The sequence below is a fragment of the Achromobacter pulmonis genome (assembly GCF_002885955.2).
GTDB lineage: Bacteria > Pseudomonadota > Gammaproteobacteria > Burkholderiales > Burkholderiaceae_B > Achromobacter > Achromobacter pulmonis_A.
On record NZ_POQS01000004.1, the window covers coordinates 1 to 57,671 of the forward strand.

47 protein-coding genes and 1 tRNA gene (1 of these 48 running past the window's edge) are annotated in these 57,671 nt (G+C 60.7%); 15 read left to right on the top strand and 33 right to left on the bottom strand.

Features of this window, described 5'->3' with window-relative positions; translation table 11 throughout:
- The first annotated feature begins 451 nt into the window (after positions 1–451).
- Positions 452–2,017 carry a nucleotidyltransferase gene (locus C1I89_RS15055; protein WP_158218684.1) on the top strand — a complete coding sequence of 522 codons (1,566 nt, stop codon included), beginning with the start codon at positions 452–454 and terminating at the stop codon, positions 2,015–2,017.
- Between the two features lie 5 nt (positions 2,018–2,022).
- A complete protein-coding gene (locus C1I89_RS15060) occupies positions 2,023–3,138 on the top strand; it encodes an SAVED domain-containing protein (RefSeq protein ID WP_108627538.1) in 1,116 nt (371 codons plus the stop codon).
- A 340-nt stretch (positions 3,139–3,478) separates the two neighbouring features.
- Here the strand turns inward: C1I89_RS15060 and C1I89_RS15065 are convergent, their stop codons facing one another.
- From C1I89_RS15065 to C1I89_RS15115, 11 genes are all read right to left on the bottom strand, one after another.
- Entirely contained in the window at positions 3,479–4,924 is a 1,446-nt protein-coding gene (locus tag C1I89_RS15065) for an IS1182 family transposase (RefSeq protein WP_088590574.1), read from the bottom strand.
- A gap of 148 nt (positions 4,925–5,072) precedes the next feature.
- Positions 5,073–6,353 carry an arsenic transporter gene (locus tag C1I89_RS15070; RefSeq protein WP_088590564.1) on the bottom strand — a complete coding sequence of 427 codons (1,281 nt, stop codon included), beginning with the start codon at positions 6,351–6,353 and terminating at the stop codon, positions 5,073–5,075.
- 63 nt (positions 6,354–6,416) lie between these two features.
- On the bottom strand, positions 6,417–8,201 hold the full coding sequence (gene arsA, locus C1I89_RS15075; protein ID WP_088590563.1) for an arsenical pump-driving ATPase: 1,785 nt from the start codon (positions 8,199–8,201) through the stop codon (positions 6,417–6,419).
- Between the two features lie 10 nt (positions 8,202–8,211).
- Entirely contained in the window at positions 8,212–8,571 is a 360-nt protein-coding gene (arsD, locus tag C1I89_RS15080; RefSeq protein ID WP_088590562.1) for an arsenite efflux transporter metallochaperone ArsD, read from the bottom strand.
- Positions 8,572–8,649: 78 nt separating this feature from the next.
- A complete protein-coding gene (locus C1I89_RS15085; protein ID WP_102773550.1) occupies positions 8,650–9,156 on the bottom strand; it encodes an arsenate reductase ArsC in 507 nt (168 codons plus the stop codon).
- A gap of 12 nt (positions 9,157–9,168) precedes the next feature.
- Entirely contained in the window at positions 9,169–9,531 is a 363-nt protein-coding gene (locus C1I89_RS15090) for an ArsR/SmtB family transcription factor (RefSeq protein WP_165867852.1), read from the bottom strand.
- 61 nt (positions 9,532–9,592) lie between these two features.
- Entirely contained in the window at positions 9,593–10,369 is a 777-nt protein-coding gene (pstB, locus tag C1I89_RS15095; protein WP_191295212.1) for a phosphate ABC transporter ATP-binding protein PstB, read from the bottom strand.
- A gap of 67 nt (positions 10,370–10,436) precedes the next feature.
- Positions 10,437–11,297, bottom strand: coding sequence for a phosphate ABC transporter permease PstA (pstA, locus tag C1I89_RS15100; protein WP_102773551.1), 861 nt, complete (start codon positions 11,295–11,297; stop codon positions 10,437–10,439).
- Entirely contained in the window at positions 11,294–12,283 is a 990-nt protein-coding gene (gene pstC / locus C1I89_RS15105) for a phosphate ABC transporter permease subunit PstC (protein ID WP_088590558.1), read from the bottom strand. Before pstC (C1I89_RS15105) ends, pstA (C1I89_RS15100) begins: the two co-directional genes overlap by 4 nt.
- A 96-nt stretch (positions 12,284–12,379) precedes the next feature.
- Entirely contained in the window at positions 12,380–13,402 is a 1,023-nt protein-coding gene (gene pstS, locus C1I89_RS15110) for a phosphate ABC transporter substrate-binding protein PstS (RefSeq protein WP_102773552.1), read from the bottom strand.
- A gap of 100 nt (positions 13,403–13,502) precedes the next feature.
- A complete protein-coding gene (locus C1I89_RS15115; protein WP_088590556.1) occupies positions 13,503–13,952 on the bottom strand; it encodes an ArsR/SmtB family transcription factor in 450 nt (149 codons plus the stop codon).
- 111 nt (positions 13,953–14,063) lie between these two features.
- Here C1I89_RS15115 and C1I89_RS15120 point away from each other — a divergent pair, with 111 nt between their 5' ends.
- From C1I89_RS15120 to C1I89_RS15145, 6 genes are all read left to right on the top strand, one after another.
- Positions 14,064–14,387: an ArsR/SmtB family transcription factor gene (locus C1I89_RS15120; RefSeq protein ID WP_088590555.1), complete on the top strand. Its 324-nt coding sequence runs from the start codon at positions 14,064–14,066 to the stop codon at positions 14,385–14,387.
- Complete coding sequence (locus C1I89_RS15125) at positions 14,387–15,472, top strand: ArsO family NAD(P)H-dependent flavin-containing monooxygenase (RefSeq protein WP_088590554.1); 1,086 nt, start codon at positions 14,387–14,389, stop codon at positions 15,470–15,472. The genes C1I89_RS15120 and C1I89_RS15125 overlap by 1 nt, the downstream gene beginning before the upstream one ends.
- Positions 15,473–15,480: 8 nt before the next feature.
- Positions 15,481–15,906 carry an arsenate reductase (glutaredoxin) gene (arsC, locus tag C1I89_RS15130; protein WP_088590553.1) on the top strand — a complete coding sequence of 142 codons (426 nt, stop codon included), beginning with the start codon at positions 15,481–15,483 and terminating at the stop codon, positions 15,904–15,906.
- Positions 15,907–15,966: 60 nt separating this feature from the next.
- Positions 15,967–17,166, top strand: coding sequence for an MFS transporter (locus C1I89_RS15135; protein ID WP_205736601.1), 1,200 nt, complete (start codon positions 15,967–15,969; stop codon positions 17,164–17,166).
- A 10-nt stretch (positions 17,167–17,176) separates the two neighbouring features.
- Positions 17,177–17,929, top strand: coding sequence for an arsenical resistance protein ArsH (arsH, locus tag C1I89_RS15140; RefSeq protein ID WP_088590551.1), 753 nt, complete (start codon positions 17,177–17,179; stop codon positions 17,927–17,929).
- Positions 17,930–18,121: 192 nt separating this feature from the next.
- Complete coding sequence (locus C1I89_RS15145) at positions 18,122–18,541, top strand: universal stress protein (RefSeq protein WP_234818384.1); 420 nt, start codon at positions 18,122–18,124, stop codon at positions 18,539–18,541.
- Positions 18,542–18,628: 87 nt separating this feature from the next.
- Here the strand turns inward: C1I89_RS15145 and C1I89_RS15150 are convergent, their stop codons facing one another.
- From C1I89_RS15150 to C1I89_RS15170, 5 genes are all read right to left on the bottom strand, one after another.
- Complete coding sequence (locus C1I89_RS15150; protein ID WP_088590550.1) at positions 18,629–19,906, bottom strand: FAD-dependent oxidoreductase; 1,278 nt, start codon at positions 19,904–19,906, stop codon at positions 18,629–18,631.
- A gap of 105 nt (positions 19,907–20,011) precedes the next feature.
- Entirely contained in the window at positions 20,012–20,503 is a 492-nt protein-coding gene (locus C1I89_RS15155; protein WP_088590549.1) for a MarR family winged helix-turn-helix transcriptional regulator, read from the bottom strand.
- A 33-nt stretch (positions 20,504–20,536) separates the two neighbouring features.
- Positions 20,537–21,865 carry a sigma-54-dependent transcriptional regulator gene (locus C1I89_RS15160; RefSeq protein WP_088590548.1) on the bottom strand — a complete coding sequence of 443 codons (1,329 nt, stop codon included), beginning with the start codon at positions 21,863–21,865 and terminating at the stop codon, positions 20,537–20,539.
- A 17-nt stretch (positions 21,866–21,882) separates the two neighbouring features.
- The gene (locus tag C1I89_RS15165; RefSeq protein WP_088590547.1) at positions 21,883–23,400 is read right to left on the bottom strand and encodes a sensor histidine kinase; all 1,518 of its coding nucleotides are present in this window, start codon (positions 23,398–23,400) and stop codon (positions 21,883–21,885) included.
- Complete coding sequence (locus C1I89_RS15170) at positions 23,397–24,164, bottom strand: substrate-binding domain-containing protein (RefSeq protein ID WP_234818383.1); 768 nt, start codon at positions 24,162–24,164, stop codon at positions 23,397–23,399. The genes C1I89_RS15165 and C1I89_RS15170 overlap by 4 nt, the downstream gene beginning before the upstream one ends.
- A 282-nt stretch (positions 24,165–24,446) precedes the next feature.
- On the opposite strand from C1I89_RS15170, the gene C1I89_RS15175 reads away from it, so the two are divergent.
- Genes C1I89_RS15175 through moaA form a run of 4 tightly spaced genes read left to right on the top strand, consistent with a single transcriptional unit; the run spans position 24,447 to position 28,936 of the window.
- On the top strand, positions 24,447–24,977 hold the full coding sequence (locus C1I89_RS15175; protein WP_088590545.1) for an arsenate reductase (azurin) small subunit: 531 nt from the start codon (positions 24,447–24,449) through the stop codon (positions 24,975–24,977).
- Between the two features lie 14 nt (positions 24,978–24,991).
- Positions 24,992–27,475: an arsenate reductase (azurin) large subunit gene (locus C1I89_RS15180; RefSeq protein ID WP_088590544.1), complete on the top strand. Its 2,484-nt coding sequence runs from the start codon at positions 24,992–24,994 to the stop codon at positions 27,473–27,475.
- A 28-nt stretch (positions 27,476–27,503) separates the two neighbouring features.
- Complete coding sequence (locus C1I89_RS15185) at positions 27,504–27,833, top strand: c-type cytochrome (protein WP_006224616.1); 330 nt, start codon at positions 27,504–27,506, stop codon at positions 27,831–27,833.
- A gap of 8 nt (positions 27,834–27,841) precedes the next feature.
- Complete coding sequence (moaA, locus tag C1I89_RS15190; RefSeq protein WP_088590543.1) at positions 27,842–28,936, top strand: GTP 3',8-cyclase MoaA; 1,095 nt, start codon at positions 27,842–27,844, stop codon at positions 28,934–28,936.
- Here the strand turns inward: moaA and C1I89_RS15195 are convergent.
- The 6 genes from C1I89_RS15195 to C1I89_RS15220 all read right to left on the bottom strand — a co-directional run bounded on the left by C1I89_RS15195 (position 28,933) and on the right by C1I89_RS15220 (position 40,968).
- Positions 28,933–29,412, bottom strand: coding sequence for an ArsR/SmtB family transcription factor (locus C1I89_RS15195; protein WP_223283384.1), 480 nt, complete (start codon positions 29,410–29,412; stop codon positions 28,933–28,935). The two genes, moaA and C1I89_RS15195, sit on opposite strands and share 4 nt — an antisense overlap.
- A gap of 190 nt (positions 29,413–29,602) precedes the next feature.
- The gene (locus C1I89_RS15200; protein ID WP_102774131.1) at positions 29,603–31,864 is read right to left on the bottom strand and encodes a PhoX family protein; all 2,262 of its coding nucleotides are present in this window, start codon (positions 31,862–31,864) and stop codon (positions 29,603–29,605) included.
- A 1,176-nt stretch (positions 31,865–33,040) separates the two neighbouring features.
- Positions 33,041–33,832, bottom strand: coding sequence for an IS21-like element helper ATPase IstB (gene istB, locus C1I89_RS15205; RefSeq protein WP_102773553.1), 792 nt, complete (start codon positions 33,830–33,832; stop codon positions 33,041–33,043).
- Positions 33,822–35,348 carry an IS21 family transposase gene (gene istA / locus C1I89_RS15210; RefSeq protein ID WP_108627539.1) on the bottom strand — a complete coding sequence of 509 codons (1,527 nt, stop codon included), beginning with the start codon at positions 35,346–35,348 and terminating at the stop codon, positions 33,822–33,824. The genes istB and istA overlap by 11 nt, the downstream gene beginning before the upstream one ends.
- A gap of 477 nt (positions 35,349–35,825) precedes the next feature.
- Positions 35,826–38,756 (bottom strand): DEAD/DEAH box helicase, encoded by a 2,931-nt coding sequence (locus tag C1I89_RS15215; protein ID WP_102773554.1) that lies wholly within the window; start codon positions 38,754–38,756, stop codon positions 35,826–35,828.
- Positions 38,757–40,891: 2,135 nt separating this feature from the next.
- A tRNA-Pro gene (locus C1I89_RS15220) sits at positions 40,892–40,968 on the bottom strand.
- A gap of 178 nt (positions 40,969–41,146) precedes the next feature.
- On the opposite strand from C1I89_RS15220, the gene C1I89_RS15225 reads away from it, so the two are divergent.
- Positions 41,147–42,496, top strand: coding sequence for an MFS transporter (locus tag C1I89_RS15225; protein ID WP_102773555.1), 1,350 nt, complete (start codon positions 41,147–41,149; stop codon positions 42,494–42,496).
- 57 nt (positions 42,497–42,553) lie between these two features.
- On the opposite strand, the gene pstB (C1I89_RS15230) is transcribed toward C1I89_RS15225, so the two are convergent.
- The 5 genes from pstB (C1I89_RS15230) to ppk1 form a co-directional block, all read right to left on the bottom strand.
- Positions 42,554–43,330 (bottom strand): phosphate ABC transporter ATP-binding protein PstB, encoded by a 777-nt coding sequence (pstB, locus tag C1I89_RS15230; protein ID WP_102773556.1) that lies wholly within the window; start codon positions 43,328–43,330, stop codon positions 42,554–42,556.
- Positions 43,331–43,378: 48 nt separating this feature from the next.
- Positions 43,379–44,233: a phosphate ABC transporter permease PstA gene (gene pstA / locus C1I89_RS15235; RefSeq protein WP_102773557.1), complete on the bottom strand. Its 855-nt coding sequence runs from the start codon at positions 44,231–44,233 to the stop codon at positions 43,379–43,381.
- Between the two features lie 26 nt (positions 44,234–44,259).
- Positions 44,260–45,276 carry a phosphate ABC transporter permease subunit PstC gene (pstC, locus tag C1I89_RS15240; protein WP_102773558.1) on the bottom strand — a complete coding sequence of 339 codons (1,017 nt, stop codon included), beginning with the start codon at positions 45,274–45,276 and terminating at the stop codon, positions 44,260–44,262.
- A gap of 166 nt (positions 45,277–45,442) precedes the next feature.
- The gene (gene pstS, locus C1I89_RS15245; RefSeq protein WP_102773559.1) at positions 45,443–46,483 is read right to left on the bottom strand and encodes a phosphate ABC transporter substrate-binding protein PstS; all 1,041 of its coding nucleotides are present in this window, start codon (positions 46,481–46,483) and stop codon (positions 45,443–45,445) included.
- Between the two features lie 277 nt (positions 46,484–46,760).
- Positions 46,761–48,836, bottom strand: coding sequence for a polyphosphate kinase 1 (gene ppk1 / locus C1I89_RS15250; protein WP_102773560.1), 2,076 nt, complete (start codon positions 48,834–48,836; stop codon positions 46,761–46,763).
- A 221-nt stretch (positions 48,837–49,057) separates the two neighbouring features.
- Between ppk1 and ppx the strand changes: the two genes are divergently transcribed.
- Positions 49,058–50,545 carry an exopolyphosphatase gene (gene ppx / locus C1I89_RS15255; protein ID WP_102773561.1) on the top strand — a complete coding sequence of 496 codons (1,488 nt, stop codon included), beginning with the start codon at positions 49,058–49,060 and terminating at the stop codon, positions 50,543–50,545.
- 159 nt (positions 50,546–50,704) lie between these two features.
- On the opposite strand, the gene C1I89_RS15260 is transcribed toward ppx, so the two are convergent.
- The 5 genes from C1I89_RS15260 to C1I89_RS15280 all read right to left on the bottom strand — a co-directional run bounded on the left by C1I89_RS15260 (position 50,705) and on the right by C1I89_RS15280 (position 56,660).
- Positions 50,705–51,508, bottom strand: a complete 804-nt coding sequence (locus C1I89_RS15260; protein WP_102773562.1) for a GNAT family N-acetyltransferase — start codon at positions 51,506–51,508, stop codon at positions 50,705–50,707.
- 224 nt (positions 51,509–51,732) lie between these two features.
- Positions 51,733–53,076 carry a phosphoglucosamine mutase gene (glmM, locus tag C1I89_RS15265; RefSeq protein ID WP_102773563.1) on the bottom strand — a complete coding sequence of 448 codons (1,344 nt, stop codon included), beginning with the start codon at positions 53,074–53,076 and terminating at the stop codon, positions 51,733–51,735.
- Positions 53,073–53,918 (bottom strand): dihydropteroate synthase, encoded by an 846-nt coding sequence (folP, locus tag C1I89_RS15270; RefSeq protein ID WP_102773564.1) that lies wholly within the window; start codon positions 53,916–53,918, stop codon positions 53,073–53,075. Before folP ends, glmM begins: the two co-directional genes overlap by 4 nt.
- A gap of 18 nt (positions 53,919–53,936) precedes the next feature.
- Entirely contained in the window at positions 53,937–55,823 is a 1,887-nt protein-coding gene (ftsH, locus tag C1I89_RS15275) for an ATP-dependent zinc metalloprotease FtsH (RefSeq protein ID WP_102773565.1), read from the bottom strand.
- Between the two features lie 204 nt (positions 55,824–56,027).
- Entirely contained in the window at positions 56,028–56,660 is a 633-nt protein-coding gene (locus C1I89_RS15280; RefSeq protein WP_102773566.1) for an RlmE family RNA methyltransferase, read from the bottom strand.
- A gap of 18 nt (positions 56,661–56,678) precedes the next feature.
- On the opposite strand from C1I89_RS15280, the gene C1I89_RS15285 reads away from it, so the two are divergent.
- Positions 56,679–57,278 carry a YhbY family RNA-binding protein gene (locus C1I89_RS15285; RefSeq protein WP_102773567.1) on the top strand — a complete coding sequence of 200 codons (600 nt, stop codon included), beginning with the start codon at positions 56,679–56,681 and terminating at the stop codon, positions 57,276–57,278.
- 130 nt (positions 57,279–57,408) lie between these two features.
- Here the strand turns inward: C1I89_RS15285 and greA are convergent, their stop codons facing one another.
- Positions 57,409–57,671: the 3' portion of a transcription elongation factor GreA gene (greA, locus tag C1I89_RS15290; RefSeq protein ID WP_102773568.1), read on the bottom strand. Its footprint extends 214 nt past the window's final position; 263 of the gene's 477 nt are visible here — the last part of the coding sequence; the start codon falls outside the window, past its right edge — the gene reads right to left on this strand; it ends in the stop codon at positions 57,409–57,411.

Consider the following 57,671-nt stretch of genomic DNA (forward strand, 5'->3'; position numbering starts at 1 on the left):
GATCCAGTGCCCATGCTGAGCTGACCTGAAGCAAGCGCATCCCACTGCTTAGCGGTGAGAAAACCCTCGCCTACTTATCCCTAGCCCGGGAATGTCGGCTGCTTCTCGACCTGCTCACCTTCCTTCGTCCCGACTGCGGGCCCGCGCTGCGAGTGCCGACCGTTGCCCCACTTTTGCGCCGCGAGCGTGCCCACGCCCGCGCCGGACGGAAAGGGCCCGTCGTCAACGGCTGCGCGCGGCCAGAAGTGGACGGCTGTGCATCCTTGTACGAAGCAAGCGGGCCGATTAACGCTCCGAGAATCTCCAACGCTCCACCTTAGACCAATTATCTCGAGCCGAAAATAATTGCTACATTTAAGCCCGAGGGGGGAGTTATCTCACCGCGTTCGACTGGGAGTGGTCGACGCTTAGACAGCTTCATCCCACTACTGCTACCCGAAAAGGAGAATGTATGAACGCGAGCCGGGGATTGAAGATTGCGGAGAAAGAGCCTGTGACCGCTCAGGGCACGCAGTTTTTGGAGCGCCTTGCAGAAGAACTAGACGTTCCCATTTCGCGTTATCAGGAAGCATCAAAGCGCTACGACTCTGTAGGAAGTTGGCTTTGTCGTGATGCGTCCACGCTAAAGGATTTCAACCCGGATGTGTACGTTCAAGGGTCGTTTCGTCTGGGGACTCCCATTCGACCTGTTAGCGATGACGAGCATTACGACATTGATCTGGTCTGCGAGCTTTCGCTATCCAAGGGCGATTACAGCCAGCACAATCTGAAGGCAATGCTAGGGCACGAGATGCAGCTTTATGCTGAAGCCCATAACATGCAGAAGCCAAGTGAAGGCCGACGTTGCTGGACGCTGGATTACGCAGAAGGCGCGCAATTTCACCTTGATGCGCTGCCTGCGCTTCCTGACGGAAAGATCAAGCGGCAACTTCTAATTGAGGCCAATCTTAGCGATGCTTGGGCGTCCTCAGCCATAGCTATTACCGACAAGGATCACCCCCGTTATCGGTCCATTACCGCGCAATGGCCACATTCCAATCCTAGGGGCTATACCAAGTGGTTTCGTTCAAGGATGGCGATTAACTATCGTCAAATCAGAGCCGCCATGGCCCTAGAGGCCCAAGCCAACGTTGAAGAAATCCCGTCGTACGCAGTCAAGACTCCACTACAACAAGCGGTGCAGATTCTAAAGCGGCACCGCGATGTCATGTTCGCGGGAAGGCCTGAGCACAAGCCGATTTCGGTCATTATTACAACGCTGGCTGGCCTGTCCTACTTTGGCGAAAGAACTGCCGTAGAAGCCGTATTAGGAATTCTCCAAAGGATGGAGTCACACATTTCCTTTGATCCGGCGGGCAATGTGCGGATCTGCAATCCTACAGATCCGCAAGAAAATTTTGCTGATCGTTGGCAAAATGCGCCGGAGAAGCGCGCAAGCTTTTATGCCTGGCTTCGCAAAGTCCGCGAAGACATTTCCATAATCGCCGCGCAGCAAAACCCTCAGAGAATTGTCGAGGCAGCTAGCCAGTCGTTCGGCGAACGTCAAGCCCGCGCCGCAAGCGGAGGGGCAGGCAGACGATCGACCAGTCTCGCAAGAATCTATGGTGCTGCCGTTAACCTTTTCGCCGCCGCTCACAAGCAGTCGGCACCGTGGCCCAAAGGACAGGTCGGAAGCGTGTCGATCTCTAAAGTCACATGGACGGGTCAAGGATTTTCCAGGCCCATGCGCTTGCATTCGAACGGCCAGCCGCTAGTCAAAGGGGCTTCCTTGAGTTTTCAAGTGACAACTGACATACCGCAACCATATGAAGTGTACTGGCAGGTCGTAAATACGGGGGCCGAAGCTACTGCTGCGGGAAAACTCCGAGGAGGATTCGACCAAGGCAAGGTGGAGCGCGGGGACATTACTCATAAAGAAGACGCCGCGTATGTTGGATCACACACCATAGAGTGTTTTATCGTCAAGAACCGCCATTTGGCAGCACGCAGCGGCGCTTTTGTCGTTAATGTTAAGTAGGTACCATGAGACAACTCATTCATAAATTCTTCAGTCGTCTCATTGACTACGTTTTCTATCGGCCGCGGACGTTTGGACCCAGGCTGGTTGGATTTGGGGTAGCCATAATTTTGGCGACAATTGGCGTGAGCTGGATCGCGAAGCTCTCGTATCGAAGCTCCGACGCGGAGTGGTCATTCGCTGTTTCAACGGGCGACAGCGTTTCTCAATTTCTATCAAACTTCGCTTATTGTATTGGCGCCCTTCTCATCGCAATTGGACTAGTCGTTTACCTACTCGATTTTTGGCGCGAGTCGAGGAAGAACTCGCGTCAGATTGCCATTGTGGTTGAGCTCAGAGGACTCCATTTAAGTCCTGATACGCCAGCGAAAGATGCGGACCTTGGCCCGCTACCCAGCAATCGAAATTGGGTGTTGCTCGACTTCAGACCGAGTGCGGAAGGTGAACGAGTGAGTCCAAAACTTCTTCTTCAAAAGCTCTCGACACTTAGATCTTCAGTGGAAACGCTTTCCGCCGGTCGCGACAGTAGCGACGTTTCCGTTGCGGTAGGCGGCCTCGCAGCGGTCCCAGCATTATTTTTGGCCGGAATGCTGTTAGAGGATGAGTCTAGAATCGCGATTTACGACTGGGATCGAAATACTGGCCATTGGCGCGGAATTGATGGCCCGGACGACAGTCATCGAACGCTACCGTTAGATGTCAGCGAACTTACGTTGAATCAAGACGAAGTAGTTCTGGCGGTTTCGCTCTCTTATCCGGTGGACATACCTGCCGTAAGAAAAGCGTTCCCCGGTATTTCCGTTTCCCATCTGCAAGCGGTACTTTTACGCACAGATGTTTATTGGTCTGAAGAGAAGCAACGGGCAATCGCCGCGTCGTTCAGAGACGCGATCCAACAGTTGATGGAAAAGGGCATCAGGCGAATCCATCTCGTATTGGCTTCTCCTGCGAGCTTGGCAATTCGATTGGGTACGACTTACGACGAGCGCTTGATGCCGGAACTACTCGTGTACCAATACGAACGTACAGACCCCGTACCCTATCCATGGGCGGTGCGGATGCCAGATCATGGAAACGCGATCCCCGTTGCAATTTGCACGCTGACAGGAGCCCCCATTTAATTTGGAGCAACTAGGGCCCAACCATCCCGATGACTGTTACGGAGTTTATTTCCGACGGGAACTTCCTGCTGCATTTGCGCCACATGAAGGCTCTCTATGCCGAGCGTCGGGACCTGGTCGACGTATTCAGTCGATGGGGCCATGAGCCACTTTACGCCGACTGAGTGTCCGCAACGGGTCGAGGCTGTGTGGAAACGCATGCGATGCAGGAATATGCCGAGTGCTCGGGCTCAAGAGCTTCATTGCACGTGCAGCGTCATCCAGTCATATATTGATCGGCCCCCTCGTGCTTTTCTCGTGCCTAGTCGTAGCTGGGAGGCTCATCAGCGTTTAAAAAGGCTCATGCCCCCACCGATCTCATTGCTTTCATCGTTCCCGCGATACCCAAAACGCGCATTAGCCGCTTGAGGTTATAGGCAAGCACATACAGGCTCATCTCGGTACTCACATGCGCCAACGTCCGGGTCAGGAAGTGTGTTGAACCCATCCAGTGTTTCAGCGTGCCGAATACGTGCTCGACGGTGCGGCGCCGCAACGTCATCGCGTCGGGCTTACGATCAAGACGTTCCTGAACTCGCTCCAACACATCTTCATGCTCCCATCGGCGGATACGTCGATAGCTGCTGGTCGTGCACTGTTGTTTGAGCGGGCATCGGGGGCAAGCGCTGGGCCAGTAAATGTGCAGATCAAGTCCCTTCTCCACCGTAGCGAATCTATGGATCGCGCGCTCGCCTGCCGGGCACTGATATTCGTCGTCCTGCGCGATATATATGAAGTCGGTCTTGTCGAATCTCCCCTCCGCCTTGGCGTTCGATGTCATTGGCTTGGGTACAAATACCGCTATTCCAGCATCCTCGCAGGCCTTGATCTCTGGGCCATTGAAGTAGCCCCGATCCGCGAATGCTTGCAAGTTCTGGTGCCCCATTTCTTCACCGGCAGCACTCGCCATCTTGCTTAGCTGCGCACGATCGTTGCCTATGTTCGTCACCTCGTGCGCAACAATCATGTGGTGCTCTGCGTCAACAGCAGTCTGGACGTTGTAGCCGACCAGGCCTGACCCCGTGGCTTGGGACATCATTGAGCGCGCGTCGGGATCTGTGAGGGATATCTGTCCGTCGGGCAGGCTCTTTAACTGCTCCTTCATCCCGTCGAGTTGCTGCATCTGTTCGCGCAACTTTCGTATTTTCTCCCGTAGCCGATCGGTCTTGGCCTCGGCTTCCGCTGGCTGGGTGCGGTCGGCGGTCGCCAGTGCATCAAGGTAACGCTGAATGCTCTGTTCGATCTGTTCCTGGCGCCGGTCGATTTTGCCTGGAGTCACGTTGCGGTCGCGACTGTTGACTGCTTTAAACTTGATGCCGTCGATGGCAACCATGGCTTGCGAGAAGATCTTCAATTGCCTGCACATGGCGATAAAGCGTTTGCAGACATTGCGTATGCCGACGCCGTTGTTGCGGCGGAAGTCGGCGATAGTCTTGAAGTGTGGAGCCAGCCGGCCAATCAGCCACATCAACTCAATATTGCGTTGGGCTTCCCGCTCCAAACGACGACTGGACTGGATACGGTTAAGGTACCCGTAGATATAGAGCTTCAGCAGAACGGCGGGGTGATAGGCGGGCCGACCCGTAGCAGCAGGATCGACGCCACTAAAACCGAGCGACAGGAGATCAATCTCATCGACGAAGACATCGACAATCCGTATCGGATTGTCCTCGTCGATGTAGTCGTCCAGGCATTCTGGCAATAATGTGACCTGGGTTCGGACTTCGCCTTCGATGAATCGCTTCATCGCCATCTCGCTCAAACGGGTTGGCCAATTTTAATTAGTGAGAGCCGTGAAGAGTTTTCACACAGCCTCGGTCGGGAGCGAACGGCCGGTAAGGTCTGCGACCGACCAGAAGCGGTCTTCATCTGACATGCATGCACCCAGACTTTCTTTACCCTAGCCTTATTGCCAATACAGCCAGCGTCACCAGAAGCACCGGCAGCGTCAGCACAATGCCAACTTTGAAGTAATAGCCCCACGAGATCACGGTGCCTTTGCGTTCCAGCACATGCAGCCAAAGCAAAGTCGCCAGGCTCCCGATCGGGGTGATCTTCGGCCCCAGATCGCTCCCGATCACATTGGCGTAGACCATCGCTTCCCTGACAACGCCACTGGCCTGGCTGGCATCAATCGACAAGGCGCCTACCAGCACGGTCGGCATGTTATTCATGATGGACGACAGGAATGCCGCCACCAGGCCCGTACCGATCGTGGCAGTCCAGATCCCCTGCTCCGCGAACCCGCTCAGCAGATCAGCCAGATATTGGGTCAGCCCGGCGTTGCGCAGGCCGTAAACGACCAGGTACATCCCCAACGAGAAGATAACGATCTGCCACGGGGCTTCGCGTATGACCTTGCGGGTGCTAATGATATGGCCACGGCCCGCAACCAGCAGAAGGATTGCCGCGCCGGCGGCCGCCACGGCGCTAACTGGCACGCCCAGTGGCTCCAGGCCGAAAAAACCGATCAGCAGTAACACCAGCACGACCCAGCCGGCGCGAAAGGTACCCGCGTCGCGGATGGCAGCCACGGGCTGCTTGAGCTGGCCAGCGTCGTACCGCGCGGGAATGCTTTTGCGAAAATACAGCATCAGCACCGCCAAGGTCGCTGCCACCGCAACGAAATTGACAGGCACCATCACCGCGGCATAACGGTTGAAGCCGATGTCGAAGAAGTCGGCGGAAACGATATTCACCAGATTGGACACAATCAACGGCAAGCTGGCGGTATCCGCGATGAAGCCTGCCGCCATCACGAAGGCCAAGGTGGCGGCGGGGCTGAAGCCCAGCGCCAGCAACATGGCCATGACGATGGGAGTCAGGATCAGCGCGGCGCCGTCGTTCGCAAAGAGCGCAGCGACCGCCGCGCCCAGCAAGACGATCAGCGCGAACAACGCCCGGCCGCTACCTTTGCCCCATCGTGCCACATGCAACGCAGCCCATTCAAAAAAGCCCGCCTCGTCCAGCAACAGGCTGATGATGATGACGGCAATAAAGGTGGCGGTGGCGTTCCAGACAATATTCCACACCACCGGGATGTCGCCGATGTGCACCACGCCGGCGATAAGCGCAACGACCGCGCCCAAACTGGCGCTCCACCCGATCCCCAGGCCACGGGGCTGCCAGATCACGAGCACGAGCGTTAGAACAAAAATTGCTATTGCAGCAAACATTGGGCGAACTCTTTTTATTTGTGGATTGAAGGTTGAAGCGATAAAGGGTCAATACGTGGGTAACTACGCAAGGCTTGGCGCGGCGTCATGATGGTGGCTGGCCAATTGCCGCAGGCGCTCGATGCCGACGGGTTCGGTCTTCAGCAATGGCACGACGGCGTATCGCTTCGCGTGTTGCTTGGCGATGCCGTCCATTTCGCGCAGTTCATTGAAGGCGCGTTGGCGTAGCAAGGCCGATGTCGGCCCCGCCGCGGCGATGCTGCTATTGACCAGCCAGGCCCAGGGCTCGATGCCGGCGCGGCGCAGGTCTTCCTGAAGATTGGCGGCTTCCAGCACGGGCGTGGTCTCCGCCAGGGTGACCAGCAACACCTTGGTCTGCGTGGGGTCCTGCAATTGCATCATCGGCGTGGTGTAGTGGACATTGCTGCCCGACATCTGGCGGGCGATGTCCCGGTGATAGGCGCCGGTTGCATCCAGCAGCAGCAAGGTGTGGCCGGTGGGCGCGGTATCCATGATGACGAACTTGGTGCCGGCCTCGCGCACGATGCGGGAAAACGCGCCGAACACGGCAATTTCCTCGGTGCATGGCGAACGCAAATCCTCTTCCAGCAAGGCCTTGCCGTGCGCGTCCAGCTTGGCGCCTTTGGTCGCCAATACGTGCTGCTGGTAGCGCTCGGTTTCGACTCGCGGGTCAATGCGGCTGACCGTCAGATTGGGTAGCGTGCCTTCCAGCGTGCGTGCCAGATGCGCCGCGGGATCCGACGTGGTCAGGTGCACCGCCAGGCCGCGTTCCGCAAGGTTGACCGCGATCGCCGCGGCCAGCGTGGTTTTGCCCACGCCGCCCTTGCCCATCACCATGACCAGGCCGTGCCCGTCGGCGGCAATGCCATCAACCAGCGATGCCAGATCAGGGGCTTCGATCTTGGGAACGTCAACACGGTTCGGCTCGTCGGCATCAAGCGCGGCGTCGGTGAGCAGGTGGCGCAAGGCTTCCAGCCCAACGACGTTGAAGGCTTTCAAGGTGACCTGGTCCTTGGGCAAGGCCACAAGCGGTGCGGGCATGGCTTCGATGGCTGCCTGCTCTCGGGCATAGACGGCCGCGGCCAGATCGTCATGCTGGACGGCCGCGGCAGGCAGGACACCATTAATGACCAGGTGCTGCTGCAACAGCCCGATGCCCGCCAACTCCAGGCTGGTCCGCGCGGCCTCTTCCAGCGTGGCCCGCTGCGCGCGCGCGACCAGCACCAGGCGCGTGCGTTGCGGGTCCGCCAACGCCGCGACCGCTTCGCGGTACTGGGAACGTTGCTTTTCCAGGCCGGCCAGCGGCCCCAGGCATGACGCATCGCCTTGGCCAGCGTCCAGAAAGCTGCTCCAGGCTCCCGGCAACTGCAGCAGGCGGATGGTATGCCCGGTGGGCGCCGTGTCGAAAATGACGTGATCGAAGTCCGACGTCAGGCTTGAGTCCGTCAGCAAAGAGGTGAACTCGTCAAACGCCGCAATCTCCGTGGTGCAGGCGCCCGACAAGGATTCTTCAATGCCCCGCACCACATCGTCGGGCAAGACGCCGCGCACCGGGTTCACGATTCGGTCCCGGTACTGTTGGGCCGCGCCTTGCGGGTCAATTTCCAGCGCCGACAGGTTGCGCACGGCGGCAATCGCGGTGATGTGGTTGCCGATGTCAACGCCGAATACCTGGCCCACGTTCGATGCGGGATCGGTGCTGACCAACAGCACTCGCCTGCCCTGCTCCGCCAGCAAGACGGCCGCCGCGCAAGCCAGCGAGGTCTTGCCGACCCCGCCTTTGCCGGTAAAGAAGAAAAACCGGGGAGCTGCATTTAGAAAGTTCATGGCCGTCCCCTTAGCAGGTGCGATTGCCGCCGCAACAACCCGACTGCGGTTTGGCGTCGGCGGGGGCTTCGATACCTGTCCATCGCACGAGTTCCTCGCGCGTGGGGTATCTGCCGGCCAACGCAATCTCGTTATCAACCAAGGTCAAAGGAAGCGCTTCGGCGCCTGAACGCGTCAGAAACGCGCTGACCACCGCGTTCTGCGCGAACTCCAGCGGTTGTTGGGCCAGGTTCACCCGCTCGATGTTTGCGCCTTGCCGCTTCGCCCAATCGATATCGGCCGCGCTCGTTACCAAGGCCTGATCCACGTCCACGCCACACACGCCTGTGCTGCAGCACAGGGCCGGGTCAAATATCTGTATGGTTTTCATTTTGACGCTCCAAGAATTTTCGAAATGTCCGTCAAAAAAAATGGCCCATGGACAGGCGGCATGAGCATTAGCCCGGCATTACTCGGCCGGCTTGCTTTCACCAATCTGCTTCAACTCGCGATGGATCGCTGCCTTATCCAGGGCCGCGATGGGCAGGTTGGCAAAAATATTGATGCGGGCGGAGATCTGCCGAAAGATTTTTTCGAAGACGCGGCGCTTCACTTCATCGGTGCCCTCGGCGGCGGCGGGATCTTCGAAGCCCCAATGGGCAGAGATCGGCTGGCCTGGCCAGACCGGGCAGACTTCGCCGGCGGCGTTGTCGCACACGGTGATGATGAAATCCATCTGGGGTGCGTCCGGCGCGGCGAATTCGTCCCAGCTTTTGCTGCGCAGTTGGTCCGTCGGGTAGTTCAGCACTTGAATCCGCTCGATCGCGAACGGATTCACGGTGCCACCCGGATAGCTGCCCGCGCTGTACGCATGGAAGCGGCCCTTCCCCAGCGTATTGAGCAAGGCTTCCGCCATGATGCTGCGCGCCGAATTGCCGGTGCACAAAAATAGAACGTTATAGACTTTCTCGGTCATGATGCGGACTCTTCAAGAGAGGTTGTTCACGCGCCGCGCGCGAGCGGCTGCAGGTGGGTCACAAGCGGTGACGCTTGTCGGGGCACAAGGTTGGCCGCCGCAGCAGTTATCAGTCAGGTAGGCCAACAGTTCCGCCATCGACTCGAATCGAGCTTCATAGATGACAAACCTTCCTTCCTGCCGCGACGTCAACAAGCCGGCATGCACCAGCTCTTTCAAGTGAAAAGAAAGCGATGAGGGGGGGATGCCCGTCTTTTCGGACAGTTGGCCGGCAGGCAGACCTTCCGGCCCCGCCTGGACCAGCAGGCGGTAGACGGCAAGGCGCGATTCATGCCCGATCGCGGCGAGGGCTTTGACAGCATCTTTCATTTCCATTGTTCGACTGTAGTGGAATAGTAGAAAGCTGTAAACCCTAATGTAGGGTCGCGGGTGATGGCTAGCCGAAGCGGCCGGTGATGTAGTCGGAAGTCTGTTCACGCTTCGGTTTGGTGAACAGGTCGTCGGTCCGGCCCATCTCGACCAGTTCGCCGGCGCACATGAACCCGGTGTAGTCAGAGCAACGCGCAGCCTGTTGCATGTTGTGCGTCACGATCAGGACGGTGTAGTCCTTCTTCAGCTCGGCAATCAGCTGTTCGATCTTTGCGGTGGAGATCGGGTCCAGTGCGGAAGTCGGTTCATCCAGCAGCAACACGTCGGGGCTCAGGGCAATTGCGCGGGCGATGCATAGCCGCTGTTGCTGGCCGCCCGACAGCCCCAGCGCGTTCTGCTCCAGCTTGTCCTTGACCTCGTCCCAGAGCGCGGCGTTGCGCAAGGCCGCTTCCACCCTGACGTCCATCTCGGCCTTGGGCAAGCGGTCGTAGTGCCGGATTGCGTAGGCGACGTTGTCATAGATCGACATCGGAAACGGGACCGGTTTCTGGAACACCATCCCCACCTTGCTACGCAAGCGGTTGATCGAATACTCGGGGTCCAGAATGTTTTGGTTGTCGAGCAAGACCTCGCCGCGCGCTTCCAACCCTGGATAAATCGCGTAGATACGATTGAAGATACGCAAAAGGGTCGACTTGCCGCAACCGGACGGGCCGATCAGCGCGGTAACGCGATTGGAAGCCAGTTCGATATTGACGTTGTTCAGCGCCTGGACACCCTTGTAATAGAAGCACAGGTCGCGAGTCACCACTTTAGGCTGCGTCGCGGTGGCCGGATTGTCCAGGGAGGCGCTGCGGGCCGCAATGGCCCCGGCCGCCGAGGAGTTCAATACCGATGACGGGAAAGCAAATTCAGTCATGATTCACCTTGTTGCGTGACAAGATAGCGCGGGATAGCAGGCTCAGGAGGAGCACGAACATCGTGACGACGAAGGCACCAGCCCAGGCCAACGCATGCCAGCTTTCGTAGGGGCTCATTGCATATTGGAAAATGACGGCGGGCACGCTGGCCATCGGCGCGCTCAGGTCCGCGTTCCAGTATTGGTTGTTCAACGCCGTGAAAAGCAAGGGCGCGGTTTCACCACTGATGCGCGCCAGGGCCAACAGCACGCCGGTTGTGATGCCCGGCAACGCCGCCCGGAACAAGACCTGAACCGTCACTTTCCATTGGGGCACCCCCAATGCCAGCGCAGCCTCGCGCATTTGGCTGGGCACCAGTTGCAGCATTTCGTCGGTGGTACGGACCACAACCGGCAGAACGATGAATGCCAACGCGATGGCGCCCGCCCAGCCGGAGAAATGCCCCGTTTGCCGGACGACCAGTTCGTAGACGAACAGGCCCAACACGATGGAAGGCGCAGAAAGCAGGATGTCGTTCACGAAGCGGATCACCGCGCCGATCCGATGGCGGTTCACGTATTCCGCCAGGTACGTTCCGGCGGCAATCCCGATGGGGGTTCCGAGCAGAATTGCGACCACACTCATCAACAGGCTGCCAAACAAGGCGTTTGCCAAGCCCCCATCGGCGCCAGGCGGCGGCGTCATCTTGAAGATCAGGTCCCACTTGAGCGCGGCGAAGCCCTTGGTTGCCGTGGTCCACAGGATCCAGATCAACCAAAACAGCCCAAACAGGGTCGCAGCCCTCGACAGCGCTACCGACACCAGATTTCGCGCGGTACGCATGCGTTGCAGACGCAGGCCTTGCGGGGTCATAGCCTTCCCTCCTGACGGTTGAGGCGGTTGAGCATCAGTTTGGCAATGGCCAGCACAACGAAAGTCACGACAAACAGCAGGAAGCCCAGGGCGATCAACGACGACAGGTAAATGTCCGAGTCGGCTTCGGTGAACTCGTTAGCGATGGTGGCCGCAATGGAATTGCCCGGCTCCAGCAACGAGGGCGTCAGCCGGTGCGCGTTACCCAATACAAAGGTCACCGCCATGGTTTCGCCCAACGCCCTGCCCAGCCCCAGGAATACGCCGCCGATCACCGCCGAGCGCGTGTGTGGCAAGACGATGTTCCAGACGACTTCCCAGGTGGTGGAACCCAGGGCGTAGGCGGACTCTTTCAATGGGCGAGGCACCGTCAGGAACACTTCCCGCATGACGGATGTGATGAACGGCACCACCATGATGGCCAGCACGATGCCGGCCGTCAGCATGCCCATGCCCAGGGGTGGACCGGAAAAAAGCACGCCGATGAAGGGCAGCGTGCCGATGTGTTCGTCAAGCCACGGATTGACGTATTCAGCCATCACCGGCACGAAGACGAAGAGGCCCCACATGCCGTAGATGATGGACGGGATGCCCGCCAGCAGTTCGATCGCCGACGCTACCGGCTGGCGCAGCCACTTGGGCGCGACTTCAGTCAGGTAATACGCAATACCGAAGCTGACCGGTACCGCGATCAGCATCGCAATGAACGCCGTCACCAAGGTTCCGTAGATCGGCACCAACGCGCCAAACTTGTGATTGACCGCATCCCAATCACTGGACCAGAGAAATTCGAACCCAAAGGTGCTGAAGGCGAGCCTGCCTCCCCACAGCATGGATAGCGCGGCCCCGCTCAGCGACACCAATACAAAAATGCCGGCTACGGCAACAATGCGGCGAAAGACCTTGTCCGAAGACGCATCGCGGCGCGATCGCGACTCTTCGGCCTGGAAATCCAGCGCGGGGTTAAGACCCGGATTATTCGACATTTACGTCAACCTGTAAGAACGCAGCCAATTGGCCGTCGGTCTCGCCCGGCGGCGCCGATCCTGCAGGCGCCGCCGGGCGAGACCGACTCCCTGGGATCAACGCTTGATCTGCGCGGCCCAGTAGCCTTCGATCTGGGCAACCAGTTCCTTGGGCAGCGGCACGTAGTCCAATGCCTCGGCTTCGTGCTGGCCGTTTTCCAGGGCCCACTTGAAGAAGTCCAGCGTGGCGGCCGTACGCGCTGCGTCCTTGGGCTGCTTGTACATCATGACAAACACCGTTGCCGCGATGGGCCAGGCGTCGTCACCCGGCGCGTTGGTGATCACCAGATGGAAATCCTGCGAGTTCTTCCAGTCGGCGTGCGCGGCAGCGGATTGGAACGTCTTGTCGCTGGGCACGACAAACTTGCCGTCCGAGTTCTTGACGGCCGCGTAAGACATCTTGTTTTGCAGCGCGTACGCGAGTTCAACGTAACCGATCGAATTCTTGATCTGCTTCACGTACGCGGCGACGCCTTCGTTGCCCTTGCCGCCCACACCAACGGGCCACCGCACGGACGTGCCCTCACCCACCTTGGTCTGCCATTCCGGGCTGATCTTGGACAGGTAGTTGACCCAATTGAAGGTCGTGCCCGAGCCGTCCGAACGATGCACCACCGTGATCTTCGCGTCGGGCAGCTTCACGCCAGGGTTCAGGTCGGCGATTGCCTTGTCATTCCATTTTTCGATCTTGCCCAGATAGATATCAGCGAGCAAGGGACCGGTGAAGCGCAGCTTGCCCGGCTCGATGCCGGCGATGTTTACGACGGGAACCACGCCGCCGATAACCACCGGGAACTGGCCCAAGCCCGCCTCAGCGAGTTCCTTGGGGGGCAAGGGCTTGTCAGACGCGCCGACGTCGACCGTACCAGCCTTGATCTGCGCGATACCGCCGCCCGAACCGATCGATTGGTAGTTGATCTTGTTGCCCGTCTTGGTGTTGTAAGTGTCGGACCACTTCGACAGGATCGGGTACACGAACGTCGATCCGGCGCCGGTGATATCCGCGGCCTGAGCTGAAACCATGCCGAGTGCGAAGGAAATGCCCAATCCGGCAGCGTATCTTTTGGCCTGTGCAAACATGCTTATTCTCCACTTGAGGGTGCATTGAGGAAGTCCGTTTGACTCCCTGGTCACAACACATCTGTCTGTCGTGATTTATGGAAATAATGAATCAAATTCATTAACGGTTTATGACAGTCTCCAATTCCTGCCTGTCCTGTCCCGACGTGCCAATGACAAGCTCGGCGTCGTCAGGCAAGCAGCCGCACGCATGTGTCGCGCAGCAGTCTTCCAGGATGAATTCAAGTAGCCCGTAGATGCCTCCGAGCCGCGCACGATAGCGAACGCCCTCGCCTGTTCTACTGCCGACGATCAAGCCTGCTCTCGCAAGCCCGGCCAAGTGTTGCGACACCGTGCTGCGCGGCCCGCCGACGACGGCAGCTATCTGCGCCGCATCCATTCCGCGCGGCTCCTGACGTATCAACATCCGGAAAATGGCCAAGCGCGTCGAGTGGCTCAGCGCAGTGAACACCGAGACAGCTTCCGCTGCATTCGCTGCCGAGGCGATTGGAGAGGAGAGCGCTGAGACCATGGCTTGCGGGCGCCCTGAGGGCCAATCGAGGGTTTCCATATAAAGTCCATATGTCTTGATTTATCGACATATTGTGCTTGTCATATGACGATTCGATGACAGTCTAAATTTATCTTCTCAACACTTCAATTATTGTTGTAGTATTGACGAATGAATAAAACCTCGGCCGTAAGCGTTTTTGAATCTCTTGCCTCCGGCGTTCGCCTGGACATCTTTCGTCTTCTCGTGCGCGCCGCCCCAGTCGGCTGCGTCGCGGGGCAGATCGCGGCGGAATTGAACCTGCCGCCCACTAACCTGTCGTTTCATCTAAAGGCACTGACGCAATCAGGTCTACTCACCGTCGAGCAAGAGGGGCGGTACATGCGCTACCGCGCGAATATCGATTTGATGAACGAGTTGGTGAGCTATCTCACCGCGGAATGCTGCAGCGGCATTCCAGCGCCCACTTCCCCTGAAAATCTGAGGGACGCCTGATGTCTGAGATCGCTCCTGACCGCCATGCGGATGTGGTCATTATTGGGGGTGGCCAGAGTGCCCTCGCCGTTGCCTACTTCCTCAGGCGTACCGCTTTGAAGGTAATTCTTCTGGACGCTGGCGTGGGTCCGGGCGGTGCATGGCGGCATGGATGGGAATCGTTGCACCTGTTCTCACCCGCACAGTGGAGCTCCCTGCCCGGCTGGCCTATGCCCCCGACACAAGGTTACCCGGCGCGAGATCAGGTTATTGAATACCTCGCGCGCTATGAACAACGGTACGGCTTCACGGTGGAGCGGCCTGTAGCAGTTGCGTCCATCAGCAAGCGGGAGTCAGGATTTTTCGTCGAAACTGACAAGGGCGCTTGGCATGCCAAGGCCGTGATCAGCGCCACAGGCACCTGGAGCGCTCCATTCATCCCTCCGTACGACGACCGGGACATCTTTCGTGGCGAACAGGTCCACTCCGCGCACTACCAATCGCCAGCCCCCTACGCGGGCAAGCGCGTGTTGGTCGTTGGCGGCGGTAATTCCGGAGCACAGATCCTTGCAGAACTTTCCGAGGTCGCCCAAACCACGTGGGTGACGTCCACCGAACCGCTGTTCCTGCCGGATGACGTTGATGGACGGGTTCTATTTGAACGCGCTACCGCGCGTTGGCAGGCGATGCAGTCGGGCGAGCAACCCGAAGACCTTCCAGGCGGATTTGGTGATGTGGTCATGGTCCCACCCGTGCGCAAGGCGCGTGAGCGCGGAGTACTGCAATCGGTTCGCCCATTCTCGCGCTTTACGCGCGATGGCGTCGTGTGGGCCGACGGTTCTTCTTCAGTGGTCGACGCTGTCGTGTGGTGCACCGGATTCCGGCCTGCATTGGCACATCTTGCCGCACTAGGCATCATCGACCCCGATGGCAAAGTTCGAGTTTCTGGCACGCAGGTTGCCGATGTTCCAGGCCTGTGGCTCGTCGGTTATGGCGAATGGACGGGTTTTGCGTCCGCTACCCTCATTGGCGTCATGCGAACCGCCAAATCCACTGCGGCCGAAGTGGCCGCTTTTGTTGAAAACGCATTTTCCCTCACCTCCTGATCACACATATGAGCACCGTTACCATCTACCACAATCCCCAATGCGGAACCTCCCGGAACACGCTAGCGCTGATACGCAACGCGGGGATCGAACCGCAAGTTATCGAATATCTACAAACGCCGCCGGATCGCGCCACCCTCGTTGATCTGATCGCCCAAGCAGGTTTGACCGTTCGTGACGCTATTCGCCAGAAGGGGACGCCGTATCTCGAGCTTGGGCTGGACGACGCATCCTTAAGCGATGATGCGTTGATCGACGCCATGCTGGCGCATCCCATTCTGATCAACCGCCCGTTTGTCGTGACTCCTTCGGGTGTTCGCCTGTGCCGGCCTTCCGAGGAGGTATTGGACATCCTCGAGGCTCCCCAGCGCGGCCCGTTCACCAAAGAAGATGGCGAAGTGGTCATCGACGACAGCGGAAAGCGCGTGCGCTAAACCATGCCAAGTCCTTCGACAGCCGCGGACACTGTGCATCCATCCGACAAGGCGCACGGATTGGTCACAGCATTGGGGATAGGACAGATCTGTTCCTGGGGATCGCTCTACTATAGCTTTCCGTTGATTGCCGAGGCGATGGGCAAAGAGCTTGGCTGGAGCAAACCCGACCTATACGGCGCTGCCACGCTCGGGCTGATCCTCGCCGCGCTGGCCGCATATCCGGTGGGTGTTGCGGTTGATCGTGGACACGGTCGTTGGGTAATGGGCCTTTCCTCACTGCTCGCGGGAGGGTTGCTGTTGCTTTGGTCTCAAGTGACGTCCCTGCCGGCTTTCTACGTCCTTGTCGCAGCCCTGGGCGCGTTGCAAGCAGCCACGCTTTACGAGCCGGCCTTCGCCGTGATCGCGCGCCGCGTGGGTCCGGGTCATTCACGGGCGGGCATTACCGCTCTGACGCTATGGGGTGGCTTTGCCAGTACTGTCTTTATCCCGCTGGTGCAATGGCTGTTGAATCAATGGGGCTGGCGTGAAGCATTGATCGCACTAGCTGCGGTCAACGCAATCATCTGCACCGGCGCCTACCTGCTCTTTATTCAGCCTGCCCGAGATGCCAGGCCGACCGACAACGTCAATCCAGGTGAACAGCGCGAAAGAAATCGCGTAGCTGTTCAGGAAGCGCTGCGTCGGCCTGTTTTCTGGGCGCTGCTGTTGTCGCTGACAGCATACGCGGCCATGTTCTCTGCCTTTACGTTCCATATGTACCCCTTGCTGCGCGAGCGAGGCATCGACACCGCTTCGGTTGTTCAAGCCATCGCTTTGATCGGCCCCGCCCAAGTGGCGGGCCGAATCGTCGTGAGCATTTTCGCGGCACGCGCCTCCATGCGAATGGTGGGTACAGCGGTGGTGACGGTCTTCCCGCTCGCCTTTGGCGCCCTCGCCTACTTGCACACGGACTTCATTGTCGTCGCGGCAATCTGCGTGGTTTACGGCGGAGCCAACGGCATATTCACGATCGTTCGTGGCATGGTTGTGCCTGAAATGTTGAGCCGACATGCCTACGGAGCCATCAACGGGCTCCTGACCGTGCCGATGACATTTGCGCGCGCCGCCGCCCCGGTGGGCGCCGCGGCCCTTTGGGCCATTGGTTCCTCCTACGACGGAGTGCTTGTCTCAATCTTGGTGGTGGCGTTATTACTGGCCGCAAGCTTCTGGCTGGCAGCGTGGCTCAGCCGCCCAAAACTACAATTTTTGCCCGAGTGAGTGTATTGCAATGACGACGTATTCTTCACCCTCTGACCTCGATCTTCCGAGCCTGGATGACTCTTTGCTGGACGTCCCCACGCACGACAAGCTGTCGCTGACGGCCGGCGCGACGCATCCGCCCCGCATACTGCTGCTGTACGGTTCCCTGCGTGAACGCTCGTACAGTCGGTTGCTCACTGAAGAGGCGGCGCGAATTTTGACGCGGCTCGGCGCCGAGACCCGGATTTTCGATCCGAGCGGCTTGCCTTTGCCCGATAGTGTTCCCGCGGACCATCCAAAAGTGGCTGAATTGCGTGCACTATCCCTGTGGTCCGAGGGGCAGGTATGGTGCAGCCCCGAGCGGCACGGCACGCTTACGGGTGTGTTCAAGAGTCAGATCGACTGGTTGCCGCTGGAGACGGGTAGTGTGCGGCCGACACAGGGCCGCACGCTTGCGGTTATGCAGGTTTCGGGCGGGTCCCAATCCTTCAACGCGGTAAACGCCTTGCGCGTGCTGGGCCGCTGGATGCGCATGGTAACCATCCCGAACCAGTCCTCAGTCGCCAAGGCGTTTCAGGAGTTTGACGAAGCCGGCCGCATGAAGCCTTCGCCCTACTACGACCGGGTGGTGGATGTCATGGAAGAACTCTATAAATTCACACTGCTGGTGCGGGACCGAAGTGACTATCTCACGGACCGATATAGCGAGCGCAAGGGCATGGCCGCGGAGATCGCACGCCTGGCTCGTGAAGCGATGACGCATGAGACGGAGACCCAATAAGGTTTACGCCCTCCTCTCCTTATCTTCATCAACTTGACGAACGGATTTTATTTCCATATACCTGGACATACGGAATAGCTTCCGTTCTTTTCAAGAAATGCGGGTGGGATCGGACCGGTTATCCTGCCTATCGACGTTCCGATCAGCCTGAGGGACGCTGGCGAATCACGTTGCCTGGCCTCATGGGTGAAGATGATGTTTACGCGCATTCTGGTGGATTTCGACCTCGCACACCTGAGTCGGCCATCGTTGGTGGCGCTCTTGGACTTGGCACAAGCCAACCATGCTGCATTGACGTTCCTCGCAGTGCGCCCAAAGCTGGATGAGCTTTTGAGCGAATCCGAGGAGTCATTCCTCGCTGATGTGCATAAGCAGATTGGGACCGAGTGGGCTACGCTCTTGTCCGCAGCTCGAGAACGCGAATTGCAGCCGCGTCTTCATATCCTTGCGGGCGATTCTATTGAGTCTCTTTTGGCATTCGGGCGTGAGATGGACGCCGACCTAATCGTCGCAGGCAAGTCGCACTGCGGCGGCCTCAAGAACGCCATTCTGGGAGTCCCGTGCAAAGAGCTTTTAGGGCGCGCAGATGTGGCCATCCTGATCCTTCCTTAAAACCTCCTCGTCGACGTGGACCGTTTTCATCGGCAGCGGGGTCGCAGATTGAACCTCCGCCTGCGCCCCTCCGATGACAATTGCAGATTAGGTGCAGCACTTTGCTTCAGCGCTTGCACGACGAACTTGCGTGTTGCACACACCGGTCTCAGGAAGCACAAGCTCCACTCGTTTTGCAGCTTCCAAGTCGCCGGCTAGTGCGGCCACAACAGATCGGACCTGTTCATAGCCTGTCAGCATTAGAAACGTAGGCGCACGCCCATAGCTTTTCATTCCAACGACGAACACCCCCTCGTCGGGATGTCCCAGTTCCGAGGCGCCATGGGGCCGAACTGTCCCGCAACTATGCACATTCGGGTCGATCATTGGAGCCAAGCGGATAGGGCTTTGCGTTGCAGGATCTAGTTCGAGCCTAAGCTCCGCCATCAAGCGAAGGTCGGGACGAAATCCCGTTGCGACGACAATCTCGTCGACGGGGGCAAGCGCCTTGACGCCACTGTGAACCGTCAAGCCCTCGTCGGAATCGCTCACGCGGTCAACGTCGACGCCGGTGAAAAGCACTATCCTTCCCTCGTCCAGAAGCTGTTTGACTGTCGTTCCCAACCTGCCGCGCTCCTCAAGCTGGTCATTTTCTCCGCCTCCGAAAAGCCGATCGGTTGAAGCCCCGCGGATCGCCCAATAAACCCGTGTACCAGGTTCGATGCTGGCCAGTTCCACCAGGTCCTGAAGCGCATTGAAGGCGGAATGGCCCCCGCCAATCACCAACACTCGACGATTGGCGTATCGCTGCCGGGCGTCTCCCAGAATGTCGGGAATGCCATAGGCGATCTGGGCCGCGAACCGCTCTTCTCCCAAGGCCGGGATGCCGTGCGCGCCCATCCAGTTTGGTGTGTTGTAGGTACCAGAGGCATCGATAACGGCCCGCGCCAGGACATCCCGCTCGCCGTGGGGTCCGCTGACTCTCAGCAGGAAAGGTGCGACAGCCCGATCATGGCTCCTCATGACATCGTGCCCGACGCGGCTGACAGCCAACACCCGGTGATGGGTTCTCAGGCAGCGATTGATCAACTGCACTTCCGACAAGGGCTGCAAATACTGCGTCAGCAATTCGTGTCCGGTGGGATAAGCGTCACTGGGCGGGGCAACCCACCCCGACTGCGCGAGCAACTCGCCAGCTTTCTTATCGATGTTGTAGCCCCACGGAGAGAACATCCGTACATGTCTCCACCGGCTCAAACTTGCCCCAGCCTGGTCTCCTGCTTCAAATACGACGAAGGGTATGCCTCTGTCCAGCAGATGAGCGGCGGCGCTCAGCCCGACGGGGCCGGCTCCGATGATTGCGACGGGGTGGTCATTGATGCGCATTCCAGGTACCTCTCTTCATGGGGTTGGGACACGGCCGAAGCCGTATTTAATTGGTACTAGCAACTATTTGCTTAAAAAAAAGCCGCAATTTCTACGGCTTGGACTCTACGGCTCAAACTCCACGGCACACGTCGAGGCGACGCCACAACGTGCTTGTGCGGCGCGCGTCAACTGCCGCAGCAGATCAAGCGATGCCTCCAGGACCTCGGGCTTCATGTGTTCGATCATGGCAAATTCTTCGGCAACCAGATCCGCCCGAATGGTCTGATACAGCTTGCGCCCCGCCGCGGTCGGCTCAAGCTGCACCGCCCGGCGGTCGGCGGCATCTTCGATCCTTGTGACGTAGCCCTTGCGTTCCAGCGAATCAACAATTCGGCTGGCCGTGCTCTTGTCCAGGAACATCACCTGCGCAAGCGCCTGCAACCGCAGCGGCCCTTGCTTGACCAGGGTTTCCAAGGCATAGCACTGCGCCACGGACACGTCATAGCAACAAATGCGATCGCGATCGCGGAACTGATGGACCCTGATCAGCTGGTTCACCGCTTCATAGAGCGCTTCGGCGTCCCGACTGGCCAGACGTGTTCTTGTTGAATTCATTCTTGGTGGCCAAATTAGTTGTTGATACCAACGTTATTCGCTTCGGCGCTTCAGGTCAATACCGTAGCGCTTCATTTTTTGCCATAGGTTCTTCCTGGATATGCTCAAGACGTCGGCCGTTTCTTGAATGCGGCCGCCGTGCCGGCGCAACACCTCTTCGATGTACAGCCGCTCACAGACCTGTTGGTAGGCGTTGAGCGTGGCCTCTTCCCCAACTTGCGGCTCATCGTGAAAATGGTCGCCGTCCGGACCTTCAGGAAAGATGTCCCCCGGCAACAAGACGCTGGACTGACTGACCAGACAGGCGCGTTCGATCCGGTTATGCAATTCGCGGATATTGCCCGGCCAGGGGTACGCCTGCATCTTGGCCAGCGACAACGGGTGCAGGGTTTTTGCAGGCTCTCCCAGGCGCTCGGCGATGCTGGTGGCAAACCGTTTGGCCAGCCAGAGGATGTCTTCAGGCCGATCGCGCAGCGGCTTCACCTCAAGGGTGACGGTGTTGATCCGGTAGTAAAGGTCTTCCCTGAACAACTTGGCGCTGACCATCTCGGCCAGGTTTCGGTTGGTGGCGCAGACCAGGTCGAACTTGGTGTGGGTGTCGTGCTCGGCACCCAGTCGGCGGACACGCTTTTCCTGTATCGCCCGCAACAGCGCGCCTTGCAGCGCCGGCGATAGCTTTCCGACTTCATCCAGGAACAGCGTGCCGCCGTCAGCTTGTTCGAAGTAACCCTTGCGCAGCTTGTCCGCACCGGTATAAGCCCCCTTTTCATAGCCGAAGAATTCCGCTTCGGCGATGGTGGAGGCAATGGCGCCGCAGTTCACGGCTACGAACGGCCGCGCGGTAAGGTCCGGCCCCGCCTGGCTGTGGATCAGTCGTGCCAATACCTCTTTGCCAACCCCTGACTCTCCAACCAACAGGACGGCCGACGCACGGCCCGCCAGCCGGGGCACCATGCGGCGTAGATTCTGGGCCGCCTGCGACACCCCTAGTTCCGTATCGCTTTCCGGCGAGGCCTGCGCCGGGACAACATCGCGCACGGTCTGGATCAGCGTCGCGATGTCAAAAGGCTTGGTCACGTAGTCCTTGACGCCGAGCTTCAGCAAATCCACGGCCCTTTCCACCGTGGCATAGGCCGTCATCAGGATGAACGGTGGCAACGTACCGCCCTGCGCCACCAACTGTAGATAAAGTTCGTCGCCATCCAAGTCTGGCAGGCGGACATCGCTGATCACCACGCCATAGGCATTGGCGTGGATGGCATCCCTTGCCTCATACGCCTTGGAAAACCAGTCGGCACGGATTCCCTCCAGACGAAACCTTTCCACAATGGATTCGCCCATGATGGCGTCGTCTTCGATCAAACAGACATATGGCTGTATCACGGCGTCAGCTCCAAGTTCGTTTTTTCAATGGGTGCGCCGCAAGGCAGTGTGATGGTGAAGGCGGTATAGCCTTCTTCGCTTATCACTTCGATCGTGCCTTGCAATTGCGTGACGATTTGGTAAGTCACCCACAGGCCCAGTCCGCGGGAGCGGCCCTCTGCCCGCCCCGCTCCCCGGGCATCTACCCGGTAAGGCTCAAACAAATGGGGCAGCACATCGTGTGGAATGTGCTGCCCGGAATTTGCTATTTCTACTGAAAGGCGGTCGGCGGTTCCGGTCACGGTGCAGCTGACGCTCCCGCCGCGCTCCACGGCGTTCTTTGCGTTGATGAGCAGGTTCAAGACCATCTGGCGCACCAGATGCGCGGGCAGCGGCAATTCGTCCCGGGTGGTGACGTCCCACAGCAGCGTGGCGTTCTTCTCTGACAATTCGGGCTCGATCAAGAGGCGCAGGTCCTGCCAATCCGTTGTGTGCATGAAGGACGAATCCAGGCGTGCTTCCACCAGCAAGGCGCCGACGGTACGTCGAATCTGCATCAAGCCCCGTCGCGTCAGGCCGACTGTTCTTTGGGTTAATTCATCGTAGGAACCGTGCTTTTCCAAGGTATCCAACGCGTTGAGCATGCCGCCAAGCGGGTTATTGATCTCGTGCGCGACCCCGGCAGCCACTCGGCCTACCGCTGCCAGCCGTTCGGCGGCAATGATTTCCTGTTCAAGCGCTTCCTGTCGTTCCAGTTGCGTCAGCATGGATGCAAAGCTGCGCCCCAACACCGCGATTTCGTCGCTTCCTTCCTTGCGCAAGGAAAGTCCGATGTTGGCCGCCGGTTCGCGCCCGACACGCTGAGTCGCCTGGGCCAAAGACAGCAGCGGCCGTGCGATGCGGTTTCCCCATAACCAGCCCAGCGCCAGTAGCAACAGCAGCCCGGGAATGCTGACCAGCAGCACCTGGCTGACCAGGTCGTACAGGCGCTGGCGCCAGATGCTAGCGTCGTAAGACGCCAGCACGTATCCAGCCAATCCCGCATCTTCCGACACAACTGCGGCGCCGGCGACTGCCAACGTGGCGTCCAGGCTATCGGGGGTATTGAATACAAAGGTGCGCGGATCGTCACGCAGGGTTTGCGCCGCAGCAGCCAGCTCGGCGGGCAAACCGGCGCCGGGCGTCAGCACCGGATAGCGATGCGGATCGGATGACGCATACACATGCAAGCCGGGGTCCAGCACAATGATCGACCGCAAGCCTGGGGCGCCATCTCCTGCCGTGAGCGGTATGCGCAACGCCTCGTAGACCCGCCACAGATCGTCACGCATCAAGGGTTCGCGCACCGACAAGGATAAAACCTGCGTTAACGCCATCGCGCTTTGCCGCGTGTCTCGCAGCATGCCGACGTAAGCGGTTCGCATCAGCGTCGCGGTAACCACCAGTTCCGTTACCACGATCGCGGCGGCCAAGGCCAACGGCACCTTGTAGCGATAGCTGATTCTGGACCAGGGGTTCCAACGGGCCGACTTCATGCAGAATCTCGTGCCGGGTTTTCGCCCGCTGACGTGCGCACCAACCCACGGATGCCGTCGTACAGGCTATCGGGCCCCTCAACAAACCGATCGAGGAATAGGCGCTTGAGTATCAAGCGGCCATCCGAACGCGCGTGCATCTGGAGCAAAGCATCGCGCAGCGCAAGCGCGGTGTCGTCGGCAACATGCTCGCCGACCACGACGGGCGGAAACCCATATTCCGGGGATCGCCATGCGACGCGGGTGCCGGCGGCGCGCGCGCCATGTTGCGACGCAATGCTGTCCCAGACGTATCCATCGACCGCCCCGCCGCTGGCCAGCCCCGCCGCGACCGCCTCCACAACTTTGCTGTGCGCAAAGGTGAAGAAAGCCTTGCTGAAAAACCGTAGCGGGTCCTGATGCTCGGCAAGCAGTTCCGTCCGAGGCACCAGAAAGCCGGAATTAGAAAGTGGGTCGCTGTAGGCGAAGACCCGTTCGCGCAAGTCTGCAATTCCTGCCGTGCTTCGGTCCTCCTTGGGCACGATCAGGTACGACCGGTACTGCGGTTTGCCTTGGTACTGCGGCACCACCAGCAGCTTGAGCTTGTCGGCGTTCAAGACGTAAGGGTAGCCACAGATCCATGCCGCGTCGATCTGGCCGCGCAACAGCAGGTCCACGATTTCCCCGTAGCTGCGTCGTTGGACGAACTGAATGTCCTGCTTAAGCGCTGCTTGAAGATCGGCCCGCCAGATATCCAGCAGTTGGAGCTGGTCGTCCAGGAACACCGCGGTCGTGCCTAACCTAAGCGGCGCGGACGCCGCTGCGTTGCGCGGCAAGGTACAGGCCGCGATAGACGCTACGCCGGCCGCGAGAAAGCTGCGGCGGTTACCGAACGGTAACGCCAGCCCCTGTTGGGGCGCCTGGACGTTACCTCTCCGGCATCGCGTTGTGCCCATGGTCTTGGTCTCCTCCTGTGTAGGGCAATGCCAGAGACACTTGGCATGCCCTTTGCTTATCGCTCTACAGAGTACTGAAGCCGTCATTTCGTTTCAATAGGAAATATCGACATGTCAGAGCCACAAATCCTTACCCGGCGCGGATTCCTCAAGTTGAGCGGAACGGGCGGTGCTGTTGCTGCCGCAACACTCATCCCGATCATGCCCGCCCAAGCCCAACCGGCCACGGCGCCGCACACCGGAACCACGCTGCCCTACCCCGTGAAGTCCATCGCCGTCGCGCAGAAGCTCACGGCCGACACGCCCCTGCAGTTCGCCTATCCCGACGCTGCCTCGCCGTGTACCGCTGTGAAGCTCGGGCATCCCGTTCCCGGCGGCGTTGGCCCTGACCACGACATCGTCGCGTACAGCACGATGTGCACGCATATGGGCTGCCCCACAGTTTTCGACAACAAAACAAAAACGTTCAAGTGCCCGTGCCACTTCAGCGAGTTTGACGCCGAGAAGGCAGGCCAGATGATCTGCGGGCAAGCCACCGAAAACCTCCCACGGATTCTGCTGCGCTATGACGCCAGTTCGGACGGGATATCCGCGGTTGGGGTCGAAGGCTTGATCTACGGCCGCCAGGCCAACATTCTGTAAGTCGGGAGACGCTCATGTCCGCACCCAAAGACCGCATCACCTTGCCGCCGAAGGATGCCGCGCGCACGAATATGACGTGCCACTTCTGTATCGTCGGCTGTGGGTACCACGTTTACAAATGGCCCGAGCAAAGCGAGGGAGGCCGGGCGCCCGAGGAGAATGCGCTGGGCCAGGACTTTCGTCAGCAGCTACCGCCTTTCGCGTTGACGCTTACCCCGGCGATGACCAACGTCATCACGCAGCGGGATGGCTCGCGTCACAACATCATGATCGTTCCGGACAAGGAATGCGTGGTCAACAGCGGCTTGAGTTCGACCCGTGGCGGCCGGATGGCCAGCTATATGTACACGCCCGATGGCGATGGCAAGGCGCGCCTGAAACAGCCGCGCATGTATGCCGCCGACCAATGGGTGGACGTTCCGTGGGACAACGCCCTGGCGCTGTACGCCGGGCTGTTGAAGAAGGTGCTGGATACCGATGGCCCGGAAGGCATTGTGTTCTCGTGTTTTGACCACGGCGGGGCGGGCGGAGGGTTCGAGAACACCTGGGGCACGGGCAAGCTGATGTTCACCGCGCTACAGACGCCGATGGTGCGTATCCACAATCGCCCGGCGTACAACTCGGAATGCCACGCCACGCGCGAGATGGGCGTCGGCGAACTCAACAACGCCTACGAAGACGCCGAGCTTGCCGACGTGTTGTGGTCCATTGGCAATAATCCTTACGAGTCCCAGACGAACTATTTCCTGAACCACTGGGTTCCGAATCTGTACGGGCAGACGGTCGACAAGAAAAAGGCGCGCTTCGCGGGTGAAGATCTTCCAACTACCCGCATCGTCTTCGTGGACCCGCGCGACACGCCCTCCATCGCGATCGCCCGACAGATAGCCGGAAAAGATCGAGTGCTGCATCTGGCGATCGAACCCGGCACTGACATCGCGTTGTTCAACGGACTGTTTACCTACGTGGTTGAACAGGGCTGGGTAGACAAGCCGTTCATCAAGGCGCACACGGCGGGATTTGATGAGGCCGTTAAGGCGAATCGCATGCCTCTGGAGGAATGCAGCAAGATCACGGGCGTGCCGGTCGACGACCTGAAGAAGGCGGCGGAGTGGTCGTACAAGCCGAAGAAGACAGGGCAGCTTCCGCGCACGATGCATGCCTACGAAAAAGGCATCATCTGGGGCAACGACAACTACGTCATTCAGTCGGCGTTGCTGGATCTGGTCATCGCCACGCACAACGTGGGGCGCCGTGGCACCGGATGTGTACGCATGGGGGGGCACCAAGAGGGTTATGCCAGGCCCCCCTACCCTGGCGACAAGAAAATCTACATTGACCAGGAACTCATCAAAGGCAAGGGCAGGATGATGACCTGGTGGGGGTCCAACAACTTCCAGACCAGCAATAACGCGCAAGCGCTCCGAGAGGCGGTGTTCAAGCGGTCCGCCATCGTGAAGGAAGCCATGCAGAAAGCGCGCGGCGCTTCAACCGAAGAGATGGTCGACATCATCTATGCGGCCACGCAACGAGGCGGACTGTTTGTTGCAAGCATCAATCTCTATCCAACCAAGCTGGCCGAGGCTGCCCATCTGCTGCTTCCAGCGGCGCACCCGGGCGAAACGAACCTGACGTCCATGAATGGCGAGCGGCGCATTCGCCTGTCGCAAAAGTTCATGGACCCGCCCGGGGAAGCGCAAGCGGACTGCCTGATCGCCGCGCGAATCGCCAACACGCTGAAAGCCATGTACGAGAAGGAAGGCAACAGCAAGATGGCGCAACGTTTCGCCGGATTCGACTGGAAGACGGAAGAGGATGCGTTCAATGATGGGTTTCGTCGGGCGGGCCAGAAGGACGCGCCCAAGATCGACAGCCAGGGTGGAGATACCGGTCACCTGGTGACCTACGAACGGTTGCTCGCCGCCGGCAATAACGGCGTCCAGTTACCCGTTCAGGCCTACGCGGACGGGAAGCTCAAAGGCACCGAAATGCTCTACACGGACGGTAAGTTCGACACCGCCGACGGAAAAGCTCACTTCAAGCCGGCGCAGTGGAAAGGCCTGCCCGAGCCCGTGGCCGCCCAAAAGAAGAAGTACAAGTTCTGGCTGAACAACGGCCGCAACAACGAGATCTGGCAAACGGCCTATCACGACCAGTACAACAGCTTCGCCCAGGACCGCTATCCGATGGCATACATCGAGATCAATCCCGCCGATTGCCAGGAGCTGGGCGTCGAGGCTTCAGACGTGGTCGAGGTCTACAACGATTACGGGTCGACTTACGCAATGGTGTACCCGGTGCCGGAGATCAAGCGCGGCCAGACATTCATGATGTTCGGCTACGTGAACGGCATCCAGGGCGACGTCACGACCGAGTGGACCGACCGCAACATCATTCCCTACTACAAAGGCACCTGGGGGAACATCCGGAAAGTGGGCTCCGTCGAGGAGTTCAGGAACACCATCAGTTTCAAGAGCCGCCGATTCACCCTGGGCTGATTTTTCAATCAAAGGAGCACCGCCCCTTATGCGTATCACCAAGCTGTTCGTGTCGGTCGGGTTGGCATCTGCCAGCCTGACCTGTGTTGCGGCCCCGGACGCCACAATCCAAGCGATCTTGACCAAGAACAATTGCCTGGCGTGCCACGCGGTTGACCGCAAGGTCGTCGGCCCCTCATACAAGGACGTGGGCGCCAAGTTCAAGGACGAACCCGGCGCCGCTGCCCTGCTGCTAGGGAAAATCAAGAATGGCAGTGCGGGCACCTGGGGACCTGTGCCGATGCCGCCGAACCCCGGAATTTCAGCCGAGGACGCGAAAAAGGTCGTCGACTGGATACTTGCCGGCGCGCCAGGCTGACGCAGAACATGATCGAAGCTCCGCTGTTGGATCGCCGCAAATCTCCCTCGCTACGGTCAACATCGACCGCCTCGTCAGGCATGGACGGCCCGCCCGAAGACCGGCACGGTCGGCCTCTGCATGACTTGCGCATTTCGGTCATAGACCAGTGCAATTTTCGTTGCACCTACTGTATGCCCCGAGATCAGTTCGGCGCGGATCATTCATTCCTGCGCCGCGAAGAGCTGCTGACTTTTGATGAGATTGAGAGAGTCGCAAGCGCCTTCATCAGCCTGGGCGTACGTAAGGTCAGGGTCAGCGGGGGTGAACCGCTGCTGCGCAAAGACGTGGAGCATCTTATTGCGCGACTGGCGGCGTTGCGTACGCCGTCCGGCGCGCCGATTGATCTGGCCATGACCACCAACGGGTCTTTATTGGCACGCAAGGCCCAGGGGCTGGCCGCCGCCGGGTTGCGGCGTCTGAACGTCAGCCTTGACGCGCTTTCGCCGTCCATCTTTGCGCGGGTCGCGGACACGACTGCTTCCGTGGATGATGTATTGGCGGGTATAGCCGCAGCCCAGGCTGCGGGCATCCCGCACATCAAGATAAATATGGTGGTGCAACGTGGTGTGAATGACGATCAGATCCTGCCGATGGCCCGGCGCTTTCGCGGAACCGCGCACGCGCTGCGCTTCATCGAATTCATGGATGTCGGTGCGACCAATGGTTGGAATGCCTCGGCCGTGCTGCCATCCGACGAAGTCCTCAAGAGAATACATGCCGTTTTCCCGCTGACGCCCTTGGCGCCAACGGTGCGCGGCGAAGTCGCTCGCCGCTGGGCTTACCAAGACGGGCTAGGAGAAATCGGTTTGATTTCTAGCGTCAGCCACCCATTCTGCGGCGATTGCTCAAGGGCAAGGGTCTCGGCCGACGGCAAGCTCTATACCTGTCTGTTTGCCGAACAAGGCGATGACATACGTTTGCAATTGAGGTCGGAGTCGAATCCACAAATGCTGATCAACGGCTTGGCTGAGCGGTGGCGATCCCGCAACGATCGATACTCAGAGGTTCGAACGTTACAACCACGCCAACAAAAGATCGAGATGAGCTACATCGGCGGCTAGGTAGCCGCCGAGGCGCCAGCCTTTTTCTTGGCGCTACGAAGTGGCTTTTTGTTCGGGATGATGTCGCAGTCGCAGTGGCCCGCCAACGCAGCGATGACGGGCGCGCAAGCCTCGGGATGGCCATGGCAGCAATCGGTCAACATGAACGACATCAACGAGCCCATGACGCCTACGTCGGCACGATATATGATGCTTCGCCCCTGGCGGTCTCCCCAGATCAAGCCCGCGCGGGCAAGCACCGACAGATGCTGCGACACCGTGTTGTGGGGGCCCTCCACCATTTCCGCGATGGCGCCCGCAGGCACCCCTTCCGGCTCGCGCGCCATCAAAAGGCGAAAAATCTCGAGCCGCGTTGGCTGAGAAAGGGCGTGGAATGCGCTTAGCGCGTGCTGGAAAGACACTCCGTCCCGAGGTAAATCCGGGTTGAAATGGCTGGCAACCGCTGGTGAAGGCGTGGACGTGCTGGCGATGGGCATGGAAATTCGATAAGTCGGTAGTTCTGTATATCCGGACAGACTATATCGCATAGATGACAGATTAGTGTCAGCAACATTTGACATGCGAAAGCGGCCGCCGCAAAAAAATGGGGCGAATGCCAGCCCCCAGCATCGCCCCGCAAAGTTGTCGACGAATCGACGATGTTGGCCCTACTTATGGTTTTGGGTATCAGGTTCCGATACGGCCGCCGTCATCCTTCGTAATTACGATCGTCGCGGAGCGGGGCCGTTTGCCAGCTCCATACCCAGCATTGCTTGGCCATTGGCTGGTGTACTTGGAAGGATCAGCGAGGTTGGCTTGGTCCGTGTTTTCGCCAGGATGTTGGATGTTGACAAAAATGGCCTTGCCATCGGGTGTTTCGCAGAACCCCGTAATTTCGCATCCAACCGGGCCCACCAGAAAGCGCTTGAGCTGCTCTGCCGCTGGCGGCTTACCGACGTAGGTATCCACCGTAAGCGTGCTGCCGTCTCCCTTGGGATAAGTCAGGGATTTCTTCGCCCCATCACCAACCTGCCCGGGGCGCGCGGCCAACATCATGCAGTTGGTCACGTCGGTGTAGGCGCCGTCATCGGTCTGCAGCCAGCACAGACCCGTTACCGCACTGAACACCAGACCATCCGGGCCTGAAAAGTCCTGGTCATCGGTAAGACTGGACAGGTTTACGGTCGTGACATCGGCGTCGGCTTGCGCGCCGAACAGGTACACATCCCATTCGAAGCGATCGCCATCACCGGCCGCTGCCGATTCCTTGATACGAATGATGTGTCCGTTGGGGTTGCCAGTCTGGCTAGCGCCACCCTTCATATCGGTGTACACGCGAGGATTGGCGGAGTCGGGCTCATACTGCGAGCCGGTGGGATCAACGCGGCGGCTGCTGTTGTTCGTCAACGTGCAATAGAGTTCGCCGTTCGCGGGGTTCACGCCACACCATTCGGGCCGATCCATCTTGGTTGCACCGGCGGCATCGGCCGCCAAGCGGGCATTAACTGCCACATCGGCCTGATCGGAAAAGGGGTAGGTCGCATACCCGCTGACCGCCGAGTTCTGCATCGACAGTTCCAACCACGAGCCGGTTCCATCTTCTGAGAACTGGGCCGCAAAGAGTGTGCCGTTATCAAGATACTTGTCGCCCACAGCGATACGACTGATCGCGTCTGCGTCCGCGTGATCCCAATTGGCCGACGAGACCCACTTGTAGAGGTACTCGCCACGAGCGTCGTCGCCCATATATACGATGATCGGTTGACCCGCGACGGCCGTGCGGAAAGCGGCCGATTCATGGGCAAACCGGCCCAAAGCCGAGCGCTTTTTCGCCTTTCTGCTGCGGTCGTAAGCATCCACCTCGACGACGTAGCCCTGGCCGTTCATCTCGTTGCGGTAGTCGTCGCTACCGTCAGCCGACGCGCCAGACTGGCTGATTATCCAGCGAGCATATCGGTCGTCCGCGCCGGCCGATTCCCAGCCGTGGCGCGACGCAGCGCCTTGATTGCGTCCATAGCGCCGAAGCGAGGTGACAGATTTGTCATTCCCGCGGGCTGCATCGTCCGCAGCGTCTCGCGTGAAATAACCGTACCAGTTTTCCTCGCCAGTCAGAAAGGTGCCCCAAGGGGTCTTTCCCGTGCCGCAGTTGTTGAGGGTGCCGCGCGTCCGCGTCGCATCGGGCGAGTACTTCGTCACCAGCAGCGGGTTACCGCGGGCGGGGCCGGCGATCTCGATTTCGGAAAGCGCCGTGAGTCGGAAATTGAACAACGAATCGGGAACCGTGACCCAGGAATTGCCGGCTTTCTTTACCTCGACAACCGACACTCCATGAATGGCGATCTCCTTGTCAACCTCGGCGGCTGGCCGGGGTAGCGTACTCGTGCCCCCATTTGCATGTAGGAAGAACGAACTGAGCCCTTCGTTCGTCGTGGCCTCATGGTTGACCGCCAGCAGCCCGCGATCCGTCGAGCTTGCCGACGGCCGGTTGTCAGCACCAAGGCCGAACCATTCCATGCCATCGTGGTGGTCACCAGCACGCTTGTCGAAATCGTTGTCCGTGCCATCGTTCTTGTAGGCAAGCACTCCCGCGGCGAGCGGGTCACCCAAGCCATAGAGCACTTGCGCGGTGTATCCGGAGGGAACGCTGACCGCGTCTGCCAATGATTTCGGAACCGCGCCGAAATTGAGCAGTTTTTCCGGGGGCTCCGTGGAAGGTGCTCCTGTGGGCGGCGTGTCCGGGCTATCGACATCGCTGTCGTCGTCTCCGTCGCCATTACAGCCCGCCAGGCCAACCCCGAACAGGGCAGAGCCCACCGTTGCCATGCCTCCCTTCAGAATCCGGCGTCGACTCAAGCGGGTTTGTAGCACCGCGTCGAATGTCGGATTTGGCGATGTGTTCGAGTCCTCGTCATTGAAGTCCACGACGGGCGCATCCATGTTGGTCTTCATATTGTCCATTTATCCGGATTTAACGAAGTAATGAATGTAGGCGGCGCCAATTACTTTTTCATGACGGATCGGACCTTCTTTTCAAGCCGTAGTGGGCTAGGTGATAGAGCCTAACCGCACGAGAAGGAGTGGTTATACGAAGCGGTACTGGACGACAGACCGCTTGGGGTCGAGGCTGTGTAAAAACTCGTGATGGACATGTTTTCGGGGGTAATCAAACCCTTCCCTCAACTCCGATCGTCGATCCTGAGTTGACCTGCGAAGCCAACTTACGACATGACCCGCAGCACGGTGAATTTTCACACAGCCTCGGCCGAAAGCGGCCCGCTGTAAACAATGGTATGTCGAGAGCAATCAACGTTGGGCTGCTGTTTCCGGCATGGATTGCCAATACCGAAACGGACGGACGTGGGGGTACCGACTAGGCGCCTCGCCAGCATCACGCAATAGTTGCGTTCGGAGCATGACGGCGCGTCCCCCTAAATTTGGCACAGAAATCGGACCTCCGAAGGCTAAATCCGGCTGGAGGCTGCAGCAGCACTTGTATATCGAAAAATCTCGATTCCGTAATTCGATAGCGCAAATCCCAAGTCAGATGAGTTTCGACACCTCCCTTGGTGCTGCCGAGTCCGGCGCAAAGCGAGGACAGCGGTACGACTGCGGGAATTTTCTTCGTGGATCAAAGACATAGGCGATCCCCCCCCGCAAGCCGCAGCTACGCCGCCATACCGTACCTACATGAAGGAATGTACGGTACGCAACTTTCCCAGGTACGACCGTACCTCGTTCGGAGCCGAGACCACAGACATCAGCTGAAAGTTCGGGCTGGTGAATTCCGCCTAGCAAGAGATAAGGTAGTCCCTGCCAAAGCCGAGATTGCTCCTCCCCTCTACTGCGCGCTAACCTCGTCGCGCCCCTATATCTCATGCGAGCGCCCCCGCGAAGAGTCCTGCCAACCATAAAGCCGATTTTGCGGAGAATGACGAACGATTTTTTCGGCTCGTTCCTCCAACAGCGGACGAACTCACAGCAATACTGAAAGGACACCTCCTGGTCGAAGAGCAACTGCGATCCATTACCCGTTCGTCAGTCGCCAACCCTCGCTACTTTGACGAAGCGAAGTGTTGGTTTGCACTGAAAACTGACCCAGCGTTTGCATCGAAAACTGACCCAGCCCTAATTTGATTGGGTCAGGGTTGCCACAGATTTGGCTGTTTTACGCTCCTTTTTGGGCTGCGTGCTGCTGTTTTTGAATCGGTAGCTGTCGTTGCCGGTCTCGACGATGTGGCAGTGGTGGGTGAGTCGGTCGAGCAACGCAGTCGTCATTTTTGCGTCCCCAAATATGTTTGCCCATTCAGCGAAGCTGAGATTGGTGGTGATGATGAGGCTTGTGTGCTCGTAGAGCTTGCTGATGAGGTGAAACAGCAGCGCACCGCCGGCTTGGCTGAATGGCAGATACCCGAGTTCGTCGAGAATCACGACGTGCGAGTGCATGAGCCGGTGGGCGAGGTGTCCAGCTTTGCCGGCCTGCTTCTCGAGCTCCAACGTGTTCACCAACTCGATCGTGGAGAAGAAGCGAACTCGGCGACGCAGGTGTTCGATGGCGTGAACCGCGAAGGCCGTCGCCAGATGCGTCTTGCCGGTGCCAGGGCCGCCAACTAATACGACATTGTGAGCGGGTTCGATGAACTCGCCGCGGTGCAGTTGCCGAACAAGGGCTTCGTTGACCTCGCTGCATCCGAAGTCAAAGCCTTGTAAGTCTCGATATGCTGGGAACTTGGCCACCTTCATCTGATAGGCAATAGATCGCACCTCTCGCTCAGTAAGCTCGGCCCGTAGAAGCTGGCTCAAGATGGGAGAGCAGCTCTGGCATGCCGGAGAGTCTTGCTGCACGAGGTCGGTGAGCGCTTGAGCCATACCGTGCAGCTTGAGCGCCTTCAAGCGCTCGATCATGAGTTCATGCTGCATGACGTGGCTCCTGAGTGCGGAGGGTGTCGTAGCGGCCGACGTTCGCCTCGGGTTCGACTGTGAGCGAGAGCGCTTGGGGCGCCGTCAGCGGCGGTAGCGGTGTGCCGTCGAGCAGTCGGCTCAAGATGTTGAGAATGGTTTGCTTCGATGGCGTACCGGCCTCCAGCGCTAAGGTCACTGCGGCGAGGACCAGTTGCTCGTCATGCAACAAGACCAACGACAGGATCTCCACCATCTCTCTATCCCCGCCAGCGTGAGGCAGAAGCCGTGCCTGAAGTTGGCGAAATGCTTCCGGCAACGCGGTGAACGGCGCCCCATTGCGCAGCGCGCCAGGCTTGCGTTGCAGCACGGCGAGATAATGCCGCCAGTCGTAGAAAGTGGCACCACGGTCATGGCGCCGGTTGATGTGGCGAGGATGCTGCGCGATGACGTGACCTTCGGCGACGACCACGAGGCGATCTGCATAGACCCGCAAACTCACGGGCAGGTTGGCGTAGGACGCGGGGACGCTATAGCGGTCACGTTCGAAGGCGATCAAGCATGTGGGGGAAACGCGCTTGGTGTGTTCCACAAAGCCGTCGAACGGCTGGCCAACAGGCATCAGAAATGGGCGTTCCTCGGACCATATCTGCCAGATGCTCTGGTCACATGCCGGATGGCGTATCTGTTGCCACAGCCTGACGCACTCGTCGGCCAACCAGTCGTTAAGCGCTTCCAAGCTCGAAAAGTGGGGCAGGCGTTGCCAGATCCGCCTCCGGCTATCCTGCACGTTCTTCTCGATCTGTCCCTTCTCCCAGCCTGACGCGGGGTTGCAGAACTGCGCATCAAACAAATAGTGGCTGACCATGCTGGAGAATCTGGCGTTGACCTCGCGTGACTTGCCGCGGCCGACCCTATCCACAGCGGTCTTCATGTTGTCGTAGATACCTCGACGCGGGATGCCTCCCCACGCCACAAAAGCGTGATGGTGCGCATCGAACAGCATCTCATGCGTCTGGAGCCAGTAGGCGCGCAGGAAGAAGGCGCGACTGTGGCAAAGCTTGAACTGCGCGATCTGGAGCTTGGTGCGCTCGCCGTTGATCACCGCACTGTCCTCGCTCCAGTCAAACTGAAAGGCGTCGCCTGGTGCGAACGTCAATGGCACGAACGTGCCCCGTCCTGAAGTCTGAGATCGTTCCTGTTGTTCCTGTCGCCATCGTCGCGCGAAAGCGGCAACACGGTCGTAAGAGCCCGTGTAGCCTAGAGCGCAGAGATCCTGGTGCAGCTGCAATAGCGAGCGTCGCTGCTTGCGTGTGCGGTTGGCCTCGGCCTTGAGCCATGCCGAGAGCTTCTCCGCATAGCCGTCTAGAACGGTAGGCCCAGCCGCACGGCTGTAGGTTGGTTCAATGGTGCCCGAGCGCAGATAGCGTCGCACCGTGTTGCGCGATATGCCAAGTCGCTTGGCAATCTCTCGTAAAGAGACATGATCACGCAAGTGCCAACGGCGAATAATGCTGAGAAGAGCCACGTCGATCACTCCTGTCTCCTGCACGGGTACCGAGCAGGATAGTGTTCACGAGGTGGGTCAGAATTAGATGCAAATCAAACGTAAAAGTGGGTCAACTCTGCCTGCAAATCAACAGCGAAGCTCACATTCTCTAATGCCTTGTGCTTGGCAAGAGCAGTCGCCGGACACTTTAATGAGGGCGCATGCTGGGTTGCTGCGGAGCAACTCAATACGGTACGGAATAAGATCGCCCACAGAGCCGAACCTGGACCAGCCGCCGCACTCCTCGACAGGTTTTATTCAGTGTGCGAAGCGGAGAGCCGCTGGTCCGCCTGGTCTTCGGCACCGCGAAGCACGGCAAAGCTTTCCCAGTACATTTGTTGCATCTGGGCCACCTTCGACGCGTTGCGAGCAGTTGTCCAAGTTTGCTCAGAAACCACTTCAGTGTTGCGCCCACGCCCTTAAGTCTCTCGTGACAAAGGCGGCCCCACCTGATGGAAGTCTCGGCTATGCGTTCACCAACCACTTCCCAACGGCCGCGCCCCCTCTTTTCACGTAGTCAATACTGAAGGCCATAAGATCAGCGAGGTGGGCATCAATCTGTCCTTTCGAAATCCCCGGCTGCACGCCATAGATGGCGAAACTGACTTTTTCCGCGCCCCGGTTCAGCAAGATCTCTTGCAACATTGCAAGATTGCCGATCTTGAAGACTGACGGACGCCTATGCCGCCTTTCATTTATCCGATGCTCCACATGCTCGACCAACACACGGGATTCGCAATAAACAACTGACTTTAGTAGCTGGCAGGTGACTTCGTAGACGTCGTCAACACGGGCACCATTCGGTTCGCCCCCAGCTCCCTTGCAGTGATACAGACTGACGAGGACTCTGTCGTCTTCTTCTCGTGTGACCGCGATGTAGTCGGCGGCCTCCCCAGTCCTGTGGTCATAAACGAGGACCTCGAGATTTTCCTTCGCCCTGATCCACAATTCCAAATGTCTGTGGACGGTCATTCGTTCGGGATTATCGGCGTCAAACTCTCTACCGATCTCACAGCCATCCCACCCAGGGTTCTCGACGTCCTCATCAAGAAGCCGATTGCTGGCCAGCTTCGGAGGCGGGTAGCAGTTCATCCCTTCGAACGATGACTTGTCGGCTGCGTAAAAGATTGGAGGGTGCATAGAAAGCCACTGGTCAAAATCCAACCAGTCATCGTGCGTGCTAGATATTTCGACTTCCCAACCAGCGCCGTGCTGTCGAAACAATGCGCCCCCGGCTAAAGACATGCGGTAGGGCACCGCATCTGAGTCCGAGACGATTTCGAAATCCAGGCCATCAGGTCCTGAAGCGAATGACGAGAGCTCTAGATCAGTGATTTGGCGATAGAGCCACTGCTGCTGTCCAACACGTCGATATCTCAACCGGTGCGCCTGCTTGTAGGCATTGCGCGACCAGCTTCCACCAATGACAACATCTGGGATTCGCCGCAACGTCTGCGAATGCTGGACGAGATCTAGCTGAGACTCTGCCAGCGTTTCGTCGCCATTCAAGCGATTGTTCAGCTTCGATATCCAGTCAAGGTATTGCGATACGGAGAGACGTTGATTGCTCCATATACGCGAGTTACTGCTTGCTCCGATGGTTTCACGCTCGCCATCTTCCAATCCACTACCAAAGTAATGTCCTTGTACGTAGGCGCGCCCATCGCCCGGCGTGACCGCTCGCTCAGCACGAGGTCCAGTTAGCATGCGATAGGATTCTGCTTGCGAATTTATGGCCGTATTACGCAAGCCAACAGCGTAGAAGCGCATATCCGTAAGGCCGGCGCGCGCACGGATGGTCTCCTCGAAGCTCAAAGGTCTATGGTGATCCTTGGCCATGACCTGCATTAGTGCGATATATAAGCGATCTGTTCTACGAGTGGAGCCGATGAAGCACAATCGTGTAGCAGCGTTGTAGGCCAGCAGGAAAACGTCGTGTCGTACATTTACAAGCACGTCAGCAGTCGCCCAGTTCGGCGGCTCATTGTCGACGGTCAAAAGCAGTGTGATCAATCCATCATCCGAGATCCACTGCTTAGCCAAGTGAAGCCTTCGCCCTATCAATGCCTCAAACAAAGTGAAGTCCGGGGCCACGTCGCACTGAAAGATTCGAGCATGGGCATATAGCTCAAATGACATTGGCGACACGGCGTCGTAGTCCGAGACTGTCTGCCTCTTCGGCTTCAAGATCTCCAAGATTGATTCATCGGCAGCCCCTTCGGCGAGCTGACGCCTCGCCTCTTCGTCGATAAGGGAAGCGATGTCCACTCCCTCTTGAAAGAGCCTTGCGGTGGCATCTTGCAGACGACTCACAGTCGACACTAAAGTAGCGTTGCCCGTCCGTTCATCGTTTGTTCGCGCGAACCGCCCTATGAACTGTATCGTTGGAACTAGGGAGCGGTGCGGCGCATGGAGTGCTGCGATCTTCAGCTTTGGAAAGTCATAGCCCTCCCCGAACATGTCAACGCAGACTATTCCTTCCAGCTCCCCCCGGAGCAAGGAGACCTCCAGTTGCTCCTGCCTCCGTTTGGAAATTCCGCTGTCGATCGCTTCTACCCTCACCCCAAGCCCGGCGTAAATCCCCGTTAGCTTCCTAGCAGCGGATATCGAGGATGCTCGCGCGAACAGTCGATGGTCGAATCCTTGCGCCTGATCTTCCCGCAGCTGTGCAATCGCCACCCTTGCGATGGCGAGGTCCACCTCGTCCTCATCGTGATCGTTATGCACAGGCGCTGGACGAAAGGAGACGCTCCCAAACGCTTGTTCGCGAGACGCCTTGGAAACTGGATAGCTATATGCCAGACGGCCCGGAATTGGCTTTTTATCGCGCCTGAATGGAGTAGCCGTCAAGAAGACAAACTTGGCGCGGGAGTAGTGACCGAGATACGCACTCCAAGTGTCTGCTGGAGCATGGTGCGCCTCGTCAAAGATAATCAAATCGAATAGGTCTGCGGGGCTTACGGGCTCCAGGACCGGCGATGTGCTCGCTGGCGTGGACACGACCACATCGAAAGTTCGAAGGGCAAGCCATTCATCGGCGCTTAATGGCCTGCCCTTCTGTGGATGTACATGAGGATTTTCTGCCTCCGCCGGTAAGACCTTGAGCTTGCGTAGCGTCGACAGTTCGCCGAAGTGAGCCGAGGTCTGTCGTCTCAGCACATCCGTGGGTTCCACCACCAGCACACGGTTTGAGCCCAACAAAAAAGGAAGCGCCATGATCACGGCAGTCTTCCCATATCCAGTCGGCAAAGACACTATGGCCGGCTCGTCGTAGACCGAAAAGTGGGCCGCCACAGAATGAAGAGCGCCCAACTGGCCTGGCCTAAAACCCGAGTTCGGACTGCTAATGGGTTTCAAAGCCAGCATGTGGCTATGTTCAATGAAGAAATCGGCCACGTCCCCCTCCCGGAATGAACTAGATGACCAATTGTTACTTCAAAGAACATAACAAGCCAGCCTAATCTTTGAGACCTACTCCGAATTATTGCCGCTTCAGGTCTGATGGTCTTCTTTGTTGCGCCCTTCGGAACGAGCGATGTTATTCGCGACCCAAAGGCCGAATGCGATAACAGCTACAAGTACTCCGAGCATCACCGTAGTACCCAAGTCCATACACTTTTCTCCACAAACACAGCCCTATCGGTACGCCTGATGATAGCAATCACCGCCGGATATGAACTGCGAATCCGCAGCACAACGCAACATCGTTCGTAACAGGAAACCCGTTGGGATCCTGCTGGGTTCCTACTCGGTTAACCGCCGGTTCCCACAACAAAACCTAGAGCGGCACTCGACCAGTTGGGTTCTAAAACACCGCGTACAGGAGCGCGCTGTGCCCCAGCACAGTTGTTCAGATCTTGAGGTCCATGAGCGCCGCTGACACAGGATCCATGGCCATCCTCATAGGAGAAATACCCACGAAGCGAGGGAACCTGGGGGCCTGTAGCGGAAACCCAGCAGGTTATGGCCAGGTTTTACTTTCGAACCCAGTGCAAACCGGATGCAAAGCTACCAATCCCAATCCCATTCCCAATCCCAAATCTTTTACTGGCTACGCCAGTGTCAACAGCGTCTGCGCCGCTGTCTGACCTGATAAGCCACAATAGGCCGGACCAATTCCAGATGGGACGCCCTCGCAGATGCAGTGATGGTCCTTAGACGCGTCCACAGCCCGCATGAGCGGTCGAAACACCCCGGGTGACGGGTAGGCAGCCACATTAGAGCCATTGCAGTCCAGAGCGCGTTCTGCGCGGTCTCGCGCTCTGTTTCTGAAACGCGAGTCGAATCTCCGAATTTTTGCCTTGCAGGGTCTAGAAGACGGTTGGGGCGCCGTGCAAAAGAAAGTGGGCAAGTCCGAGGGTCTGGCCAGAGTCCTGTATTGCACAATCCAACGACTCCGCTCGCTAGAACGAGAGACCGCCGAGCCAGCCTTCCCCTTTGTCCGTGGCAAGAATCGATGCCCACCGGAGCGCCAAGCTTCCCCGCACATTGGGAACATTTGATAGGGGATTTTGATAAGGTGTTTGAAAAGGGCTTTGACTGATGGCGTCGGCACTTGATCTCTACGCCAGCTAAGCACTCCGGGTCTGTTCGATGGTCCACAACGGGACAACCGCCCCGCTCCCCGCCCACCGTCAGTGAAGGTGGAACAATCAACGGTTCATGATGTTCCAGACGTACGTGACCGTGGCGGCAACTGTCCGGCGCCGGCGTCTCAAGGTGGGAGTTAATTTGCAACGCCACGAGCCGGACGGTTGCGGCGGCGTGAAATCTACGGACCTGCCGACAAGTTTCAGCGCCTCATACGCGGGATCGCGGCCCGCGGCCAGCCCGGTGTCGACTCAGCGAAATAATCTGTTAGCCGTCTGAAAGACTCTGTGTCCCTGTCGCAGCCACTCAGACATTGCGCTGGCAACTCCTACCTCCATTGTCGAAAGGGCACCCCTCGTATCAGTACTAGGTTAAAGGATGCCCTATCCCCTCATTCCCGTACTAGGCCAAGTCTCCGCGGTTCGGGTCGGATAGACCGTCGACTTTGATTTCTCTCAGCGCAGCTCATAGCGCATTTGACACTGAGGTGTGCAGTATGGTCTCAGTGCAATGCACACAGCACATGCAGAGTACAGGCCGCGACGCTTTAAAAGTGCCACCGGGGAAGACCGGTCCACAGCACAGCTCGGCATTTGCTCCGCTAACGAATAAGGCCGCGAGGATGGAAGGGGCGAGGGGTCGTAACGATTCAACTGTCGCGTGGTGCCGCCGATGCTCTGCGACCTGGGCTCGGAACTCTCACGTTGCTGCCCCAGCGCACGGCCTGATGAGCCCAAAGTGCAGCGAGCTGCCCGCCCCAACCAAGCAGAGACCCGGCAAGTGCCGAAACGCGCTATTGCCACCGAGTGCACATCCTTGCCTTGATGCCGCCTGAACTTGCTCACCGCCAACTGCAAGTTCGTTGTCCCATATGTTGTCCCATATGCCAAGCAAAGAAAAAGGGTTAGCTCAATGACATTGAGCTAACCCTTTGATTTTATTGGTCGGGGCGGTGGGATTCGAACTCACGACCCTCTGCTCCCAAAGCAGATGCGCTACCAGGCTGCGCTACGCCCCGAAGGGTGGCAACTATACCAGATACTGAGGGGCCGGCCCATGACGGCGGCCTGTCCGTGATCCTCCATTTCCTGATTGACACCTATATATTTGAAGCCTAAATTAAATACGGCTTCCGACGCCGTGGGACGACCGCGTGCGCCGCTGGCGCGATTCTATAAACACGCATCGGGAAACACATGGCAAACGCCTCCGCTCCATCCGCCTGGGCCACGCCCGCGCGGACCACTCATACCGTTCTCTTCGTCTGCTGGCTGGCCATTCTGTTCGAAGGCTACGACGTGGGCGTGATGGGGGCCGTGCTGCCGGCCTTGGCCGAGGACAAGAACTGGGCGCTCAGCCCGATGCAGTTGGGGGTGCTGGGCAGCTACGCGCTGGCCGGGATGTTCGTGGGGTCGTTCGCGGTGGGCACGCTGAGCGATCTGCTGGGCCGCCGGCGCATGCTGCTGGCCTGCGTGACGCTGTTTTCGCTGACGATGATAGGCGCGGCATGGGCGCCCACGCCGGGCTGGTTCGGGCTGTTCCGTTTCATCGGCGGGCTGGGGCTGGGCGGGGTGATTCCCGCCGCGGCGGCGCTGACCATCGAGTATTCGCCGCCGGCCAAACGCGGCTTCAATTACGGCGTGATGTATTCGGGCTATTCGCTGGGCATTCTGTGTTCGGCGGCGGTGGCGATGGCGCTGCTCAGCCACTGGGGCTGGCGCGCGGTGATCGCGGTGGGCGCCCTGCCCCTGCTGCTGGTGCCGCTGCTGGCGCGGCTGTTGCCGGAGTCGCTGGAGTACCTGCTGGCCAAGGGCGACGAGGCCGGCGCGCGGGCGCAGGCGCAGCGCCTGGGCATCGCGTCGCTGGACGCGTTCCGTCCGCAGGCGGCCGGTTCGAAGGCCACGTGGCGCGACGTGATGACGGCGGTGTTCGCGCCGCGCCAGCTGCGCGCCACGCTGTGCTTCTGGGTGGCGCTGTTCCTGGGCATGATGCTGGTGTATGGCTTGAACACGTGGCTGCCGCAGATCATGCGCAAGAACGGGTATGACCTGGGGTCCAGCATTTCCTTCCTGCTGGTGTTCAGCCTGGCCTCGGCCATCGGCGGCCTGGTGCTCGGGCAGTTCGCCGACAAGACCGAGCCGCGCCGGATCGTGGCGCTGTTCTATCTGGCCGGCGCTGCCGGCATTTATTGCCTGACCTACAACAATCCGCTGGCGGTGAATTATCTGTGGGTGGCGCTGGCCGGCGTGGGCAGCATTTCCTCGTCGCTGATCCTGACCGGTTATCTGGCGGGTTACTACCCCGCCCATGCGCGCGGCGCCGCCACCGGCTGGGCGCTGTCGTTCGCCCGCATCGGCGCCATGAGCGGCCCCATCGTGGGCGGCTATCTGGCCGCGCTGCAGCTGCCGCTGGCCTGGAATTTCATCGCGTTCTCCAGCGCGGCCGTGCTGGCGGCGGTGTGCGTGATCCTGATCCCGCGCCGCCATGCCGAAGCGCCCCGGGAACAGGCCGCGGGCGGCGCCGCGCGGGCGCTGCAGCGGCAGTAGGACGCGAAAAGCAAAACGGCGCGCCAGCGGCGCGCCGTATGCGGACTGCTGCGCCGCTCAGCCGAAACGGCCGGTGATGTAGTCTTCGGTTTCCTTGCGCGCGGGCTTGACGAAGATCTGGTCGGTCTGGCCGAATTCCATCAGCTCGCCCAGGTACATGTAGGCGGTGAAGTCCGAGCAGCGGGCCGCCTGCTGCATGTTGTGGGTGACGATGACGACGGTGTAGTCGTTCTTGAGTTCGGCGATCAGCTCTTCGATCTTGGCGGTGGAAATCGGGTCCAGCGCCGAGCACGGCTCGTCGAGCAGCAGCACTTCGGGCTTGATGGCCACGCCGCGCGCGATACACAGACGCTGCTGCTGGCCGCCCGACAGGCTGTTGCCGTTCTGGTGCAGCTTGTCCTTGACTTCGTTCCACAGCGCGGCCTTGCTCAAGGCCCATTCCACGCGCTCGTCCATCTCGCCCTTGGACAGGCGCTCGAACAGGCGCACGCCGAAAGCGATGTTGTCGTAGATGCTCATGGGGAACGGCGTGGGCTTCTGGAACACCATGCCGACCTTGGCGCGGATCAGCGAGATGTCGGTCTTGGCGGTCAGCAGGTTCTCGCCGTCGAGGATGATCTCGCCCTCGGCGCGCTGGCCGGGGTAGAGCTCGAACATGCGGTTGAAGGTGCGCAGCAGCGTGGACTTGCCGCAGCCCGAGGGACCGATGAAGGCGGTGACCTTCTTCTCCTGGATCGACATGTTCACATTGCGGATCGCATGGAACTTGCCGTAGTAGAAGTTCAGGTTCTTGACCTCGATCTTGTTCTTGACGGCGGTAGCGGTGTTTTCCATTTGGTTTCCCTTGCCGCCGGCGCGCGCCGCGCGCCGGCATGGCGATCTTTACTTGCGGAACATGTTGCGGGCAATGATGTTGATGCCCAGCACCAGCAGCGTGATCAGCGTGGCCCCGGCCCAGGCCAGGTCGTTCCAGTCCTTGAAGGGGCTGGCGGCGTATTGGTAGATGACGACCGGCAGGTTGGCCATCGGCCCGTTCATGTTGAAGGACATGAACTGGTTGGACAGCGCGGTGAACAGCAGCGGCGCGGTCTCGCCCGAGATGCGGGCGATGGCCAGCAGCACGCCGGTGATGATGCCGGTCTTGGCGGCGCGATAGCACACCAGGGTGATCATGCGCCACTTGGGACAGCCAAGCGCGGCCGCGGCCTCGCGCAGGCTGTTGGGCACCAGCAGCAGCATGTTGTCGGTGGTGCGCACCACCACCGGAATCACCAGGATGGACAGCGCCAGCGAGCCGGCCCAGCCGGAGTAATGGCCCACCTGCGCCACGTACACGGCGTAGATGAAGAGACCGATGATGATGGACGGGGCCGACAGCAGCACGTCGTTCAGGAAGCGCGTGGCCGGCGCCAGCCAGCCGCGCTGGCCGTATTCGGCCAGGTAGGTGCCGGCCAGGATGCCGACGGGCGTGCCGATCAGCGTGCCCACGCCGGCCATGGCGATGCTGCCGAAGATGGCGTTGACCAGGCCGCCGGCCTGTCCGGGCGGCGGCGTGATTTCGGTGAAGAGCGCCAGCGACAGCGCCGGCGCGCCCTTGGTCAGCAGGGTCAGAATGATCCAGAACAGCCAGAACAGCCCGAAGGTCAGCGTGCCCAGCGAGATGGTGAGCATCACGCGATTGACCACGCGGCGCCGGCGATAGATGCCGTTCTGCATGTTGAGTACGGATACAGCCATGATGTTTTCCTTGTGCTCGCGGCGCGTCAGGTTTTCTTGCCTTCGTTGGCCGACAGGCGCACCAGCAGCATCTTGGCCAGGGCCAGCACGATCGTCGTGATCAGGAACAGGATCAGGCCCAGTTCCAGCAGCGCGGACTTCTGGATGCCGCCGGCTTCGTTGAATTCATTGGCCAGGGCCGAGGCGATGGAGTTGCCGGGGGAGAACAGCGAGCCGGACCACTTGAATGCGTTGCCGATGACGAAGGTCACGGCCATGGTCTCGCCCAGCGCGCGTCCCAGGCCCAGCATGATGCCGCCGATGACGCCGGATTTGGTGAAAGGCAGCACGACGCGCCACATGACTTCCCAGGTGGTGCTGCCCAGGCCGTAGGCCGATTCCTTGAGCATGGTGGGCACCAGTTCGAACACGTCGCGCATGACCGCGGCGATGAACGGGATGATCATGATCGAGAGGATCAGGCCCGCCGTGAAGATACCGATGCCGAACGGCGGGCCGGCGAAGATGCCGCCGATCACGGGCAGTTCGCCCAGGGTGGCGATAAGAAACGGCTGCACGTACTGCTGAAAAACAGGGACAAATACGAACAGGCCCCACATGCCATAGATGATGGAGGGGATGGCCGCCAGCATTTCGACCGCGGTGCCCAGCGGGCGGCGCAGCCAGGTCGGCGACAGTTCGGTCAGGAAGATGGCGATGCCGAACGACACGGGCACGGCGATGATGAGCGCGATGGCCGAGGTCAGCAGCGTGCCGATGATGGGCACCACGGCGCCGTAGTTCTGGTTGACGGGGTCCCAGTCGTTGAGCCACAGGAACGACAGGCCGTACTTGGCCAGCGACTCGCGGCTGCCGTAGATCAGGGAGACCATGATCGCCGCCAGCAGGATGAACACCAGAAAGGCGAACAGGCGCGTCAGGTTCTTGAATAGCGCATCCATCAGCGCGTTGTTGTTTTGCTTCATAGGCGAAGGCGTGCCGGTAGTCACGGAGTCCGCCACGCTGGGCGGAAGCGGCACACTATTATCCATTACCGCGCTCATGGATGGACTTTCCTTGGAAAGCTGAGGGAGAAACTAGGGGTTTACGGCGGACCGCCCCGGGATTCCTGTTGGGGAATTTCGGGGCGGTCCTGATGGCTTACGCGCGGCGGGGAGCGGAGTTCCTGATTATGGGATCTCGCGCTACACCCATCCTGCGGTCGCCCGTTTACTTCCAGACGGGCTTGCCGTCGGCGGTCTTGACTTCGCCCCAGGCGGCGCGGATTTCCTTGGTGACGGCTTCCGGCAGCGGCACGTAGTCCATCGCTTCGGCCGACTTGGCGCCGTTCTTGAAGGCCCAGTCGAAGAAGTCCAGCACGGCCTTGCCCTGCACCGGCTTGTCCTGGGTCTTGTGGACCAGGATGAAGGTGGCGGCGGTGACGGGCCACGATTCGGCGCCCGGCTCGTCGGTCAGCACCACGCCCATGCCCGGCGCGCTCTTCCAGTCGGCGTTGGCGGCCGCGGCGGCGAAGGCTTTTTGCTCGGGCTGGACGAACTTGCCGTCCTTGTTCTGCAGCTGGGTCCAGGCCAGCTTGTTCTGCTTGGCGTAGGCGTATTCGACGTAGCCGATCGAGTTCTTCAGCTGGCCGACGTAGGCGGCGACGCCTTCGTTGCCCTTGCCGCCCTGGCCCACCGGCCACTTGACGGCCTTGCCCTCGCCGACCTGCGACTTCCAGTCAGGCGACACCTTGGACAGGTAGTTGGTCCAGCCGAAGGTGGTGCCCGAGCCGTCCGAACGGTGCACGACGATGATGTCGGCCGACGGCAGCTTGAGGTCGGGGTTCAGCGCCTTGATGGCGGCGTCGTCCCACTTCTTGACCTTGCCCAGGAAGATGTCGGCCAGGACCTTGCCCGACAGCTTCAGTTCGCCCGGCTTCACGCCGTCGATGTTGACCACGGCCACGGTGCCGCCGATGACGGCCGGGAACTGCAGCAGGCCGTTCTTTTCCAGGTCGGCCGCCTTCATGGGGTCGTCCGAGGCGCCGAAGTCCACGGTCTTGGCGATGATCTGCTGCTGGCCGCCGCCGGAACCGATGGACTGGTAGTTGACCGCGTTGTTGGTGGCGGCCTTGTAGTCGGACGCCCACTTGGCGTAGATCGGGTACGGGAACGATGCGCCGGCGCCGGTCACGTCGGCGGCCTGGACGGCGAAGACGGCGGCGCTCAGCGCGACGCCCAGGGAAACTTGCTTGAAGACACGTTTGAACATCTGGGTTCCTTCTGTGCTCGTTGGAGGAGTCTGGCAGGCTTGTTACTGCCCGTCTTTCAGCGACCCCCGCATCTTAGAAGCCCAACATGACAGGATAGTGACAGTCATGATCCCCCCCGAGGCGCTGCGCGCCTCCCCCCCAGGGGGGCGCCGGAGCGGACCGGCGGAGCCGGATCCGCCCGGCCTGGGTTGGCGTTGACGGGGGTGCCTCGAGATAGAGCCGTGCGCAGGGAGGGGGCGTGGGGATTAGCCCGGGTTTGGCGCGGCGCGCTGGGGGTTACACGCCCAGTTTCTGCATCAGGTACTGATGCAGATTGAAGGGCTCGCGGCGGCTTTTGACTCGGGCGTAGTCGCCGTCGGCTTGCTGCTGCCAGGCCAGCTGGTTGTCGCGCAGGGCGTAGGTGAAGGCCTCGTCGATGACGCGCTTTTTCAGGGCCTTGTCGTAGATCGGGAACGCGATTTCCACGCGGCGGAAGAAATTGCGGTCCATCCAGTCGGCCGAGGACAGGTAGACCGTTTCCTGGCCTTCGGCGAAGAAATAGAAAACCCGCGAGTGTTCGAGGAATCGGCCGACGATGGAGCGCACCCGGATGTTCTCGGACAGGCCGGGCACGCCGGCGCGCAGCGCGCATACGCCGCGCACGATGAGGTCGATCTTCACGCCGGCCTGGCCCGCCTTGTAGAGTTCCTCGATGATCTGCTCTTCCAGCAGCGAGTTCATCTTGGCCATGATGCGGGCGCGCTTGCCGGCCTTGGCGGCGCGCGCCTCGGCGCGGATCAGGGCGACCATGCCGTCGTGCATGGTGAAGGGCGACTGCATCAGCGCCTTGAGCGCGCGGCGCGCGCCCAGGCCGGTCAGCTGCGCGAAGACCTTGTCCATGTCCTCGCACAGGCGCGGATCGGCGGTCAGCAGGCCGAAATCGGTGTACAGGCGGGCGGTGCGCGGATGGTAGTTGCCGGTGCCCAGGTGGGCGTAGCGGCGCAGCCGCCCTTTCTCGCGGCGCAGGACCACGGCCATCTTGGCGTGGGTCTTGTGCGCCACCACGCCGTAGACCACGTGGGCGCCCACCTCTTCGAGCTTGGAGGCCCAGTTGATGTTGGTCTGCTCGTCGAAGCGCGCCATCAGCTCCACCACCACCGTCACTTCCTTGCCGGCGCGGGCGGCCGCCAGCAGGATCTTCATCAGCTCGGAGTCCTCGCCGGTACGGTAGATGGTCTGCTTGATGGCCATCACGTCGGGGTCGAGCGCGGCGGCGGTGAGGAAGTCGATGACCGGCTGGAACGACTGGTAGGGATGGTGCAGGAGCCGGTCCTGCTGGGCGACGGCCTCGAACAGTTCGGCGGGCTTGTCGCCGACCCGGTCGAACGGCGCCGGCACGGGCGCGCGGTATTCCGGAAACAGCAGGTCGGGCCGCGATTCGGAGTTGCACAGCTGCATCAGGCGCGACAGGTTGACCGGGCCGGGCACGCGGTAGGTGTCCTCGGGTTTGAGCGAGAACTCGCGCTGCAGAAAGGTTTCGAGCTCGACCGGGGTGAGCTTGTCGATCTCCAGGCGCACGGCGGCGCCGAAATTGCGCTGCGACAGTTCGCCCTGCAGAGCATGGCGCAGGTTGGTGACTTCTTCCTCGTCGACGAACAGGTCGCTGTTGCGCGTGACCCGCCACTGGTAGCAGCCCAGCATCTCCAGGCCCGGAAACAGCTCGCCGACGAAGGCCCGCAGCAACGAGGTCAGCAGGATGTAGCCTTCCGGATAGCCGGACAGCTCCTGCGGCATCTTGATCAGGCGCGGCAGCGCCCGCGGGGCCTGCACCACGGCGATGGAGGCCTGGCGCCCGAAGGCGTCCGCGCCCGAGAGCGAGACGATGAAATTCAGGCTTTTGTTGTAGACGCGCGGAAACGGGTGCGCCGGGTCCAGCCCGATGGGGGTCAGAAGCGGCATCACGTCGCGGTTGAACACCTCGCGCGCCCACTCCTGCTGCTGCGCGTTCCATTCGGAGGCATGATGCAGCGTGATCCCCTCGGCGTGCATGGCGGGCAGGATCTGGTCATTGAGCAGGTTGTACTGGCGGCCGACCAGCTCGTGGACGGCCTGCTGCACGTGCTCGAAGGCCTCGTCCGGCGTCATGCCGTCCGGCCCCACCAGGTTCGGCGACTGGCGCTGCTGCTCTTTGAGGCTGGAAATCCGGATTTCGAAGAACTCGTCCAGGTTGGAACTGACGATGCAGACGTAGCGCAACCGTTCCAGCAGGGGCGTCTTGGGGTCCTCCGCCATCGCCAGCACGCGTTCGTTGAACTTCAGCAGCGACAGCTCGCGGTTCATGAGCAGGGGCTCGGCGGGAGGGCGTGAGGGCATACCGGATTCCATACGTAGGGGGGACGTGGAGTTTTACTGCAAAAAAGTGACGGTTCCATGACACCACGCTAAAAGCGTAGCGTACGCCAAAACCGGGACACATAGATAAGCCACCGACACGTCCAAGCCCCTGTTCCGTAAGAAAAAATCCGCGCCGCGGGGCGCTGTCATATGGGGTCTCTATAATCGGACCACCTCACAGCCTATATTTCACGAGCCGCATGGATCAACTTCTGGCCGCGGTGGACCTCGGGTCCAACAGTTTCCGCCTCTCAATCGGGCGCATCGTTCAGCAGGACGGTACGCTCCAGATCTATCAGATCGATCGCCTCAAGGAAACCGTCCGGCTCGCGGCCGGCCTGGACGCCGAAAAGCGGCTCGGCGACGACGCCATCGACCGGGCCATCGCCGTGCTGGAGCGCTTCGGCGACCGCCTGCGCAGCTTCCACCCCAACCGCGTGCGCGCCGTCGCCACCAACACCTTCCGCGTGGCGCGCAATACCCGCGACTTCCTGCCCCGGGCCGAGGCCGCGCTGGGCTTTCCCATCGAAGTCATCGCCGGGCGCGAAGAGGCCCGCCTGATCTTCTCCGGGGTGGTCCACACCCTGCCCCCCTCGCCCAACAAGCGCCTGGTCATCGACATCGGCGGCGGCTCCACCGAGGTCATCATCGGCAAGGGGCACGAACCCTCGCTGATGTCCTCGCTCTATATGGGCTGCGTCAGCTACAGCCGGCAGTTCTTTTCGGACGGCGTGGTCGACGCGCACCAGATGAAGCAGGCCGAGCTGGCCGCGCGGCGCGAGATCGAGGTCATCGCCAAGCAGTACCGCAAGATGGGCTGGAAAGAGGCCTACGGGTCCTCGGGCACGGCCAAGGCGCTGTTCGCCATCCTGACCGAAAGCCGTTTTTCCGACCGAGGCATCACGCGCGCGGGGCTGACCAAGCTGAAAGACCGCATCGTGCGCTCGGGTCGGGTGATTCCGTCCGAGTTGCCGGGCATCAAGATCGAGCGCGCCGACGTGCTGCCGGGCGGCCTGGCCATCATGAGCGCGCTGTTCGACGAACTGGGCATCGAAGTCATGCACACCGGCGACGGCGCGCTGCGCCTGGGCGTGCTGTACGACCTGCTGGGCCGCGACGACGAGCACGACAAGCGCGACGAGTCGGTGCGCCAGTTCATGAAGCGCTACCACGTGGACCTGAACCAGGCCCGCCGGGTGCGCCAGGCGGCGCTGACCCTGTTCGACGCGCTGTTCCCGGACGGCCAGGAGCGCGCCGAATTGCGCCCGGCGCTGGGCTGGGCGGCCGACCTGCACGAAGTGGGCCTGTCGATCGCCCACAACGCGTATCACAAGCACACCGCCTACGTGCTGGAAAACGCCGACATGCCGGGCTTTTCGCGCGCCGACCAGCAGTTGCTGGCGCTGTTGGCGCTGGGCCACCAGGGCAAGCTGACCAAGCTGGAGCCGCTGGTGCGCTCGCGGCCGCAATGGAAGGCCATCCTGAGCCTGCGCCTGGCGGTGCTGCTGTTCCGCCGCCGCAACGAGATCGAGCCGCTGCCGCTGACGGCGTCGGTGCGCGACAACTCCATCGTGGTGCGGGTCAACCGCGAATGGCTGGCCCAGCACCCCTTGAGCGACTTCACGCTGCGCGCCGAAGAGGCCGAATGGAACAAGGTGGGGTTTTCGTTCGAGCTGCTGGAGTTCTAGGCAGCCCGTGTCCTGCCCGCGGTTGGGCAGGACACTAGAACGGGGACAGGTTGGTTTCGCGCTCCAGCCGTTTCAATTCCATGCGCAGGGGCCGCGTCACCCGCCTTACCAGCCTGATCGTCATTCGGCGGAAAAGGCGGCGGACGCGGTGCATGGCGATCAGCGCTCGGTGGCGAGGGCCGGCTGGTCCAGGCCGAAATGGCGGCGGTAGCGCTCGTCCATGCGGCCCATCTTGAGCAGGACCGGGAAGTCGGCCGCGTTGAAATCCGGGTCCCAGGCGGGTTCGCCGCAGACCTTGGCGCCCAGCTTCAGGTAGCCCTTGATCAGCGGCGGCACGCGCGCCGGCAAGGTGCTGTTGAGCTTTTCGACGGGATAGCGGTGCAGCGGCTTGACGCGCGGCTCGCCGTCTTGCGGCAGGTGCTTGGCGATGGTGCGCCAGACCTCGGCGGCGGTGACGCCGTCATCGCGCAGGCTGACGCTGGCGCAGCCCAGCACGTATTCGTAACCGCCGCGGCGCAGATATTCCGCCAGGCCGGACCACAGCAGCATGATGACGCCGCCGCCGCGGTAGTCGGCATGGGTGCAAGAGCGGCCGACTTCGACCAGTTCATCGCGGATCGGGCCCAGGCCGGAGAGGTCGAACTCGGACTCCGAGTAGTAACCGCCCGCCTCGCGCGCCTTTTCGGGCGTCATGATGCGGTAGGTGCCCACCACCCGGCCCGTATCCAGCTCGCGGACCATGAGGTGTTCGCAATAGGGGTCGAAACGGTCGTGCTCGACGCCGTCCTGGGCGTCGGGGAACACCGCGCCCATGTCTTCGGTGAAGACGTCGTAGCGCAGGCGTTGAATCTGCTCGATTTCTTCAGCGGTGCGCGCCAAGCCCACCACCAGCACCTTGGCGGCGGCACCGGTCCAAGGCTCTGCAGCATTACGGGTCGGGTTGATGCGTGCTAATTCCAGCATTGCGGGAAGCTCCTAGAGAGTCCAGCCAGTGTGGACGCCCTGTATGTCAAAGACTTGACCAATATGTTACGTGACTATGAAGTTTAGTTCGCTGCAGATCCATACACTTTAGGCAGATCTCGACAATTCTTTACAAATATATGCCGTTTGAGTATGGCAAAGGCCACCCGCCATATGCCGGGTGGCCTTGGTTTCGTCTGAATTGATCCGGATCAGGAAAGCGCTTATCCCAGACTGGCGGCAAGTTTCTCGGCGCAGGAGACGGCCAGCGCCTCGTCCTCGGCCTCGACCATCAGGCGCAGCTTGGGCTCGGTGCCCGAGGCGCGGATGAGGATGCGGCCGCGGCCGTTCAGTTCCGCCTCGACCGCCTTGCGCGCCGCGCTCAGGCCGGCGTGGGTTTTCCAGTCCAGGCCGGGCGCCAGCGGCACGTTGATCATTTTCTGGGGATACATGCGCAGGTCACTGACCCACTGCGCCAGCCCGACCGAGTTGCGGCGCAGCGCGGTCAGGACCTGGAGCGCGGCGACGATGCCGTCGCCGGTGGAATGGCAGTCCAGGCACAGCAGGTGGCCGGAGCTTTCGCCGCCGTAGAGCCAGCCGCGCGCCTGCATCTGCTCCAGCACGTAGCGGTCGCCCACGTTGGCGCGCTCGAAGCCCACGCCCAGGCGCTGCATTTCGCGCTCGAAGCCGAAGTTGGTCATCAGCGTGCCGACCACGCCGTCGACCTTGCCGCGCTGCATGCGCTCGCGGACGATGGCGTACATGAGCTCGTCGCCGTTATAGATGCGGCCGTCGCCGTCGACCATCTGCAGGCGGTCGGCGTCGCCGTCGAGCGCGATGCCCAGGTGGGCGCCGCGCGCCTTGACTTCCTTGGCCAGCAGTTCGGGATGCAGCGCGCCCACGCCCTTGTTGATGTTGAAGCCGTCGGGGTGCACGCCGATGGCGTGGACCTCGGCACCCAGCTCGCGGAACACGTGGGGAGCGATGTTGTAGGCGGCGCCGTGGGCGGCGTCGACCACGATGGTCATCCCGTTGAGATCCAGGTCGTTGGGGAAGGTGCTCTTGCAGAATTCGATGTAGCGGCCCTGCGCGTCGCCCATGCGGCGCGCGCGTCCCAGCGCTTCGGAGGCCACACAGCCCAGCGGCTCGTCGAGCGCGGCCTCGATGTCGGCCTCGATGTCGTCGGGCAGCTTCATGCCCTGGGCCGAGAAGAACTTGATGCCGTTGTCGTGGTAGGGGTTGTGCGAGGCGCTGATGACGATGCCGGCCACCAGGCGCAGAGCGCGGGTCAGGTACGCCACGGCCGGCGTCGGCACCGGGCCGGCCAGCAGCACGTCGATGCCCGCGGCCGACAGGCCGGCTTCGAGCGCGGATTCCAGCATGTAGCCGGAGATCCGGGTGTCCTTGCCGATCACGACCTGCGGGCGGCTGCCGCCGCGCACGGCGTGCTCGCGCGCCAGCACCCGGCCTGCCGCGTAGCCCAGGCGCAGCGCGAATTCCGCGTTGACCACCGGGCCGCCTACCTCGCCGCGCACGCCGTCGGTGCCGAAATATTTGCGTCGAATCATGAAGTGAGTGCTCCTTGTTCTGCCGCGTGCCATACCTTGAGCGCGTCCACGGTGGCGGCCACATCGTGCACCCGCACGATGGAAGCGCCCCGCGCCACGCAGGCCAGCGCCGCGGCGATGCTGCCGGGCAACCTGTCGTCCACCGGCCGGCCAGTGGCCTGGCCGATCATGGATTTGCGCGACAGGCCGATCAGCAATGGATAGCCGATGCTGCGCAGACCGGAGAGCCGGCGCAGCAGTTGAAAGTTCTGGTCGCCGGTCTTGCCGAAGCCGAAGCCGGGATCGAGCACGATGCGGCGGGGGTCGACCCAGGCCGCGCGCAGCTTGTGCGCGCGCGCCCCCAGAAAAATCCCGATTTCGCCGATCAGGTCGGAGTATTCGGGCGGGCTTGCCTGCATGGTGCGGGGTTCGCCCTTCATGTGCATCACGCACAGCCCGCAGCGCGATTGCGCCACCGCCTCGACGGCGCCGGGCTGGCGAAAGCCATAGATGTCGTTGATCATGTCCGCGCCCGCGTCCAGCACCGCGCGCATGACTTCGGGCTTGAACGTGTCGATCGACAGCGGCACGCCGCAGTCGCGCAGCGCCTCGATCACCGGCAGCAGCCGGGCCAGTTCGTCGTCGGCCGAGACCGGATCGGCCCCGGGGCGCGTGGATTCGCCGCCCAGGTCCAGGATCTGGGCGCCTTCTGCGATCAGCTGGCGCGCGTGCGCCACCGCGGAATCGGTATCGTCGTGCTGGCCGCCGTCGGAAAAGGAGTCCGGCGTGACGTTGACGATACCCATGACAAGCGGGCGCTCGAGATCGAACTCGAAGCGCCCGCAAAGGAAGTTATTTGCCATAACTCAGGACGAAAGCCCTCAGACGGCAGCTGCCGTGTTGCCGCCGGCGGCCAGGCCGGTGGGGGGCGTGTCGGAGGTGTCCGACGGCCCCGAGGGGGTCTTCGGGGGACGCGGAGGACGGCCCTCGATGATGTCGTCGATCTGGTCGGCGTCGATGGTTTCCCATTCGAGCAGCGCGGCGGTCATGGCCTCGACCTTGTCACGGTTGTCTTCCAGGATCTTGCGCGCGACGCCGTACTGCTCGTCGATGATGCGGCGGATCTCGGTGTCCACCTTCTGCATGGTGGCTTCGGACATGTGGGTGGTCTTGGTGACGCTGCGGCCCAGGAAGACCTCGCCTTCGTTCTCGGCATAGACCATGGGGCCCAGCTCGTCGGTCATGCCGTAGCGCGTGACGATGTCGCGGGCGATGGCGGTGGCGCGTTCGAAGTCGTTCGAGGCGCCCGTCGTCATCTGGTCCATGAAGAGTTCTTCGGCGATGCGGCCGCCGAACAGCACGGCGATGGTCGAGAGCAGGCGGCCCTTGTCCATGCTGTAGCGGTCGGTCTCGGGCAGCTGCATGGTCACGCCCAGCGCGCGGCCGCGCGGGATGATGGTGACCTTGTGGACCGGGTCGGTCTTGGGCAGCATGCGCGCGACGATGGCGTGGCCGGACTCGTGGTACGCGGTGTTCTTGCGCTCCTCTTCGGGCATGACGATGGAGCGGCGCTCGGCGCCCATGATGATCTTGTCCTTGGCCTTTTCGAAGTCGGACATGTCCACCGTGCGGCCATTGCGGCGAGCGGCGAACAGCGCGGCCTCGTTGACCAGGTTGGCCAGGTCGGCGCCCGAGAAGCCCGGCGTGCCGCGCGCCAGGACGGTGGCGTCGACGTTGGGCGACAGCGGGACCTTGCGCATGTGGACCTTGAGGATCTGCTCGCGGCCGCGGATGTCGGGCAGCGGCACCACGACCTGGCGGTCGAAGCGGCCCGGACGCAGCAGCGCCGGGTCGAGCACGTCCGGACGGTTGGTGGCGGCGATCACGATGACGCCCTGGCCGGATTCGAAGCCGTCCATTTCCACCAGCATCTGGTTCAGGGTCTGTTCGCGTTCGTCGTTGCCGCCGCCCAGGCCGGCGCCGCGCTGGCGGCCCACCGCATCGATTTCGTCGATGAAGATGATGCAGGGCGCGTGCTTCTTGGCGTTCTCGAACATGTCGCGCACGCGGGCCGCGCCCACGCCGACGAACATTTCAACGAAGTCCGAACCCGAGATGCTGAAGAACGGCACCTTGGCTTCGCCGGCGATGGCCTTGGCCAGCAGCGTCTTGCCGGTGCCGGGCGAGCCGACCATCAGCACGCCGCGCGGGATGCGTCCGCCCAGCTTCTGGAACTTGCTGGGGTCGCGCAGGAAGTCGACCAGTTCCTGGACGTCTTCCTTGGCCTCGTCGCAGCCGGCGACGTCCGCGAAGGTGATCTGGTTGGTGTTTTCGTCGAGCATGCGGGCGCGCGATTTGCCGAAGCTGAATGCCCCGCCCCGGCCGCCGCCCTGCATCTGCCGCATGAAGAACACCCATACGCCGATCAGCAGCAGCATGGGGAACCACGAGACGAAGATGCTCATCAGCAGCGATTGCTCTTCGCGCGGCTTGCCGGAGACCTGCACGCCGTACTTCAGCAGATCGGAGACCATCCAGAGGTCGCCGGGCGAAGTCAGGGTGTAGGCGCGGCCCGCGTCGGGCGTGACGTACAGCACGTCGCCCTGGACGTCGACCTTGCGGATGCGTCCCGCCTTGGCGTCGTCCATGAACTGCGTGTAGGTCACGCCATCCTGTGTCTGTGTGCGTCCGTCGAACTGTTTGAAGACGGTGAACAGCACCAGGGCTATCACCATCCAGACAGCGACTTTCGAAAATGAATTATTCAAGGTCGATCTCCTGCATTCGATTCCGACCGGCGACCGCGCACCCGCATATGGCACAGTCACAAGTATGTCAATGGCCCATTCTAACCTGTCAGGCATTTTGCGTCCTGACGTGGCGCGGGACTCTGTTGGTTTCGTCTGATTAGTGGATTTTCTCGGTCGTAGTCTCGGCGGGCGATGGGTTTTCCGGGGTCCGGCCAGGCCGGGTTATTTCAGATCGCGCGCAACCAGAAAGGTTTCAGAGGACTTGTCCCGGGACGCCTTCGGCTTGCGTTCGACCACCCGCTTGAAGCGCTGCTTGTAGGACTGCACGATCTGCGAAAAGCCGCTGCCGTGGAAGGCCTTGACGATCAGCGCCCCGTTGGGCTTGAGATGGGCGCAGGCGAATTCCATCGCCAGTTCGCACACGTGCTGGATACGCGCCGAATCGGCGCTCCCCACGCCTGACAAGTTGGGGGCCATGTCGGAAATAACAAGGTCCACCGCGTGCGGTCCGACCAGGTCTTCCAATTGTTTCAAAACGTCATCCTCGCGGAAGTCGCCCTGGATGAATTCGACCCCGGCCACCGGCTCCATCGGCAGCAGGTCCAGCGCGATGATGCGCCCGTCGACCACGCCGCCCGGCCCCGCCAGGCGCTCGCGCGCCACCTGCGACCAGCTGCCCGGGGCCGAACCCAGGTCCACGACCAGGTCGCCGCGGCGCATCAGTTTTTCGGTTTCCAGGATCTCGATCAATTTGAAGGCGGCGCGGGCCCGGTAGCCCTTCTGTTGCGCCAGCTTCACATAGGGATCGTTGATGTGCTGGTGAATCCAGTCTTTGGAGAATTTATTCTTGGCCATTACCGTACAATTCCACGCATGCCTATATTAGAACTTACCTCTCGTGAGCGCAGCGACCTTCGGTCCGCCGCTCACCCTCTGCGCCCCGTCGTCCTGATCGGCGACAATGGCCTGACCGAAGCCGTGCTCAAGGAAATCGACCTCGCGCTGACTTCGCACGGCCTCATCAAGGTGCGCGCCGGCGGCGAGGACCGCGAGGCCCGCGACGCCATGCTGTCGACCATCTGCGACACGCTGTCGTGCGCCCCGGTCCACCACCTCGGCAAGACCCTGATCCTGTTCCGCCCGCTGGCCGGCAATATCAAGCCCGCCGCCCTGGCCGCCCAGGAACCCGAACGTCCCGCCAAGCGCCGCGCCTCCGAGCCGCATACGCCCAAGAAGCTGGCCGCCGAAGGCAAGACCCTGGCCAAGCGCCCGCGCCGCAGCGAATCCGAGGAACCCAAGCCCAAGACGCGCTTCGTTCCGGCCGATCAGCTCAACAAGAACGGCAAACCCATGCGTCCCAGCACCAAGAAGGCCTCGGCCAGCGGCCACGGCATTCCGCGCCGCGCCGGCAGCGCGCTCAGCCTGCGGGCCGGAGCCCGTAGCGGCACCAGCCGCCGTACGGCGAAACGCTGAACGCAGGCACAAAAACGGGCGCTTTACGCGCCCGGCCCACCATAGCTGCCCGCATCGAACCGCGGAATCCATGCGTACAGCACGGCGCTGACTATGGTGTTTTGATGGTTTCCTGCTAACTACTGCGGCGTCAGATGTAACGCACGCCCAACACTTCATACTCGCGAACGCCAGCCGGGGCCTTGACCTCGACCACGTCGCCTTCGCTCTTGCCGATCAGCGCGCGGGCCACCGGGCTCGACACGGAGATCAGGTTCGCCTTGATGTCGGCTTCGACGTCGCCGACGATCTGGTACGTCACGCGATCGCCCGAATCCAGGTCCTCGATCTCGACGGTTGCGCCGAATACGGCGCGACCTTCGGCCTCGAGGGCGGTGGGGTCGATCAGATGGG

What these genes read in the sequence shown, in the direction of transcription:
- pstS (WP_102773559.1), bottom strand. Translation starts at nt 46,483, where the DNA reads ATGTTCAAACGTGTCTTCAAGCAAGTTTCCCTGGGCGTCGCGCTGAGC.
- C1I89_RS15195 (WP_223283384.1), bottom strand. Translation starts at nt 29,412, where the DNA reads ATGCCCATCGCCAGCACGTCCACGCCTTCACCAGCGGTTGCCAGCCAT.
- C1I89_RS15055 (WP_158218684.1), top strand. Translation starts at nt 452, where the DNA reads ATGAACGCGAGCCGGGGATTGAAGATTGCGGAGAAAGAGCCTGTGACC.
- C1I89_RS15260 (WP_102773562.1), bottom strand. Translation starts at nt 51,508, where the DNA reads ATGCTGGAATTAGCACGCATCAACCCGACCCGTAATGCTGCAGAGCCT.
- folP (WP_102773564.1), bottom strand. Translation starts at nt 53,918, where the DNA reads ATGGCAAATAACTTCCTTTGCGGGCGCTTCGAGTTCGATCTCGAGCGC.
- pstA (WP_102773557.1), bottom strand. Translation starts at nt 44,233, where the DNA reads ATGGCTGTATCCGTACTCAACATGCAGAACGGCATCTATCGCCGGCGC.
- pstS (WP_102773552.1), bottom strand. Translation starts at nt 13,402, where the DNA reads ATGTTTGCACAGGCCAAAAGATACGCTGCCGGATTGGGCATTTCCTTC.
- C1I89_RS15285 (WP_102773567.1), top strand. Translation starts at nt 56,679, where the DNA reads ATGCCTATATTAGAACTTACCTCTCGTGAGCGCAGCGACCTTCGGTCC.
- C1I89_RS15065 (WP_088590574.1), bottom strand. Translation starts at nt 4,924, where the DNA reads ATGAAGCGATTCATCGAAGGCGAAGTCCGAACCCAGGTCACATTATTG.
- ppk1 (WP_102773560.1), bottom strand. Translation starts at nt 48,836, where the DNA reads ATGCCCTCACGCCCTCCCGCCGAGCCCCTGCTCATGAACCGCGAGCTG.
- C1I89_RS15145 (WP_234818384.1), top strand. Translation starts at nt 18,122, where the DNA reads ATGATGTTTACGCGCATTCTGGTGGATTTCGACCTCGCACACCTGAGT.
- pstC (WP_088590558.1), bottom strand. Translation starts at nt 12,283, where the DNA reads ATGTCGAATAATCCGGGTCTTAACCCCGCGCTGGATTTCCAGGCCGAA.
- C1I89_RS15085 (WP_102773550.1), bottom strand. Translation starts at nt 9,156, where the DNA reads ATGACCGAGAAAGTCTATAACGTTCTATTTTTGTGCACCGGCAATTCG.
- C1I89_RS15175 (WP_088590545.1), top strand. Translation starts at nt 24,447, where the DNA reads ATGTCAGAGCCACAAATCCTTACCCGGCGCGGATTCCTCAAGTTGAGC.
- C1I89_RS15280 (WP_102773566.1), bottom strand. Translation starts at nt 56,660, where the DNA reads ATGGCCAAGAATAAATTCTCCAAAGACTGGATTCACCAGCACATCAAC.
- C1I89_RS15155 (WP_088590549.1), bottom strand. Translation starts at nt 20,503, where the DNA reads ATGAATTCAACAAGAACACGTCTGGCCAGTCGGGACGCCGAAGCGCTC.
- C1I89_RS15180 (WP_088590544.1), top strand. Translation starts at nt 24,992, where the DNA reads ATGTCCGCACCCAAAGACCGCATCACCTTGCCGCCGAAGGATGCCGCG.
- C1I89_RS15070 (WP_088590564.1), bottom strand. Translation starts at nt 6,353, where the DNA reads ATGTTTGCTGCAATAGCAATTTTTGTTCTAACGCTCGTGCTCGTGATC.
- C1I89_RS15150 (WP_088590550.1), bottom strand. Translation starts at nt 19,906, where the DNA reads ATGCGCATCAATGACCACCCCGTCGCAATCATCGGAGCCGGCCCCGTC.
- pstA (WP_102773551.1), bottom strand. Translation starts at nt 11,297, where the DNA reads ATGACCCCGCAAGGCCTGCGTCTGCAACGCATGCGTACCGCGCGAAAT.
- arsA (WP_088590563.1), bottom strand. Translation starts at nt 8,201, where the DNA reads ATGAACTTTCTAAATGCAGCTCCCCGGTTTTTCTTCTTTACCGGCAAA.
- C1I89_RS15185 (WP_006224616.1), top strand. Translation starts at nt 27,504, where the DNA reads ATGCGTATCACCAAGCTGTTCGTGTCGGTCGGGTTGGCATCTGCCAGC.
- pstC (WP_102773558.1), bottom strand. Translation starts at nt 45,276, where the DNA reads ATGAGCGCGGTAATGGATAATAGTGTGCCGCTTCCGCCCAGCGTGGCG.
- C1I89_RS15225 (WP_102773555.1), top strand. Translation starts at nt 41,147, where the DNA reads ATGGCAAACGCCTCCGCTCCATCCGCCTGGGCCACGCCCGCGCGGACC.
- pstB (WP_102773556.1), bottom strand. Translation starts at nt 43,330, where the DNA reads ATGGAAAACACCGCTACCGCCGTCAAGAACAAGATCGAGGTCAAGAAC.
- ppx (WP_102773561.1), top strand. Translation starts at nt 49,058, where the DNA reads ATGGATCAACTTCTGGCCGCGGTGGACCTCGGGTCCAACAGTTTCCGC.
- C1I89_RS15090 (WP_165867852.1), bottom strand. Translation starts at nt 9,531, where the DNA reads ATGGAAATGAAAGATGCTGTCAAAGCCCTCGCCGCGATCGGGCATGAA.
- arsC (WP_088590553.1), top strand. Translation starts at nt 15,481, where the DNA reads ATGAGCACCGTTACCATCTACCACAATCCCCAATGCGGAACCTCCCGG.
- arsD (WP_088590562.1), bottom strand. Translation starts at nt 8,571, where the DNA reads ATGAAAACCATACAGATATTTGACCCGGCCCTGTGCTGCAGCACAGGC.
- C1I89_RS15165 (WP_088590547.1), bottom strand. Translation starts at nt 23,400, where the DNA reads ATGAAGTCGGCCCGTTGGAACCCCTGGTCCAGAATCAGCTATCGCTAC.
- moaA (WP_088590543.1), top strand. Translation starts at nt 27,842, where the DNA reads ATGATCGAAGCTCCGCTGTTGGATCGCCGCAAATCTCCCTCGCTACGG.
- C1I89_RS15200 (WP_102774131.1), bottom strand. Translation starts at nt 31,864, where the DNA reads ATGAAGACCAACATGGATGCGCCCGTCGTGGACTTCAATGACGAGGAC.
- C1I89_RS15115 (WP_088590556.1), bottom strand. Translation starts at nt 13,952, where the DNA reads ATGGAAACCCTCGATTGGCCCTCAGGGCGCCCGCAAGCCATGGTCTCA.
- arsH (WP_088590551.1), top strand. Translation starts at nt 17,177, where the DNA reads ATGACGACGTATTCTTCACCCTCTGACCTCGATCTTCCGAGCCTGGAT.
- C1I89_RS15125 (WP_088590554.1), top strand. Translation starts at nt 14,387, where the DNA reads ATGTCTGAGATCGCTCCTGACCGCCATGCGGATGTGGTCATTATTGGG.
- C1I89_RS15060 (WP_108627538.1), top strand. Translation starts at nt 2,023, where the DNA reads ATGAGACAACTCATTCATAAATTCTTCAGTCGTCTCATTGACTACGTT.
- C1I89_RS15120 (WP_088590555.1), top strand. Translation starts at nt 14,064, where the DNA reads ATGAATAAAACCTCGGCCGTAAGCGTTTTTGAATCTCTTGCCTCCGGC.
- istB (WP_102773553.1), bottom strand. Translation starts at nt 33,832, where the DNA reads ATGCAGCATGAACTCATGATCGAGCGCTTGAAGGCGCTCAAGCTGCAC.
- glmM (WP_102773563.1), bottom strand. Translation starts at nt 53,076, where the DNA reads ATGATTCGACGCAAATATTTCGGCACCGACGGCGTGCGCGGCGAGGTA.